This is a genomic window from Pseudomonas fluorescens, from assembly GCF_002022275.1.
In the GTDB taxonomy this organism is placed as follows: Bacteria; Pseudomonadota; Gammaproteobacteria; order Pseudomonadales; family Pseudomonadaceae; genus Aquipseudomonas; species Aquipseudomonas fluorescens_AJ.
The window spans coordinates 115,343-172,095 of sequence record NZ_MSDF01000013.1 but is presented as its reverse complement, the minus strand read 5'-3'; the positions used below and the strand labels follow the sequence as shown (position 1 = coordinate 172,095).

Sequence of the window (56,753 nt, the reverse complement as noted above, 5' to 3'; positions counted from 1 at the left end):
CGATGGACTGTTTTCACGGTTGCAACAAGCCGAAACGGACTCAGCCCCCCGCGACGCCCTGGCCGAAGCGCGGATCAAGGAGCACCTGACGCGCCAACCGGCGGCCGGGTACTACATGACCCAGTCGATTCTGGTGCAGGAACACGCGATCAAGAGCCTCGACGCGCAGAACAAGCAGCAGGCGCAGCAGATCCAGCAATTGCAGGATGAACTGCAACAAGCCAAATCCCAGGCTGCACAACCGGCGCCGAGCAGTGGCGGCTTCCTGTCGAGCATCTTTGGGGGTGGTAGCAGCCGCGATTCGCAGCCTGCCCAAAGTGCTCCGCCTTCCTCTGGTGGCTGGCGTGAACCGGCGCGGCCTCAGTTTGGCCAGCCTGCGCCACAGCAAAACTACGGCGCGCCGCAGCAGAACTACCAGCAGCCGCAGCAGGCGCCCGCCGCGCCCATCGGCAGTGGCTTCCTCGGTGGCGCGCTGAAAACCGCCGCCGGTGTGGCCGGTGGCGTGATGCTGGCCGAAGGCATCAGCAGCCTGTTCAACCACAACTCGCAACAGCCGCAGGTCGTGGAAGAAATCATCCGGGAAGAGCCGGCGCCGGCCAGTGACAATGGCAACTGGGGCAATGACGACCAGAAGTTTGCCGGTGGCAATGACAGCTGGGGCAACGACAATTCCTCGGACAGCTTTGCCGACAGCGACTATTCCGACGATTCCTCCTCCTTTGGCGACGACGACTCCTTCGTCTGACACCCCCTCAAGCCCGGTGCGCTTCGTCGCCCCGGGCTGATTTTTCGCTGAAACTTTCCTGTGGCTGGCATACTGGCAACCTTTCCGGGCGCTGGCGCCTGGCTGTCATGAGGAAGTGCGGTGAAGAAAATTGCGGTGTTCGCCGATGTACAAAACCTCTATTACACCGTGCGCCAGGCGTATGGCTGCCACTTCAACTACGCCGCGCTGTGGGCTGACATCAGCTCGCGCGGGCAGATCGTCGAGGCGTATGCGTATGCCATCGACCGTGGCGACAGCAAGCAGCAGCAGTTCCAGCAAATCCTGCGCAACCTGGGCTTCACGGTAAAACTCAAACCCTACATCCAGCGCGCCGACGGCTCGGCCAAAGGCGACTGGGACGTGGGCATTACCCTGGACATCATGGACGCCGCCGACCACGTCGACGAAGTGGTGCTGGCCTCCGGCGACGGTGACTTCGACATGCTGCTCGAACGCATCATCCAAAAGCATGGCGTTCAAGCCGTGGCCTACGGCGTGCCGGGGCTGACGGCCAATTCACTGATACGCGCCGCCAGCCGCTACGTGCCGATCGAAGGCGCGTTGCTGCTCAAATAATCAGTTAGACGGAGTTGGAACAGGTTTGGAACGTATAGCGGTCATCGACTTTGAAACCACCGGCATCACCCCGAGCAGCCACTGCCGCGCCACGGAAATCGCGGTGGTCATCCTCGAGCGCGGCCAGATCGTGGACCGCTACCAGAGCCTGATGAACGCAGGCGTGCGCGTGCCGGGCTTTATCGAGCAACTCACCGGCATCAGCAACGCCATGCTGCGCAGCGCGCCGCCGGCCGAGCGGGTGATGAATGAAGTGAATGAGTTCGTCGGCGTCACGCCGCTGCTCGCGCACAACGCCGCGTTCGACCAGAAGTTCTGGGACTTCGAACTGGGCCTGATCCGCCGCACCCGCCTGCAAAAATTCGCCTGTTCCCTGCTGCTGGCGCGCCGCTTGATGCCGTCGGCGCCCAACCACAAACTCGGCACCCTGAATGCCTTCGCCCAACTGCCCCACACCGGCAAGGCTCACCGGGCGATGGCGGATGCGGAGATGGCAGCGAACCTGACGGCGCATTTGGCCCAGGAACTGCGTGGCACCCACGGTTTGCGCGAACTGTCCCATGAGCTGCTGTGCTCCCTACAGAAAGTGCCGGCGGCGAAGATCAATGAACACCTGAAAAAGCATCGCGGGTTCTAAACCCCGCGCACATCTCATGCGGCTAGAGCGCCAGTTGTGGCGAGCGGGCTTGCCCCGCGTTGGGCTGCGCAGCAGCCCCAAACCTGACACTCGGTCCTGACTGAACGAACGCGGCGCCCTGATTGGGGCCGCTGCGCAGCCCAACGCGGGGCAAGCCCGCTCACCACAACAGCCCATTCGCCACAAAATGGCGTCCTTCAGGCTATCGAGGCTGCACACACGCCAACGCCCGATCCACCACCTCCTTCGCCATCCCCACCAAATGCATCACCGCCCGCAGCTGCGGGTTCGCCGCCTCATCCAGCGACGGCGCTGTCTCCACCGCGCAATGCAGCAAGTCAGCAGCATGGGCCAGGGCATCTTCGAAACTCAGGTTGTCGTTCAGCACGAAATTGGGCGCATCTGGAGCGGAGGCTTTGAGGTAGTAGTCGATGGCTCGGCGGTTGAGTAGGGCGTCTTCGCTGAGGAAGTTTGTTTGGGTATCAGTTGAAGTAGAAGTTGCTTTGACCATGGTGAATCTCCGGAATCTTTAGCTATCTCCTCCTGCGTATTCGGACTTGCACTTCCGGTCATCGAAGGGCCGACGACGCGGTGAAGATTAGTGGTGAGATACCGGCAGAACAAGGCTTGAAACGTCGCTCGGAAATGTCCTGCAAGAGAACGGGAAGTGGTGAAGCCAATGACGTCATCGCTGGCAAGCCAGCTCCCACAGTAGATTGCGTCCCGGCCTGGCAACTCGGTCACCTGTGGGAGCTGGCTTGCCTGCGATAGCGGTGGTTTGATCGTTCCCAGGCGCAGCAAAGGAATGCCGCCCTGGACGCTCCGCGTCCCGAAGTCGGCGAGTAGTTAAGGTCCTGCGCCAGGTGACGCAGAGCGTCACAGGATGCATTCCCACGCAGAGCGTGGGAACGAGCGATGGCGGTGGTTCAGCCACCATTTTTCCCATTGGCCTCCAACTGCCCCAACGGCACCCGCCGTTCTATCGCGCTCGACAAAATAATCGACGTCTTGCTGAACCCGAACTTCGCAATCCGGTTGATCAGGTTCTCCAACTCCGGCATCGAGCCCACCGCCGCTTGCATGATCACGCACGGGTCACCCGTCACCCGGTGGCACTCGGTCAGTTCCGGAATTTCACCCAAGGCGTCATACACCTTCTGGCTGCCATGATTGGTCAGCCGCAACTCAATCACACACTGAATCGGCAAGCCCACTTTGGACATGTCCACCTTGGCCTGGTACCCGGTGATCACGCCGCTGGCTTCCAGTTTGGCCACGCGTTCGGCCACGGCGGGGGCGGAGAGGTTTACGGTGCGGGCGAGTTGCGCGTAGGACGCGCGGCCGTCTTCGAGCAGGGCGCTGAGGAGCATGCGGTCGTATTTGTCCATGATAAGGCTCCATTTGCGCAGGGCTTTCGAAAGCACGGGTTATAGCCTTCATAACCATGTTTTGGAAAGTGTACGGGCGCTTTAAACAGGTTTTGTAACTTATGTTTGCCGGACTGCTTTTCTAGAATAAGCCTCCCGTCCCCTGCCGCAGAGCTACCCAATGCCTGGCCCACGTCGCTTCCCCTTACCGTTGATCGCCGCCTTTTTTGCGTTGTATGTGATTTGGGGTTCCACCTACCTGGTGATCCGCATTGGCGTGGAGTACTGGCCGCCGTTGATGCTCGGCGGGATTCGCTTTTTGCTGGCCGGTTTGGCGATGTATGGCTATTTGCGCTGGCGCGGGGCGCCGGCGCCGACCTGGGTGCAGTGGAAGGCGGCGGCCAAGATCGGCGTGTTGTTGCTGACTTTCGGTAATGGCGCGGTGACGGTGGCCGAGCACACCGGGGTGGCCTCCGGCGTAGCCGCGCTGGCGGTGGCGACGGTGCCGTTGTTTACCTTGCTGTGCGGTTATTTCTGGGGCGCGCGTAATACGCGTCTGGAATGGGCCGGGGTGGTGCTGGGGATTATCGGTATTGCCATGCTCAATATGGGTTCCAACCTGCAATCAAGCCCGACCGGTGCGATGTTGTTGCTGTTTGCTGCCGCGTCCTGGGCCTTCGGCTCGGTGTGGAGCCGGCATTTGCCACTGCCAGCGGGCGCCATGGCCAGTGCGGCGGAGATGATCGTCGCCGGTGTATTGCTGCTGGTGGGCAGCGCGCTGACCGGTGAACGCCTGCACGCCATTCCGCCGATAGAAGGCTGGTTGGCGCTGGCCTATCTGGCCGTGTTCGGTTCGATCATCGCCTTCAATGCCTATATGTACTTGCTCAAGCACGTACGCCCGGCGGCGGCGACCAGCTATGCCTATGTGAACCCGGCGGTGGCGGTGTTGTTGGGGATTGTCTTCGTCGGCGAAACCATTGGTAAAGAAGAAGCGCTGGCAATGCTGGTGATCATCAGCGCCGTGGTATTGATCGGTCTGCCCCAGTGGCGCAAGCCGAAGCCGGAAATAAGGTAAACTGCGGCGCATTACGGCTTTGCGCTGAATTTTTCCTACGGTAAACACATGACTTTCGCCTCCCTTGGCCTGATCGAACCCTTGCTGCGCGCCCTTGAGACGCTTGGCTACCAGACCCCGACGCCGGTGCAGGCGCAAGCGATTCCGGCGGTGCTGGCCGGTCGCGACCTGATGGCTGCGGCCCAGACCGGTACCGGCAAGACCGCCGGTTTCGCCCTGCCGCTGTTGCAACTGCTGACCATGGAAGGGCCGAAAGTCGCCGCCAACTCGGCCCGCGCGCTGATTCTGTGCCCGACCCGCGAGCTGGCTGAGCAGGTTCACGCCAGCGTCGCCGAATACGCACAACACCTGCCGTTGACCACCTACGCGGTGTACGGCGGTGTGAGCATCAACCCGCAGATGATGAAGCTGCGCAAGGGCGTCGACATTCTGGTCGCCACCCCGGGCCGTCTGATTGACCTGTTCCGCCAGAACGCGCTGAAGCTCAATCAACTGCAAACTCTGGTGCTGGATGAAGCCGACCGCATGCTCGACCTGGGCTTCTCCGAAGAGCTGGCGAACATCTACCGCATGTTGCCGAAAAAGCGCCAGACCCTGCTGTTCTCCGCGACCTTTTCCGACGACATCCGCCTGCTCGCCGGGCAGATGCTCAACGACCCGCTGAGCATCGAAGTCAGCCCGCGCAACGTCGCCGCCAACACGGTGAAGCAGTGGGTGGTGCCGGTGGACAAGAAGCGCAAGGCAGAGCTGTTTGTGCACTTGATGCGCAAAGGCCGCTGGAAGCAGGTGCTGGTATTCGCCAAAACCCGTAATGGCGTGGATGCGCTGGTGGATAAGTTGCAGGGCCTGGGCATCAATGCCGACGGCATCCACGGCGACAAACCGCAGGCGACCCGCCAACGCGCGCTGGACCGTTTCAAGTCGAGTGATGTGCAGATTCTGGTGGCCACCGACGTGGCCGCCCGTGGTCTGGATATCGAAGACCTGCCGCTGGTGGTCAACTTTGACCTGCCGATCGTGGCCGAGGATTACATCCACCGTATCGGCCGTACGGGCCGCGCGGGCAACACCGGTGAGGCGATTTCCCTGGTGTGCGCCGATGAAGTGAACATGCTCTCGGCCATCGAGATGCTGACGCGTCAGACCTTGACCCGCCAGATGGAGCAGGACTTCGAACCGGAACACCGCGTGCCGGACACCGATGCCAGCGGGCAGGTGGTGAAGAAGCCGAAGAAACCGAAAAAGCCTAAAACGTCGGGCGGTGGCGGCAAGCGCAACCTTGGCAAGTGGGTGGAGAGCGGGGACGTGGCGCCGGCGGAGCCTTCGATCAAGCCGGTGCGCAAGGTGCCGGTGTTTAATACTGGGCCGCGTAAGAAGAAGTAATTTGCGGTGTAGCTGATGGCCTCATCGCAGGCAAGCCAGTTCCCACATTTTGATTTGTGAACACGGTCAAAATGTGGGAGCTGGCTTGCCTGCGATGGCGGTTTCAGCGCTTAAGCCACTCCAACACGCCCCGCCCAGCCGCTCTGCCGCTGGCAAAACACCCCGTCAGCAAATACCCGCCGGTCGGCGCTTCCCAATCCAGCATCTCCCCCGCACAAAATACCCCTGGCAGTTGCTTGAGCATCAAACGCTCATCCAGCGCCTCAAACGGCACGCCGCCGGCGGTGCTGATCGCTTCATCCATCGGCCGGGTTTTCACCAGGGTCAGCGGCAACGCCTTGATATCCACCGCCAGTTGCGCCGGGTCATTGAAGTGCTCGGCAGGTGCCAACTCGCGCAACAACGCCGCTTTCACCCCCTCCAACCCCAACTGACTGTGCAAATGCTTGCTCATCGACCGCGACCCACGCGGCTTGGCCAAGGCGGCTTGCACCTTGTCCAGTGGCTTGCTCGGCAGCAGGTCGATATGCACAGTCGCCGCGCCATCACGGTTGATTGCTTCCCGAATCGGCGCCGACAGCGCATAGATCAGGCTACCTTCGATCCCGCTGGCGGTGACCACGCATTCGCCGAGGCGAGGCTTGTCATCGCCCAGGCCAATGGCGACGTTTTTCAACGGCGCACCGGCGAATTTGCTGACCATCAATTCAGTCCAGGCCGACACCTCGAAACCACAGTTGCTCGGTTGCAGCGGGGCGTAGGGCACGGCTTTGTCTTCCAGCAGCTTGAGCCAGGCGCCGTCGGAGCCCAGGCGTGACCAACTGCCACCGCCAAGGGCCAACAGCACCGCGTCGCTGTGGACAGTTTTCTCGCCGTCGGGGCTGTGGATAAGTAAGTCACCGTCAGCATTCCAGCCCGTCCAGCGATGACGGGTGTGGATAACCACGCCCTGGTCGCGCAAGCGCTTGAGCCAGGCACGCAGCAGCGGGGCGGCTTTCATGTCGGTAGGAAACACCCGGCCCGAGGTGCCGACAAAGGTTTCGATGCCCAGGCCGTGAATCCACTCACATAACGCCTCGGCGCCAAACGCCCGTAACAGCGGCGCCATATGTGGCGCACGCTCGGCGTAGCGCGACAAAAACGCCGGGTAGTCTTCGGAGTGGGTGATGTTCATGCCGCCCACGCCCGCCAGCAGGAACTTGCGCCCCACCGACGGCATGCCGTCATACAGGTCTACCCGCACGCCCGCCTGGCTCAAGACTTCGGCGGCCATCAGCCCGGCAGGGCCGCCGCCGATAATGGCGACGTGGGAGGAGGTGGTGGACATCGGCGGGCCTGGTCAAAAGCAAAGGGCGCCTATTGTAAGAGATGCCGCGCATTTGTGGGGGCAGGAACGAGCTTGCTATGGCGAGCAAGCTCTTCGTGGCGAGCAGGCTTGCCCTGCGTTGGGCTGCGAAGCGGCTCCAAAACCAGACACCTCGGCTCAAACTGAAGAGCCGCGGTGTCCTGATTGGGGCCGCTGCGCAGCCCAACGCAGGGCAAGCCTGCTCGCCACAAACAGCCTGTCCACTTCAATCAAGCCTGATCCCACAAGGAGGCAGGGTCAGGCGAAGCCGGTGTTGGTGTTTGGCGGGTACTCGTCGGCGCGGTCGGCGTCGGTGATCGGGCCACCGGTCAGGCCGTATTGGTCCAGCACCGGCACCAGGGCGCCGAAGAACTGGTCTTGTTGTTTCTCGCGCTTGACCACTTCGATGATCGGGAACACGAACGAGGTGATAATCCCCACGCCCGCCGCCGCCCAGCCCAGCACGCCGGCGAAGGTGCCGGCGATGGCCGCCGCGTCCGCCACGCCAAACAGCCCGGCGCCGCCTTCGATGATCGATGCCACCGCCGCGCCGGTGCCGAGGGCGCCGCTGGTCAGGGAGAAACCGGCGTTGAGCTTGTCACCGGCAAAGGCGCTGTTGACCCCGCTGATCAGGCCGAACACGCCGCCGATAAAGCTGCCGGCGCCGCCGACGATTTTGCCCAGGTTGCCGAGCTTGTTGAGGCCGTCGGTGTTCTGCACCATTTTCCCGGTCGGGAAGTCGCCGATGCCTTGTGGCTTGGTGGGGTCAATCGGCGTGGGTTTCCAGGCCATGCCGTAACCGGCTTCCTTGGCGTATTTGGTACCGCCTTCGGTAATCAAACCGGCGAACTGCATGCCCGCCGCCACACGCCCGGCATTGTCCGCCGGGCTGTTGCCGCCGGTGGCCGAACGCGCCGCGAGTACACCACCGGCGAGCAGGGCGCTGCCGATGTGCAGCAGGCCTTGTTTGTAGGCATCGCTGGCGTTGAGGTTCAGGCCGTCGACGGCTTTTGGCAGCACGTCGCTGATCTTCTGGGTCTGGCGGTTGACGTCCCACATCGAGCGGATCAGCGAAATCACGTCCTGCGGTTTGATCTGCGCGCCTGTGGAATCCTTGAACATGTCCGGGTTGTCGGTCATGGCCTGGTTGAGGATGGCGGTGGTCTTGGCCTCGTCGAAGTTGCCGTTGGCGTCGCCGAAGGCGTTTTTCAATACGTCGTCGCTGGCGCCGTTGACCAGGCTGTCGGACACCGCCTGGTTGACGTATTGCTGCACCGTCGAGGAGTCCTGCGCCGACACCTTGTCGCCGAGGAATTCCTTGAGCAGCGAGGCGTTGGCCGCGTATTGGCCGATGACGGTCATCGGGTCGGCGTTCGGCGCGGCGAGGCCGTTTTGCAGGTCCTGGCCGCTGACAATGTGGTCCTGGAAGTACTGTGCAATGTCGGCTGATTTGCCGGACTTGTCGGCAATCGCCTCCAGGTCCACCGTGCCGTTGCCGCCCAATGCCATGTCGGTGAGGGTGGCGTCGGTGCCGGCCAGGCTCAGGCCGTCGACCAGTGACACCGGGTTGCCATTGCTGTCCTTGGTCGCCAGCGCGGTGTTGATGACATTGCCGCTGTTGATCTGGCTGTCCTGGTAGTGCTGCATCTCGGTTTTGATCGCCGGGTCGCTGTTGACGATGTCTTTCATGCCGCCGGCCTGGTTCTGCGCCATGAAGGTCTTCACGTCGGGGTCGGAGGCTAGTTGGTTGACGGCCGCGTCCAACTGGTCAGAGACCTTGGATTTGGTCGGGTTGAGGTGGTATTGGCTGTCGGCGGTGATCCCGGCATACAGGTCGCCGTCGCCCACTTTATCGCTGGAGGCCAGGCGGGCGCGGGCGTCGCTGAGTTCCAGCATCACCGCGGTTTTGGTTTTGCCGTCGTAGTTCTGCGGGTTTTGCAGCACGTCCTGGGTCAGCTTTGAGGTGTCGACATCGGCCACCGAGCTGCGGATCGAGGCATTGCTGAGCATCATCAGCACGCCGTGGTCATCTTTGGGCGCCTGATTTTCCAGCCACGCGCCGAGGTTTTTCTGCTGGGTGATGCCGTCGGCGGTCGCGGTGGCAGGCATGTCGCCCGCCATGTCGAGGGTGCGCATCATGCCGGGCGTCGACCAGTAGCCAGCGGCGCCAGTCAGTTCCGGGCTCAGGCCACTGTCGTTTTTGATGGCATTGAGGTTGTCGGTGGTCAGGCTGCCATTGTTGGCGCGTTGGTTCGGGCCCTCCATCGCCGGGCCTGCGCTGCTGACCAGCGAGATATTGGCCATGACCAGCGCGGCAGACTTGGCGTTTTCCTTGGCCAGTTCGGTGGCATCCGGGTTTTTGCTGAGAAAGATGCTGTAGGACTTGGAAGCGGCTGACAGGTCTTTGTTCGACTGGCTGACGAAACTGTCGACGTTGCTGTGGGTAATCACCCCATCGCTGCCGCCGAGGCCGCCGCTGTCGAGGGCGTTCATCAGGCTCGGGCTGCCCGCCAGGTATTTGAGGCAGGCCTGGGCTTCGGGCGGCAGGTCGGCGGGCGGGTTGGCGAAGTCGATCGGGCGGTCGTGCATGCCCCATTTGTCCCAGTTGTCGCTGAGCATTTTCGCCGCAGCGCGCGGGCGGTCGAGGTCGCGTTCTTCCTGGGTCGGCGTGCCGCTGGTGTTGCCGACGATCTTGTCCCAGTCCTTGGGGTTGGCGTACTGGGAATTGTCGATCCAGTTGGTATCGACTGCGCCGCCCACATTGAAGATGCCGTTGGACTCCTTGACCACTGAGGCATACAGGTCGGGGCTGATGGCCTGGGAGACAATCACTTTGTCGCCGGAGGCGGTTTCATAGCGGATCAGGCCGTGGCCGAGTTCTTCTGGCGTGCCCACCAGGCTGACGCTCCCGGTTTCGCTGGCATCGGCGAGGGTGTAACCGGCGTTTTTGCTGTCGTTGATCAGGCCCCAGGTCTGGCCGTCGCCTGCCACTTGGTTGTACAGGTCGGGGTTCACTTCGCGGCTGACCACGACTTTGTCGCCCGACACGGTTTCGTAACGGATAAGGCCCGGGCCGATTTCATCCACAGGGCCGATGGCCTTGTAGTCGCCAAGACCCGGCGCGGTGTCACCGGCCTGGGCGATGCGGTAGCCATCGGCCTTACTGGCATTGAGCGCATTAACGGCGTCGACTTTGCTGGACATGCCGTCGAAGAGGTAGGGCGTCATCTGTTTGATAATGATGATGTCCTGACCGTCGCGGGTTTTCAGATCCAGCACGTTGTCAGAAATCTTGGTGATGCTGGCGATGTCAGCCAGGGGCACGCCGGTGTTGCTGATGTCGGCGAGGTTCGGGTCGTTGAGACGCTTGATCGCCTCCTGATCGCCGGTGGCCATGACGTCGGCGATCTTCTGGTCTTTGGTGTTGTCGGTGACGCCGCTGGCCAGCACTTTGAAGTTGCCGGGTTTGGCGGTGTCTTTGAAGCCTGCCACGGCGCGGGCCATGGCGGCCTCAAACGTTGACGCGACCTTTTTCAACGCGTCGTCATTGCCGGGGGGTGTAACGGTGCCGATCTTGTAAGTTGCCATCGCCGGATACTCTGGGAGCGGGAAGGCTTTCAGGGTGACGGCGGCGTGAGGCAGTTTTGTTTCAAATCTGGAACAGGTGCGATGTTCCACAACGTTTCACGGTTGTGGACAAGTATCTGATCAGAAAACGTACAGTTGCGTGCAGGCCTTGTGACTGCGAGCTTTCAGAGGCTTACGCTCAAGTTATCCACAGGTGGTTCCACAGGCATTGTGGGTAACGCTCACAACTCAATGACAACCTGATGACGTCCACACCCGCTGCGCGCTGTGGTGCAGGATGCCATGGCGGCGGGCCAAGGCAGGGCGGTCCTTGCTGTAGCCGCCGCCGATCACGCCCATCACCGGAATATCGCGACCCAGGCAGTGGCGCATCACGCTTTCGTCGCGCGCGGCCACGCCTGCGTCGGTCAGCTTGAGGTAACCGAGAGCGTCATCTTTGTGCACATCCACACCGGCGTCGTAGAGCACCAGGTCGGGTTGGTAGAGCGGTAGCAGGTAGTTGAGCGCGTCATCGACCACCTGGAGGTAGTCGGCATCGCCCATGCCCATGGGCAGCGGGATGTCCCAGTCGCTCTGGGCCTTGCGCGCGGGGAAGTTCTTTTCGCAGTGCAGCGACACGGTAATCGCGTCGGGGGTGTCGTGGAGAATGCGTGCGGTGCCGTCGCCCTGGTGCACGTCACAATCAAAAATCAGCACGCGATTGACCCGCCCGCTGGCCAGCAGGTAATGGCTGATCACCGCCAGGTCATTGAAGATGCAAAAGCCCGCGGGGTAATCGTAGTGGGCGTGGTGGGTGCCGCCGGCGAGGTGGCAGGCCAGGCCGTGTTCCAGTGCCTGCTCGGCAGCGAGGATCGAACCGCCGACTGCGCGCACCGTGCGTCGCGCCAAGGCTTCATTCCACGGCAGGCCGAGGCGCCGTTGGTCTTCGCGGGACAACTCGCCGCCCATGTAGCGTTCGATATACCCGGTGTCATGCGCCAGGGCCAGAATCTCGGGTGGGCACAGCGCGGGGCGCAGCAGTTGGCTGTCCTCGGTCAGGCCGCTGTCCACCAAGTGGTCGCGCAACAGGCGAAACTTGTCCATGGGGAAGCGATGGTCCGCCGGGAACTCGGGGCTGTAGTCATCGTGGTAGATCAGCGGCAAGGGCATGGGATTTTCTGACAGGAACCTGCGACGCATCTTACCCGCGTTGTACACTCACGCACATCGCAAGGGAGGGGACCCATGGAGCCGATACTGGAGTTGGAAAGCGCAAGGCTGGTACTGCGCCAATGGCGCGACAGCGACCTGACGGAATTTGCGCGCATGTGCGCCGACTCGCAGGTGATGCGTTATTTCCCGGCCAAACTGAGCCACCTGGAAAGTGCGGCGCTGATCGGCCGCATTCGCGGGCACTTTGCCGAATACGGTTTTGGCTTTTGGGCGTTGCAGCGCAAGGACACCGGCGAGTTCATCGGGCTGACCGGGCTGCAGAACGTCAACTTCGAAGCTGGCTTCACCCCGGCGGTGGAAATCGGCTGGCGCCTGGCCCGCGAACACTGGGGCCTGGGTTACGCCAGCGAAGCGGCGTGGACGGCATTGCGCTGCGGCTTTGATCGCTTGCAGCTGGATGAGGTCCTCGCCTTTACCACTGAAACCAATCTGCCATCACAAAAAGTCATGCAGGCCATCGGTATGCATTACGATCCCCAGGCAGATTTTGAACACCCCAAGGTCGCCGCCGATGACGCGCTGCGCCATCATGTTTTGTACCGCATCACCCGCGCCCAATGGTTGGACACGCTGCACGGATAAGCAGCCCGGAATGCCCCATCGTTTGTAGGAGTTGCTCTATGAGCCAAGTATTGGAAGATCTGGTGGACTTGCTGACCCTGGAGCCGATCGAGGAAAACCTCTTTCGCGGCCGCAGCCAGGACCTGGGTTTTCGCCAGTTGTTCGGTGGCCAAGTGCTCGGCCAGTCGTTGTCGGCCGCCAGCCAGACCGTTGAAGAAGCGCGACACGTGCATTCCCTGCACGGCTATTTTTTGCGCCCCGGCGATGCCTCGTTACCCGTGGTGTATTCGGTGGACCGCGTGCGCGACGGCGGCAGTTTCAGCACGCGCCGTGTGACCGCGATCCAGAAGGGCAACCCGATTTTTACCTGCAGCGCTTCGTTTCAGTACGACGAAGCAGGCTTCGAGCATCAGACCACCATGCCAGTGGTGGTCGGCCCGGAAAACCTGCCGTCGGAGCTTGAACTGACCAAACAGCGCGCGCACCTGATCCCCGAGCACATGCGCGACAAGCTGCTGTGCCCCAAGCCGATCGAAGTGCGCCCGGTCACCGAAAAAGACCCGTACAACCCGCAGCCGTCCGACCCGGTCAAGTACGTGTGGTTTCGTGCCGACGGCGCTCTGGCCGATTCACCGGCGCTGCACAAATACCTGCTGGCCTACGCGTCGGATTTCGGTTTGCTGACCACGTCCTTGCTGCCTCACGGCAAAACGGTGTGGCAGAAAGACATGCAGGTCGCCAGCCTCGACCACGCGCTGTGGTTCCACGCCGACCTGCGCGCCGATGACTGGTTGCTCTACGCCATGGACAGCCCGTGGGCCGGCAATTCCCGTGGGTTCTCGCGGGGCAGTGTGTACAACCGTGCCGGGCAACTGGTGGCGTCGGTGACGCAGGAAGGTTTGATCCGCCATCGCAAGGACTGGGCATGAGCCTCGCGGACATCAAGCATTGGGTGTTCGACATGGACGGCACCCTGACGGTGGCCGTGCATGATTTTGCGGCGATTCGCGTGGCGCTGGAGATTCCGCCCGAGGACGACATTCTCACCCACCTGGCGGCCTTACCGGCCGACGTGGCGGCAGCCAAACATGCCTGGTTGCTGGAGCATGAGCGCGAGCTGGCGCTGGGCTCGGTCGCAGCCGAAGGTGCGGTGGAGTTGGTGCGGGAACTCGCCGGGCGTGGCTATCGCCTGGGCATTTTGACTCGCAATGCGCGGGAACTGGCCCATGTGACGCTGGAAGCGATTGGGTTGGCGGACTGCTTTGCAATCGAGGATGTGCTGGGGCGCGATGATGCGCCGCCCAAACCTGATCCCGGTGGCTTGCTGAAATTGGCAGCGGCCTGGGACGTCTCGCCGAGCGAGATGGTGATGGTGGGGGATTACCGCTTTGACCTGGATTGCGGCCGGGCGGCGGGGGCGCGGACGGTGTTGGTTAACTTGCCGGAAAACCCGTGGCCGGAGTTGGTGGACTGGCATGCGCAGGATTGCGCGGCCTTGCGCCGAATGATTTAGCCCAGGCAATGAAGATCAAATGTGGGAGCGGGCTTGTGTGGGAGCCGGGCTTGCCCGCGATGGCATCACCTCGGTATGGCTGATAGACCGAGGTGATGCCATCGCAGGCAAGCCAGCTCCCACACAAGCCCGCTCCCACATTTCAAACCGCGTTTTTTCAGTGACTATTGAGCAAACAGAACTTTCTCGCCTTCAGGCGACGTAAACATCTCGTCCCCGTTATGCCCAACCCCCGGTACTTCCACCAGTTTGTGCGTCAACTGCGGATGGCGCGCCTTGAGGTAGTCAAAGTAGTTATGCCCACGAATCAGGCGATACGGCCCCTGGGTTTCGGCTTCGCAGCTTTTATCCAGCGCCGGGTGGTTCGGGTCGATGTCCTGCTGGCCGAGCAGGTAGGTCACGTCGCGTGACACATAAGCCTGCTCAAGCTGCTGTGCACTCTGGCCTTTGGCGTAGTCGGGCAGGTTTTGCATGCCGTATTTCCAGTCGTTGAAGCCAGGGCAACTGGCCACGTCAAACTTCACTGGGCGCTGTGGGGTGAAGTAGGCGTAGGACGACGGGTTGGCCGCCACGTAACGCAGGCTGATGCCTTCGGTTTTCAGCATCGGATGATCGTGCCCGGTGACGGCAAAACGCTGCACCACTTGGCCACCGCCGGAATGCCCGGCCACCACGATTTCTTTCAGCGCCGGGAACAGCTTGCGATTGCCCAGGTGCTTGATGATCTGGTCGAGGGCGCCGTAGGAGCTGATCTGGCCTGGGCCGGTCGAGGCGTCGCCGGCCATCCAGTCATTGCTGTTCCAGCGCAGCACGCCGTTGTCGAGGTGGTTGCGTTTCACGTCGTACTGGTTGAGAAACTGTGGCGCGATCACCAGCGTGTTGCTCGCCTGGCCTGCATCTTTGGCGGCATCTTCGCCGCTTTGCAGGTAGGTCTGCGCGTTGCGCAGGCGGCCGTGGACGATGATCAGCGCGCGGGTGACCTGGGGCAGCGGTTTGCTCCAGTCCTGGCTCAGGCCGAGGCTAAGGTCACCGGCGTCCAGGTGAAAACGATCGGGGCTGACTTCCTTGACGCCGTGTTCTTTCTCAGCGGCCCAAGTGGTGGTGGAGCAGGTCATCATCAAGCCGAGCAGCAAACCCAATCGTTTATTCATTTAGAGACTCTTGGCGGTAAAGGTGTCGCATTGAGTGATCTGGCCCCCGGCGAAGCCAGTTTTGAACCAGCGAACCCGCTGTGCCGAGGTGCCGTGGGTAAACGAGTCTGGCACTACACGCCCTTGACCCTGTTGCTGCAGACGGTCATCGCCGATGGCGTTGGCCGCGTTCAGTGCTTCTTCAATGTCACCGGGTTCCAGCCAGTTCAGGCGTTTTTGCGCCCGGTTGGCCCACACCCCGGCGAAGCAGTCGGCTTGCAGCTCCTGGCGCACCAACAGGCCGCCGTCGCCTTGCATCTGCCGACCTTGCTGGCGCGCGGCCTGAATCTTGGCCGAGATGCCCAGCAGTGTTTGCACGTGATGCCCGACTTCGTGGGCGATCACATAGGCTTGGGCGAAATCGCCGGCGGCCTGGAAGCGTTGTGACATTTCCCGGAAAAAATCCAGGTCCAGATACACCTGCCGGTCAGCCGGGCAGTAAAACGGGCCGCTGGCTGAGCTGGCGCCACCGCAGGCGGAGTTCACGCGCCCACGGAACAGAATCAGTTTCGGGTTCTGGTAAACCAGCCCGTTTTCCTTGAAGACCTGGCCCCACGTGTCTTCGGTGTCGCCCAGAATGGCGCGCACAAAATCCGCCTGTTGGTCATTCGCTGGCGGCGCCTGGCGCGATTGCGTGCTCACCGATGGCGCCTGTTCCCCTTGGCCGGTCAATTGGCCGAGGATCTGCAGCGGGTCCTGGCCGGTCAGCCAGCCGATGCCGACGATCAGCACAATGGCCGTCAGGCTCAGGCCCTTGCCGCCGCCAAACCGCATGCCCCCGCCACCGCCGCCACTGTCATCGCGGGCGTCCACCACGTTGTCGCTGCGTCGGCCTTTTTTCCATAGCATGGGGGAGATCCTCTCGATAACTGTCAGAGCAGTGTTGTTGCTGCGTGGGCATGGCGCCAGCCCGGCTGTCCGACAGGTACGAGAGCGGCTTAGTATCGCTGCTGTCAGGCCGTGTCGGCAGGGGCGCCAGATGAAAGTTGTGTCAGGTTGGCGGATCAGTCGCGGCAGTAACCTTCACCGGTGTCGACGATCAGGCAGTCTTTTTTATCCGCCAGCCATTTCAAACCGGTGGCTTCGCCGTCGCCGGCGCTCAGTTGCTGCGGGCCGTCGGGGCGGGTGAAGGCGATGCCGTCTTCGTTGGCTTCGCCCTTGAAGGTGCCGGAATCGTCGGCGTCGAGGCCGTATTGCATGGTCAGGATGTAGTGGCCACGGCCAATGCTGTCGTCTTTGGCGATGGTCAGGTTCAGGCCTTCCACGCCAATCCACTTGCCGACCCATTTATCGGTGGGCGGGGTGGCGGGTACCAGGGTGGCTTGTACCGAAGCCGGTGCAGGTTTGGGGGCTTCCTTGGGTTCCTTGTTACAGGCGGTAAGCAGGGCGAGGGCAGACAAAACAAAGACAGTTTTTTTCATAGCGGGCGGCCTTGGTTAAAAAGTGTTCAACGCGCGGGCAAACATGCAGCGTTGGACTGGTATCCCGTGATTTAGTGCGCTGTTCGCACGGTGTTTGGTTATGCTCTTGGGGCAGACGCAAGCCCGGCTGCTAGATTACCGGGTTGAGTGCAAAAGCGTTCAGCCCGCCACGCAAGAGAATTCAATGACTGTCAGCACCCCCCTTTCCGGCGTCAACCATCCTTTCAAAGGCATCCTGCTGATTGTGCTGGCGACGTTCCTGTTTTCCAGCCACGACGCCTTGTCCAAATACCTGGCCGGGTTCTACCCGATCGTGATGGTGGTGTGGGCGCGTTACCTGGTGCACACCTTGCTGATGGCCGGGATTTTCCTGCCGCAATCGGGCCTGCGTGTGTTGCGCAGCAAACGCCCGGGGATGCAGGTGGTGCGCGCATTGTGCCTGTTGGGCACCAGTTTGTTTTTCACGGCGGCGTTGCATTACATCCCGTTGGCGGAAGCCACGGCGGTGAACTTCCTGGCGCCGATCCTGGTGACGGCGCTCTCGGTGCCGTTGCTCGGCGAGCGCGTGACGCGGGGCCAGTGGCTGGCGGTGATCTGCGGGTTTGTCGGCGTGTTGGTGATCATCCATCCCGGCGGCGAGCTGTTTACCCCGGCGGTGTTGCTGCCGCTGTGTTCGGCGCTGTTCTTCTGCTTCTACCAGTTGCTCACACGCATCCTCAGCAAATTCGACACGCCGACCACCAGCAACTTCTTCGCCGGCCTGTGCAACACCTTGGTGATGAGCGCGCTGGTGCCGTTCTTCTGGCAGTTGCCGACGCTGTGGCACGGCGTGTTGATGCTGGCGCTGGGCACCTGTGGGATGACTGCGCACTTGATGTTGACGCAGGCGTTCCGCTTTGCGGCACCGGCCTTGCTGGCGCCGTTCGGCTATTGCCAGATCGTGTTCGCGGGGTTGTTGGGCTGGCTGGTGTTCAACCACACCCCCGACGTGACCACGGTGGTCGGCATCGGGGTGATCTGCATGAGCGGGCTGGCCGCTGCCTGGCAGCAGCGGCGCAGGTAGATCAGACGTCTACGGTGGGAATCTTGCGCGGCGCCATGAAGTACATCCAGACCAGCGCAATGAAGTACATCGCCGGGATCAGGGTGAACAACACGGTGTAGTTGTTGTTCGTCACGGTGAGGATATGGCCGACGATCTGGGTCATGAACATGCCGCCGATGGCCGCACACATGCCGCCAAAACCAAACACCGTGCTCATCATGTGCTTGGGCGTGTAATCCATCACCAGGCTCCAGATGTTGGCGGTCCAGGCCTGGTGCGCGCCGATGGCCAGCGAGATGGCAAACACCGCGACCCACAGCTGGCTGGAACCGGCGGCCATGATCACGCCGACGATGCAGCACGCGAACAGCAGCATCGACAACAGCCGCGCCTTGATCGGATTCATCCCACGGCCGATCAGGAATGAAGACAGAATCCCCCCACCAATACTGCCGAAGTCAGCTGTCAGGTAAATGATGATCAGCGGGATGCCCATCTGGGTCACGTTGATGCCCAGGTTGTATTGCTGGTTCAAAAACGGCGGCAGCCAATACAGGTAAAACCAGAACACCGGCGCGGTCATCGAGTAGGCGAGGGCGAAGGCCCAGGTGCCGCGCATGCGCAGGATGCGGCTGAACGGCACGCGCGGTTGTTCCGGTTCGACTTCCTGTTGCACGTAGTCCAATTCGGATTGTTTAACGGTCGGGTGGTCTTCGGGGTTGTAGTACTTCAGGCCCCAGCACACCAGCCAAATCCCGCCGAGTGCCGACATGCACAAAAACGCCGCCTGCCAGCCCCATACGTGGAGGATCAACGGCAGCAGCATCGGCGTCATCATCGCGCCAACGTTGGTGCCGGCGTTGAAGATGCCGGTGGCGACTGCGCGTTCACCCGCCGGGAACCACAAACGTGTGGTCTTGACGCAAGCCGGGTAATTCGCGGCTTCGGTCAGCCCGAGGATGAAGCGGCACACCATAAAGCCGACCGCCGAGGTGGCCAGGCCGTGGGCGCCGGTGGCCAGGCTCCACAGCAGCACGGCGCAGAAGAACACGCGCTTCACGCCGACGCGGTCGATCAGGCGGCCTTGCAGTACAAAGCCAATCGCGTAACCCACCTGAAACCAGAAGTTGATGTTGGCGTAATCCATCGCCGTCCAGCTCATTTCCTTGGCGAGGATCGGCTGCATCACGCCCAGGGCGGCGCGATCGATGTAGTTCAGGGTGGTGGCGAAGAACACCAGGGCCAGCATGCCCCAGCGGGTTTTGCCCACGGCCAGGGCGCCGCGGACTTTGTCGCCGATGCCGGCGTGCGGGTTGCCCGGGCGCGCGGCCAGGACGGAGTTTTGCGAAGGCATGAGGTCGTACCCGTTTTTTGAAATTTTTATGGTGTGTTCTGGGTCTGCTTACGTGTTCGATGGTGCGCAGGGACTAAAAAATCGTCAATTCGCTAAAGGGGCATAGTGTTCGATAATCGCACCGAAAACTAACCGGTTCGTACATTTTAATTGCTGCCTGTAGGCTAGGGGCGAATAATTTGCTGCAAATAACAATTGCCGGGAGTCGCCCATGCAACGTTCCATCGCTACCGTTTCCTTGAGCGGCACCCTGCCGGAAAAGCTCGAAGCCATCGCCGCCGCCGGGTTTGACGGGGTCGAGATCTTTGAGAACGACCTGCTGTATTACGACGGCAGCCCGCGCGAAGTTAAGCAAATGTGCGCCGACCTGGGCATCGCCATCACCCTGTTCCAGCCGTTTCGCGACTTTGAAGGCTGCCGCCGCGACCGCCTCGCGCGCAACCTTGAGCGTGCCGAGCGCAAGTTCGACCTGATGCAGGAATTGGGCACCGACCTGGTGCTGGTGTGCAGCAATGCCTCGGCGGACTCGGTGGGCGATGAACGTATTTTGCTCGATGACCTGAGCTTGCTGGCCGAACATGCCGGGCGTCGCGGCTTGCGCATCGGTTATGAAGCGTTGGCGTGGGGCAAGCACGTGAACACCTGGCAACAGGTGTGGAACCTGGTGCGTCAGGTCGATCACCCGGCCTTGGGCGTGTTGCTCGATAGCTTTCACACCTTGTCTTTGAAAGGCGACCCGAGTGCTATCGCCGACATTCCCGGCGACAAAATCTTCTTTGTGCAAATGGCCGACGCGCCAATCCTGGCCATGGATGTGCTGGAGTGGAGCCGGCATTTCCGTTGCTTTCCGGGGCAGGGCGAATTTGACCTGGCGGGCTTTCTGGCGCCGATCATCAAGAGCGGCTACTCCGGGCCTTTGTCTCTGGAAATTTTCAACGACGGTTTTCGTGCGGCGCCGACCCGGGCGAATGCGGCGGATGGCTTGCGTTCGCTGCTGTACCTGGAGGAGAAAACCCGCACGCGCTTGCAGCAGGAAGCACCCGCCCAGCCGGTCGAGATTCTGTTTGATACGCCGCCCGCCAGTGAATACGACGGCATCGAATTCCTCGAATTTGCCGTGGATGAAAGCCTCGGCGCCAAGCTGACGCACTGGCTGGAACGCCTGGGTTTCGTCAAGGCCGGGCAGCATCGCTCCAAGAGCGTGAGCCTGTTGCGCCAGGGTGATATCAACCTGATCCTCAACTGCGAACCCTATTCCTTCGCGCATAACTTTTTCGAAGCCCACGGCCCGTCGTTGTGCGCCACGGCGATCCGCGTCAAGGACAGCGCCAAAGCCCTTGAACGCGCGGTGGCCTACAAGGGCCAGCCGTATCGCGGGCTGGTCGGGCCGAACGAGCTGGAACTGGCGGCGGTGCGTGCGCCGGACGGCAGCCTGATTTATCTGGTGGACCCGTCCGAAGGCACGCTGTACGACACCGACTTCAACCTGCAAGCTGCCACCGCGTCCAGCGGCGGCCTGCTGCGCATCGACCACATGGCCATGGCCTTGCCGGCCGACAGCCTCGACAGCTGGGTGCTGTTCTACAAGAGCCTGCTGGATTTCGAAGCCGACGATGAGGTGGTGCTGCCCGACCCGTACGGCCTGGTGAAAAGCCGCGCGCTGCGCAGCCGTTGCAGCTCGATTCGCCTGCCGCTGAATATTTCCGAGAACCGCAACACGGCGATTTCCCACGCGCTGTCGAGCTATCGCGGCTCGGGCGTGCACCACATTGCCTTCGACTGTGCGGACATTTTCGCCGAGGTGAGCCGGGCCAAGGAGGCGGGCGTGCCGCTGCTGGATATCCCGCTCAACTATTACGACGACCTTGCGGCGCGCTTTGATTTCGACGAGGAGTTCCTCAGCACGCTGGCGTACTACAACGTGTTGTACGACCGCGATGCCCAGGGCGGTGAGTTGTTTCACGTGTACACCGAGCCGTTCGAGGGGCGGTTTTTCTTCGAGATCATCCAGCGCAAAAACGGTTACGCCGGTTACGGCGCGGCCAACGTGGCGGTGCGCCTTGCGGCAATGGCCAAATCGCGCAGCGGTGCGGTGCGTCAGGCGCGTTTATAAGGGCGGGCCGGGTGCTTCCTTCGGCGAGCATCGCGGCCCATAATCACCGCCTGCATAACAATGGCCGTGAGCGCACCATGACCTCGAGTCCCGAACTCCCCGCGGTGTCAGACGCACCGCGCAAGAGTCGCAAGAACAATCCGGAAAAGACCCGCGAAAACATCCTCCAGGAAGCCATCGTCGAGTTTGTTCAGCAGGGCCTGTCCGGCGCGCGCGTCGATGCCATTGCCGAACGCATCCACACCTCAAAACGCATGATCTATTACTACTTCGGCAGTAAGGAACAGCTGTATCTCGAGGTGCTGGAGAAGCTCTACGGTGACATTCGTACCACCGAAACGCGCATGAACCTCACCGAGCTGGAGCCGCGCGAAGCGATCCGCCGGTTGGTGGAGTTCACCTTCGATCACCACGATCAGAACGTGGATTTCGTGCGCATCGTCAGCATCGAAAATATCCACAACGCGGAGTATGTGAAGCGTTCGGATTCGATCAAGGCGATGAACAGCAATATCCTCGAAGCGCTGGGCGCAACCTTGCAGCGCGGCGCCGAGATGGGCGTATTTCGCGAAGGGCTGGTGCCGCTGGATGTGCACCTGCTGATCAACTCGTTCAGCTTTTACCGGGTGTCCAACCGCCATACGTTCAGTGAGATATTTCAGATCGAGCTGTCGGATGAAGCGGTGAAGCAACGGCACAGGGAGATGATTTGTGAGTCCGTGCTGCGGTATTTGCAGGCCTGATCACTCAGGCTGAAATGCAATCAATGTGGGAGCGGGCTTGCTCGCGAATGCGGTGGATCAGTCAGCATTGCAGTGAATGACGCACCGCATTCGCGAGCAAGCCCGCTCCCACATTTGGATTTTTGTTTACCTAGTCAGATGTTCATGCTCTGAAAGTGCGCCAGCATCCTGTCCGCATCCGGCACCTCACCACTGAACAACTCAAACGCCTTCACCGCCTGAAACACTGCCATATTCCCGCCATCCAGCGTGCGACACCCCAACGCCCGGGCATCACGCAGCAGCTCGGTTTCCAGCGGAAAATACACAATCTCCGCGACCCATAATTCAGCGCGCAACAAGGCCGGCGGCACTGGCGTGCCCGGCAGCTTGGCCATGCCCATCGGCGTGGTGTTCACCAAGCCATCGGCCTCGGCCATGGCGTTTTCCAGGTGGTTGCCAACCTGGGCGCGACCTGGGCCGAAGCGTTGAGCGAGGTTATCCACAAGGTCGCGGGCACGGGCGACATCGACGTCGAAAATACTCAAGTGCTGCACACCCTCGGCCAGCAACGCATGGGCTACCGCTGCGCCCGCGCCCCCGGCGCCCATCTGCACCACGCGTTGGCGGGCAGCATCGCTCAGGTTGCGACGGAAACCCTCGGCAAACCCCAGGCAATCGGTGTTGTGGCCAATACGTTTACCGTCCTTGAACACCACGGTATTCACCGCACCAATGCCTCGGGCCTCGTCGGACAATTCATCGAGCAACGGCAGAATTGCCTGCTTGCACGGGTAAGTAATGTTCAGCCCGGTGAAGTGCATCAGCTCGGCGGCGTCCAGCAGGTCAGGCAGGGCGTTGATGTTCAGCCGAAGCGGCTCCAGGTCAATCAACTGATACAGGTAACGCATGCCTTGGGCGTCACCTTCCCTCTCATGCAGGGCCGGGGTGCGGGAGGCCTGGATTCCGGAGCCAATCAGGCCGGCGAGGATGCGCGGTTTCATCGGGCTCATCCCTTTAACGTATGGCTGAAATGTTCCAGGGCCAGGTGGTAGCCATGGCTGCCAAACCCAGCGAGTACCGCTTTGGCTATGGGCGACACAAACGAGTGATGCCGAAACGCCTCGCGCGCATGCACGTTGGATAAATGCACTTCGATCACCGGCACCTCACTGGCCACCAGCGCATCGCGAATCGCCACGGAAGTGTGGGTCCAGGCCGCCGGGTTGATCACGATACCGGCGCAACGCGCACGGGCGCCGTGGATCCAGTCGAGGAGTTCGCCTTCGTGGTTGGTCTGGCGAAATTCGATTCTCAGGCCGAGTTTTTCCGCGCTGCGGCCACACAGGGCGGCGACGTCGGCCAGGGTTTCATGACCGTAAGTGGCAGGCTCGCGGGTGCCGAGCAGGTTGAGGTTGGGGCCGTTGAGCACCAGCACGATGGGCGGCATTAGGCGTATCTCCACGATTATTGTTAGTTGTGGAGATAAAATGTACTGAATGGTTACTTTGGTCAATCGAGCCGGGCGCGTTGTGACGGGATGTGTTCGATTACCGAACTTTGAATGAGCGAACGCGGGGATTTCATCACTACAGCCATGGGTGGTTACAAGACCGGATTCGACGGTTGTCGTGCGGTTACTAACCTCTGAAGCAACGGCCGGATGACGGCACTGGTGGTCAGGTGGCAGAAGCAAAATTGTTACCTGAAACAAACTAACCTAACGGATGGGTTACGATGAAAGTAGGCGCTTACAACGGATATGTGATTTCAGTGCTTCTCAGGGATGAGCACTGCCCGCCCCACGTACATGTAAGGGGCAAGGAATGGGATGCGCGCTTTCGTTTCAGCTTTCTGAATGGGCGAGTGGAGTTGTGGGATGTGGATCCAGAACGGAGGCGCCCACCAGAGTCGGTTCTAAAGGGACTGCGCCAAGCGTTGATGCAACCGCATTACTTGGCTCGGGCAAGAAGGATCTGGTGGGAGAAGCTGCACACGGTCTGTCTGGAGAACCACTCCTGGGATTGGGACGCTGATGAGGTGGTGCCGGGCTTGGTCATTCGGCCCGGTATCTATGTGATTGCAAAAGCCCGCCACGATGCGGTTGCGCAGCGAACAATATTGACTCTGGTCCGAGCGCCAGGTTACGTGGAGATTGATTTATGAGAAAAATCGTAAAAGCCAAAGTCTATCCCGATGTCCCTCTCACAGCGGCGGATATCGATAAGGCAATAGCCCGCGGGCGTAAGTTGAAGCGTTTGTACGCCAACGCCAGTGACGTGCGTTATGAAGACAACTGTCTGTCCATTGGTTTCAGCGACGGCAGCCGCGTCATGTTGCCCGTGGCAGGTCTGCCCGAGTTCGAAGGGTTTTCCTTGCAGGACTTTCAGCAGTTGGAGGTCGGTTTCGGCGGCAAGGCGTTGTGCTGTGAGGCCCAGGATCTGGATGTTTCGATCACGGGATTGATCGCTACGAGCAAGCCCCTGATGGACCTGGCCGTCAGCGTGGTCGCCTCGCGCAACGGTCGCAAAAGCAGCGCCGCCAAAACCGCCGCCGCCCGAGCCAATGGCAAGAAGGGCGGGCGGCCGCGCAAAGTACCTGAGGAAGATTAACGACGTGTCAGCAACACCCCGGATTCCATATGGTGCGTCCACGGGAACTGGTCAAACATTGCACACTGAGTAATCTGGTGCGTGTCATGCAATTGCGCGATGTTCGCCGCCAACGTCTCCGGGTTGCAGGAGATGTAGAGGATGTTGTCAAAGCGCCGAGTCAGTTCGCAGGTGTCCGGGTCCATGCCGGCGCGCGGCGGGTCGACGAACACGCTACCGAATTCGTAGCTTTTCAGGTCGATGCCATGCAAGCGACGGAACGGGCGAACTTCGTTCAGCGCCTCGGTGAGTTCTTCGGCAGACAAACGCACCAAAGTGACGTTACCCACCGCGTTTTCATCGAGGTTGCTCAGGGCTGCGTTGACTGACGTCTTGCTGATTTCAGTCGCCAGCACTTTACGAACACGGGTCGCCAACGGCAGGGTGAAGTTGCCGTTGCCGCAATACAGCTCCAGCAAATCATCCGGGCGATCGCCCAGAGCTTCGTACGCCCAGTTGAGCATCTTCTGATTCACCGTGCCGTTAGGCTGGGTGAACGCGCCTTCGGGTTGACGGTAGCTAAAGGTGCGCCCGCCGACGTCGAGTTTTTCCACCACGTAATCCTGGCCGATCACATCACGCTTGCCTTTGGAGCGGCCGATGATGCTCACATTCAAGTCGGCAGCGAGTTGGTTCGCGGCGGTGTGCCAGTGCTCGTCCAGCGGGCGGTGATAGCACAGGGTGATCATCGCGTCGCCGGCCAGGGTGGTGAGGAACTCCACCTGAAACAGCTTGTGGCTCAGGGCGGCGCTGGCTTGCCAGGCGGCTTTGAGTTGCGGCATCAATTGGTTGATGCGCAGGCCGGCAATCGGGAACTCTTCGATCAGGATCGGCGTGCGCTTGTCGTCCTGGGAGAACATCGCGTAGTGGCGCTCACCGCCTTCGCGCCACAAGCGGAACTCCGCGCGCAGGCGGAAATGCTGCAGCGGCGAGTCGAAGACTTGCGGCTCTGGCGCGTCGAACGGTGCCAACAGGTCACGCAAGCGCGTGACCTTGTCTTGCAGTTGAGCGGTGTAGCGTGCGGCGTCAAAAGTCATGCGTTGAACCAGCCCAGCTTGATCACAAACAGAATCGACAGGATCACCAGTGCCGGGTTCAGCTCACGGTAGCGGCCCGAAAGCAGCTTGATGGCGGTCCAGGCGATGAAACCGAAGGCGATGCCGTTGGCGATGGAGTAAGTGAAAGGCATCGCCAGGGCGGTGATCACCACCGGCGCTGCAACAGTAATGTCATCCCAGTCGATTTCGGCCAGGCCGGACGTCATCAGTACGGCGACAAACAGCAAGGCTGGCGCAGTCGCGAAGGCAGGAACGCTGGCGGCCAGTGGCGAGAAGAACAGCGCCAGCAGGAACAGGATCGCGACCACGATCGCAGTCAAACCGGTACGGCCACCGGCGCTTACGCCCGCAGCGGATTCGATGTAGCTGGTAGTGGTCGAGGTGCCCAGCAGCGAGCCGGCCATGGCGGCGGTGCTGTCGGCGATCAGCGCACGGCCCATTTTCGGCATGTGGCCGTCTTTGCCCATCAGGCCGGCGCGCTTGGCGACGCCGATCAGGGTGCCGGAGTTGTCGAACAGGTCGACGAACAGGAAGGCGAAAATCACGCTGACCAGGCCGATATCCAGCGCGCCTTTGATATCCAGCTGCAGGAAAGTCGGTGCCAGCGACGGAGGCATCGAGGTCACGCCACCGAACGGGGTGAAACCCAGCGCGATGGAAACAATGGTCACTGCCAGGATGCCGATCAGCACCGCGCCGCGTACTGCCAGGGCTTCCAGCGCAACGATCAGCACGAAACCGAGGGTGGCGAGGATGGGCGCCGGTTGCTTCAGGTCACCCAGGCCGACCATGGTGGCCGGGTTGCTGACCACAATGCCGGCGTTGTGCAGGGCGATCAGCGCCAGGAACAGGCCGATACCGGCAGCAATGGCCGAACGCAGCGGCAATGGAATGCTGTTGATGATCCACTCACGGATACGGAAGATCGACAGCAGGAAGAACAGCACCGCCGAAATGAACACCGCGCCCAGCGCAACCTGCCAGGTGTGGCCCATGTGCAGGACCACGGTGTAGGTAAAGAAGGCGTTCAGGCCCATGCCCGGTGCAAGGGCGATCGGGTAGTTGGCGATCAGGCCCATCACGGTCGAACCGATGGCGGCCGCCAGGCAAGTCGCGACGAACACCGCGCCCTTGTCCATGCCGGTCTCGCCGAGGATGCTCGGGTTCACGAACAGAATGTAGGCCATGGCCAGGAACGTGGTGATACCCGCGAGAATCTCGGTGCGCACGTTTGTATTGTGTGCTTTGAGTTGAAACAGCTTTTCCAGCATGCCGGCTCCCTGTGACGCTATTTTGCGTCGTTATTTGTTGACCTCTAAGTCAAAGCACAAACTGCGCCAAGCGCCTGTGGTTTCAGAGAGGATCGGAAAAAGCGGCGCATCATACCAGCAGCCGAGGCCGTGTGGCGCACGGGGTTGGTTTTGCAGGCCATGGGCTTGAGGCATACTGCGCCGACGTTTAATTGAAGGTCATCGACAGCATGAAAAAAGCCAACGCGTGGAGTCTAGCCCTGATCGCCAGTATCAGCCTGTGGCTCGGTGCAGCACCGGCGTGGGGCGCGGCTGCACCGGCCTTGAGCGAGGTGCGTGTGTTCAAGGTCGAGTCGGCACGTTGCAGCGAAACCATTCCCGAACGGGTCAACACCACCCAGATGTGCACTCACCGTGGCCCGACCCGGGTTTCGGTGATGGAAGTTGGCCTGGGCAATAACCCGATGGGCCGCTTTGATGGGGCAGAACTGAACGGGCAACGCACGGCGGTGTGCCAGGTCGGCAATATCAGCCAGGCCTGCAATGGCGCAGGCACCGTGATGGGCTACATCTATGTGTTTGACCTGAATGTCGAAGCCTCAGGCTGGTTCGAATTCAGCAACACCTCCATCAACGGCCCGCAAAACACATTGACGACCCAGCTCAACATCCGCTGATCAATCCCCTTGAACGCTCAATACCCCGGGAAGTCGTACCCCTGAGACGGCGACTTTCCTGAACGCCGCGGATGTACACCAACCCGTGAGGTGTTTATGAGCGCAACTCCCAATGGCGCGGCGGCCAAACCGTTCGTCAGCCACCCGATACGCCTGACCCTCAACGGCCAGGAACGCCAACTGGATGTGTTGCCCTGGACCACGCTGCTCGATCTGTTGCGCGAACAGCTTGATCTGGTCGGCAGCAAAAAAGGCTGCGACCACGGTCAATGCGGCGCCTGCACCGTGCTGCGTGATGGCAAACGCGTGAACGCCTGCCTGACCCTGGCGGTGATGTGCGACGGCGCCGAACTGACCACTATTGAAGGCTTGGCCGAGGGCGACGTACTGCACCCGATGCAGCAGGCGTTTATCAAGCATGACGCCTTCCAGTGCGGCTACTGCACCCCCGGCCAAATCTGTTCCGCCGTCGGTCTGGCCAATGAAGGCCGCGCACGCGACAGCGCGCAAATCCAGGAACTGATGAGCGGCAACCTGTGCCGTTGCGGTGCCTACAGCAACATTCGCGACGCCATTGAAGACGTCGTGTTGGGAGGTGAACAATGAACCCCTTCCAGTACAGCAAACCGGCCGATGTGCATGAAGCTGTCCACCTGAGCAGCGCCGTCTCGCGCTTTATCGCCGGTGGCACCAACTTGCTGGACCTGATGAAAGAAAACATCAGCCGCCCCGAGCACTTGATCGATATCACCGGCCTGCCGCTGCAAGGCGTTGAACAAACCGCTCAAGGCGGCGTGATGATCGGCGCTCTGGTAAGCAATGCCGACCTGGCCTGGCACCCGCTGATCGAAAGGCGTTACCCGCTGCTGTCCCAAGCCATTCTTGCCGGGGCCTCGCCGCAGTTGCGCAATATGGCCAGCACCGGCGGCAACCTGTTGCAGCGCACCCGTTGCTACTACTTTTACGACGCCACGGTGCCCTGCAACAAGCGTGAACCCGGCAGCGGCTGCCCGGCGCGCACCGGCTTGAACCGCATCCACGCGATCCTCGGCGCCAGCGAACACTGCGTGGCCACCCACCCTTCGGACATGTGCGTGGCCCTGGCTGCGCTGAATGCGCGGGTGCATGTTGAAGGGCGCGGCGGCGCACGAATCATCGAGTTCGCCGACTTCCACCGGTTGCCTGGTGACACGCCGCAGCGCGACAACCTGCTGGCCGATGATGAGCTGATTACCGCCATCGAGTTGCCAGCTGACCACTTGGCCAGCCACAGCCATTACCTGAAAATCCGCGACCGCGCCTCGTACGCCTTTGCCTTGGTCTCCGTCGCCGCCGCGCTGGAATTGGACGGCGACACTATCATCGACGCGCGCCTGGCACTCGGCGGTGTGGCCCACAAACCCTGGCGTGACCGTGCGGTGGAAGCGTCGCTGATCGGCCAGAGCGTTAGCCGTGAAACCTTCAGCAATGCTGCCGACGCCCTGTTGCAAGACGCCGAACCGCTGGAACACAACGGCTTCAAAATCAAGCTGGCGCGCCGCGGGATTATTCGCGCCCTGAGCGACGCCGCTGTCGCAGGAGAACGCCCATGACCGCCATCGGCAAACCATTGGACCGGGTCGACGGTCTGCTCAAGGTCACCGGCCAGGCGCGCTATGCCGGTGAGTTTCCCGACAAAGACCTGCTGCACGGCAGCGTGGTCTCCAGCACCATCGCCAAAGGCCGCGTGTTACGCATTGATGCCTCAAAGGCGCTGGCACTGCCAGGCGTGGTGATGGTGCTCGACCACCTCAACCGGCCCAAACTCGCCAGCTACGACGACGCCTTCGCCGACGCCGATGCGGCCGACGGCTCGCCATTTCGCCCGCTGTACAACGACCGTGTGCTCTACAGCGGCCAGCCCCTGGCGTTGGTGATTGCCGACAACCTTGAACTGGCGCGGCATGCCGGCTCACTGGTGGAAATCGAGTACGAAAGCGAAGCCTTCGAAACCGACTTGCTGGCGATGCAGGAACAGGCGCACCCGTCGCCCCAAACGCCGCCCAAGCCACGCGGCAACTTTCAGGCCGAATGGACCGCTGCCGCCGTCAGCCTCGACGCGCACTACAGCACCCCCATCGAACACCACAACCCCATGGAACCCCACGCCAGCACCGTGCTGTATCAGCCCGACGGCACGCTGCATATCCACGACAAGACCCAAGGCCCGCAGAACTGCCAGGCCTATGTGCAAAAAGTCTTCGGCCTGGATAAAAGCCAGGTGCGGATTTTTGCCGCGTTTGTCGGCGGCGCGTTCGGCTCCGGTCTGCGTCCGCAGTACCAACTGCCGCTGGCGGTGATGGCATCACTGGCGCTCAAGCGTTCGGTGCGGGTGACCCTGACGCGCCAGCAAATGTTCACCTTCGGCTACCGCCCGCGCACTTTGCAGCGTTTGCAGATGGGCGCAGCGGCCAATGGGCGTTTGCTGGCGTTGGGGCACACCGCGATTGGCCAGACCTCGCGCTTCGAAGACTTCAGCGAGCACGTGGTCGAGTGGAGCGGCATGCTCTATCAGTGTGACAACGTGCAACTGACCTACAAGCTGGTGCCGCTGGACGTGTACACGCCGTTGGACATGCGCGCACCCGGCGCCGCGCTGGGCGTAATCGGCCTGGAATGCGCCATGGACGAACTGGCCTGCGCCCTGGGCATGGACCCAGTGCAACTGCGCCTGATCAACTACGCCGAGCGCAACCAGACCGAAGACAAACCCTGGTCGAGCAAAGCCTTGCGCGAGTGCTATAGCGAAGGCGCCGAGCGTTTCGGCTGGAGCCAGCGCAACCCGGAACCGCGCAGCATGCGCGAAGGCAACCAGTTGATCGGTTGGGGCATGGCGGGTGGCGTGTGGGAGGCCTTGCAGATGAAAGCCAGCGCCAAGGCGCGTATTGATGCGCACGGCAAGCTCACCGTCAGCAGCGCTACAACGGATATCGGCACCGGCACTTACACGGTCATGACCCAGATTGCGGCGCAGGCGAGTGGTGTGGCGGTGGAAGACGTGGTTTTCCTACTCGGCGATTCCTCATTGCCCACCGCGCCGTTGCAAGGCGGCTCGTTTACCGTGTCGTCCGTCGGCACCGCTGTGCAGCAAGCCTGCGAAGCGTTGACCGCCAAACTGCTGACCATCGCCCGCCAGACTTACCCGGTATTCAAGGACGCCGAATCGGTGCGTTTTGAAGACGGCCAACTGCACAGTGGTGACGTGAGTGTGTCGTTGGCACAGTTGGTCAAGGACAGTGGCGAAGCCGCGCTGGAAGTGCAGGTAGACAGCGAGCCTGACAAAAAGCGTGAGGCCTACGCCACGGCCACGCACTCGGCGGTGTTTGTCGAAGTTCGCGTGGATGAAGACCTGGGCACCATCAAAGTCAGCCGCGTCGTCAGTGCGATTGCCGCCGGGCGCGTGGTCAACCCGAAGATGGCCCGCAGCCAGATTCTCGGCGGGGTGGTGTGGGGAATTGGCATGGCCTTGCACGAAGAAACCCAGATCGACCATCAACTGGGGCGCTATATGAACCACAGCCTGGCCGAGTATCACATCCCGGTGAATGCCGATATTGGCGAGATTGATGTGGTGTTTGTCGAAGAGCACGACGAGATCGTCAATGCCCTGGGTTCCAAGGGTGTCGGCGAGATTGGGATTGTCGGCGTGGCGGCAGCGGTGGCGAATGCGGTTTATCACGCCACGGGGAAGCGGGTGCGGGACTTCCCGATCACCCTGGACAAGGTGCTGTAACCCGGTCTTCCAGTCACTGGGGGTCAACTGTGGGAGCTGGCTTGCCTGCGATAGCGGTGTATCAGAGATAATTTAGCCATCTGACACACCGCCATCGCAGGCAAGCCAGCTCCCACATTGACTGCATTCCAACATGAGGCGGCGGCGGGGTTTAAACCTTTGCTTCTTCCACCGGCATATGCATCCGGTCGCGGTTGGCCAGGCTGGGGAAGAGTTTTATCCACACCCCGGTCACCACCAACGTACCAATCCCGCCCATGACCACGGCGGGCACGGTGCCGAACCAATGCGCGGTAATCCCGGACTCAAACTCACCCAGCTGATTCGACGCGCCAATAAACAGGCCGTTGACCGCACTGACTCGCCCGCGCATTTCATCCGGCGTCTCCAACTGCACGAAGGACGCGCGGATCACCATGCTGATCATGTCCGCTGCGCCCAGCACCACCAGTACGCCTAAGGAAAACAGGAACGAGGTCGACAGGCCGAAGGCAATGGTTGCCACGCCAAACACGCCGACGGCGGTGAACATCACCCGGCCAACGTGGCGGTCCACCGCGAACCGCGCCAGCCATAACGACATCAGCAACGCGCCCACCGCCGGTGCCGAGCGCAGCAGGCCCAGGCCCCAGGCGTCGGTCAGCAGAATGTCCTTGGCAAACACCGGCAGCAACGCGGTGGCGCCGCCCAGTAGCACGGCGAACAGGTCAAGGGAGATGGCGCCGAGAATGTCCGGGCGGCTGCGGATAAAGCGAATGCCGGCCAGCAGCGAATCCAGGGTCGCCTTGGCTTTGTTCAGCGGCGTTTGACGCGCCGGCAGGTTGAGGGTCAGCACGCAGGCGATCAGGTACAGCGCCACGGTTGGGCCGTAGACCCACACGCTGCCAAAGGCATAGAGCAATCCGCCGAGTGCGGGCGCAACGATGGTGGCCAGTTGCTGCGCCGATTGCGATGACGCCACCGCGCGCGGGAACAACACGGTCGGCACGATGCTCGGCAGCAGCGCCTGGGTCGTGGGCATTTCAAACGAACGCGCGGCGCCGAGCAGAAAGGCCAGGATGAAGATCATTTCACGCGTCACGTTGCCGGTCAGGCCGCCGATGGCCAGTGTCAGGGCAATCAACGCCTGCACGGTCTGGCAGATGGCGGCGACCTTGCGCCGATCATAGCGATCCGCCACATGCCCGGTGTGCAGCATGAACAGCACGCGCGGGATGAACTCCACCAGGCCGACAAGGCCCAGGTCCAGCACGTTGCCGGTCAGTTGGTAAAGGTTCCAGCCGATCGCCACGGTGAGCATCTGGAAGCCGCTGGCGGTGAAGATGCGCGCCAGCCAGAACGCGATGAAAGGGCGGTGGTGACGCAGCAGCAACACGGGTTCACTAGGCATCAGAAATTCTGGTCAGAACGGGAGGGAACCGCGAGATTAGCATCAACCTGTAACAAATAGTTGCCAGCTTTTGATTTATGAGCCGGCGACTGAGTCAGCCTGTCACGCGGCAAAAGACCACACAGTCCTGCCGCCAAAATGGGACTACTCTTTGAGCAATGCTTGATCCAGATCAAAACCGGCCCCGGGATTGTTCTGGCGGCCCAAAAGGCCAGATTCCCCACGTGGCTGGTTAAAAAAGAAACGAATTTGAATTCGCCACACTCCATATCCGTGGGGGCAGTGGGTGCAGGCTCCCAGCCCGCAGCCGGTATTACCTGACAGAGGAAGACATATGTTCGGTTTGGAGGCGCTAGATCTCGCCCGAATTCAATTCGCGTTCACCATCTCTTTCCACATCCTGTTCCCGGCGATCACCATCGGCCTGGCCAGTTACCTCGCGGTGCTGGAAGGCTTGTGGCTCAAGACCCACAACGACACCTACCGTGACCTCTACCATTTCTGGTCAAAGATCTTTGCCGTCAACTTCGGCATGGGCGTGGTTTCCGGTTTGGTCATGGCCTATCAGTTCGGCACCAACTGGAGCCGTTTCTCGGACTTCGCCGGCGCCGTCACCGGGCCGCTGCTGACGTACGAAGTGCTCACGGCCTTCTTCCTGGAGGCCGGTTTCCTCGGGGTGATGCTGTTTGGCTGGAACAAGGTGGGGCGCAAGCTGCACTTTTTTGCCACGGTGATGGTGGCCGTCGGCACGTTGATCTCGACCTTCTGGATTCTGGCGTCCAACAGCTGGATGCAAACGCCACAGGGCTTTGAAATCATCGACGGCCGGGTGATTCCTACCGACTGGTTGGCGGTGATCTTCAACCCGTCATTCCCTTACCGCCTGATGCACATGGCCACGGCGGCCTTTGTGGCGACCGCGTTCTTCGTCGGCTCCTCGGCGGCCTGGCATTTGCTGCGCGGCAAGGACAGCCCGGCGATCCGCACCATGCTCTCGATGGCGATGTGGATGGCCCTGATCGTCGCGCCTATCCAGGCGGTCATCGGCGACTTCCACGGCCTCAATACCCTCAAGCACCAACCGGCGAAAATCGCCGCGATTGAAGGCCACTGGGAAAACGTGGGTAGCGAACCGACGCCGCTGATCCTGTTTGGTTGGCCCGACATGAAGGCCGAGAAAACCAAATACGCGGTCGAAATTCCGTACCTGGGAAGCCTGATCCTGACCCACTCCCTGGACAAGCAGGTGCCGGCGCTCAAGGACTTCCCGCCTGAGGACCGCCCCAACTCGACCATTGTGTTCTGGTCGTTCCGGGTCATGGTCGGCCTGGGCTTCCTGATGATCTTCACCGGTTTGTTCAGCCTGTGGCTGCGCCGGGGCGACAAGATGTACACGTCCAAGCCGTTCCTCTACCTGGCGCTGTGGATGGGCCCGTCCGGCCTGATCGCGATTCTCGCCGGTTGGTTCACCACCGAAATCGGCCGTCAGCCGTGGGTGGTCTACGGGTTGATGCGCACGGCGGATGCCTCTTCCGGGCACAGCCTGGCGCAGATGACAATCACGCTGGTGCTGTTCGTGGTGGTGTACTTCGCACTGTTTGGTGCAGGGTTGGGTTACATGATGCGCCTGGTGCGCAAAGGCCCTGTCGCCCATGACGTGACTGAGCCAACCCACGGTGGGCCTGGCCAGAAGCGTACACCGGCGCGTCCGTTGTCTGCTGCCGATGACGGCACCGACAATGATCACGACGACATCCAGCACAAGGGGCATTGAGATGGGTATTGATCTTCCGCTGATCTGGGCCGTGATCATCATCTTCGGCATCATGATGTACGTGGTCATGGATGGCTTTGATCTGGGTATCGGAATTCTCTTTCCGTTTATCCCGGGCAAGGTCGACCGCGATGTAATGATGAATACGGTCGCGCCCGTGTGGGACGGCAACGAAACCTGGCTGGTACTCGGCGGCGCTGCGCTGTTTGGCGCGTTCCCGCTGGCTTATTCGGTGGTCTTGTCGGCGCTGTACCTGCCGCTGATCCTGATGCTGATCGGGCTGATCTTCCGGGGCGTGGCCTTTGAGTTCCGCTTCAAGGCCAAGGACGACAAGCGCCATCTGTGGGACAAGGCGTTTATCGGCGGCTCACTGGCGGCGACGTTCTTCCAGGGCGTGGCGCTGGGCGCGTTTATCGACGGCATCCCCGTGGTCAATCGCCAATTCGCCGGTGGTTCGCTGGACTGGGCCACGCCGTTCACAATGTTCTGCGGTGTGGCGCTGGTGGTTGCCTATGCCTTGCTCGGCTGCACCTGGCTGATCATGAAGACCGAAGGCAAGTTGCAGGAGCAGATGCACAACCTGGCGCGGCCTTTGGCCTTCGTGGTGTTGGCGGTGATTGGTATCGTCAGCCTGTGGACGCCGCTGGCGCACCCGGAAATTGCTTCGCGCTGGTTCACCCTGCCGAACCTGTTCTGGTTCCTGCCGGTGCCGATCCTGGTGCTGGTGACCATGTACGGCTTGATCCGCGCCGTAGCGCGTAATGCGCACTACACCCCGTTTTTGCTGACGCTGGTGCTGATCTTCCTTGGCTACAGCGGCCTTGGGATCAGCCTGTGGCCGAACATCATTCCGCCGTCGGTTTCGATCTGGGACGCCGCCGCGCCGCCGCAAAGCCAGGGCTTCATGCTGGTGGGCACGCTGTTTATCATCCCGTTCATCCTGGGTTACACCTTCTGGAGCTACTACGTGTTCCGTGGCAAGGTCACCCACGAAGACGGTTATCACTAGGAGGGTCGTTCCATGTCCGGCAAACCTACGTTGAAAGAGATCGAAAAGGCCGAGAAGCAGCCGTTGTGGCGGCGCTTGGGGTGGCTGGCGATGATCTGGACCGGCAGTGTGCTGGCCCTGTTCGTGGTGGCCAGCCTGATGCGCATGTTCATGAATGCGGCGGGCCTGACCACGCACTGACATCCCGATCCGGGCCTTGCGGCCCGGCTTTCAACCCTGCCTTTTGCAAGAAAGGCGGGGTTTTTTATTTGCGCGCTTTGAGAATCACAAACTTTGGCGTGGTGGCGACTTGCTCGACACCCCGGAATAACCGCGCCAGCTTGGTGTGGTAACCCAAGTGACGATTGCCGACGATGTACAAGGCGCCACCCACCACCAGGCTTTCGCGTGCCTGCTGGAACATGCGCCAGGCCAGAAAGTCGCCCACCACCTGTTGCTGATGGAACGGCGGGTTGCACAGCACCACGTCCAGTGACTGCGGCTCTTGGCCGGCCAGGCCATCATCGGCGCGCAGCACGACGTCGCGATCACCCAATGCGGCCTGCCAGTTCTCGGCGGCCGATTGCACGGCCATAAACGACTCATCCACCAGCGTGTAGTGCGCGCCCGGGTTTTGCAGCGCGCTGGCAATTGCCAATACGCCGTTGCCGCAACCCAGGTCCGCCACGCGGGCAGTGCCAAGGTTTGTTGGCAGGTGCGGCAGGAAGGCGCGGGTGCCGATATCCAGGCCTTCGCGGCAGAACACGTTGGCGTGGTTAAGCAACTCAATGGCGGGTGCGTCGAGGCTGTAGCGGGTGGGGTAGGGCGAGACGGCGGCAGGGCGATCTGCAACGGTGGCGATCAGCAATCGCGCTTTTTTGACCGCAAGCGAGGCCTGCATCGGGCCGATATAACGCTCCAGCAACTCGCCCGCCGCCCGTGGCAAGTGCTTGACCATGGCGCCTGCGATCACCTCAGCACCGGGCGCCAGTTGCCCCTGCAAGCGAATCAGCTGTTCTTCAAGCAGGGCCAGGGTTTTCGGTACGCGGATCAGCACCCGGTCGAAGGGCCCGGTGGGCACCCGGTTCGCCGGGATGAAGGCCACGGCATCAAAGGCTTTGGCGTTGCGTGTGAGGTTTTTCTCCAGGCCTTGGGCGGCGAGAAACGAATCGCCGCTGGACGTCACCTGCACGTTGCCTTCCAGGCTTGCCGCCAAGGCACCGAAGCTGTCATTGAGCACCAGCACGCGAGTGGTGGCGTTCGGCTGCTGGCTCGCCAGATGGCTGAGCAGGTACTCATCGGCGGCATCGAACGCTTGCAGCGGATCATTGTGTTGCTCTGGCTGGCGGATCAGATCGAGCTGGGCGAAGGGGCTGTCAAGCAGGGGCATGGCGGGGGAGGCTCTGGGTCATCGATGGGTGTTCGGGAGGGGGGGGCGCCGGCCGAACCGTCTGAGTGAACTGCGAGGCGGCGCTAACAGGGCTGCTTCAACACTCAGAATTGGCCGTAAATGTTACTTTTTTTTCGGCGCGATTACATGCGGTGTTTGTCGGTCAGTCAAGCAGCCCCGCTTTTGATGCGCGCAAAACGGCGGCAATCTTGCTGCTGACCCCCAGCTTCTGCATGATCCGGCCCATGTGAAAGCCGACAGTTCGTGGGGTGATTGACATGATGCTGCCCACTTCGTCTGCTGTCTTGCCCAGCGCCGACCATCTCAGAATCTGCATTTCTCGCGGCGTTAACCGGGGCGGCTGGTCGATGCTGGGCGGGTCCGCGAAGTGCTGTGCCAACACGGCGTGCATCGCATGGCAGAGCCACAACACCTCGCCCGCCTTTTCGTAGAGTTCCTGCGGGCTGACGACGCCGTTACTGCGGCACAGCGTGAACATGCTGAAGACTCCCCGGAAGTCATGCATCGCTTGAGTCCAGCCCAGGTGCACACCGAAAGACTTAGCCAGGTCCCACAGGTTGGGCGCGGTGGTGAAGGCTTTTTCATCCCAGAGGATAGGAAAGAGGCTGGCCTTGCAATGAGCTACAACCGGGTCTACCTCGAAGAAATGCGCTTTTTTATAAAGTGCGTTCCACTCTTGGGGGTAGTTGTTGAAATCGATCGGTTCAGTCTGATTATTAGGTGATTGAGAACTCATCTTGAAAGCACAGTGTTCGAAACCGAGCTGATGGGTTTTGTTGATGACCATTTCAAAAACCGTGATGACCTTGGGCTCACCCTCCAGTTTAGGGATCCGTTTATTACGCCAGTTGACCATCGGTAACTCTCCATGATTTTCTCCGTGACTTGGGTACGTCCTGATCCCCCGAAGCGACACGAAAATGAGTGTAGGACATTGCCTACGTATCGATGTGAAAAATATATTGGTCTCGATGAGAGTCAACTTTGGATAGGCTTGTACAAAAAATAGTGTGTTGTGTAAGTTGTCCGAGTAGTGACGGAAACCTCATTGATCTTAATGGGTTATGAATAATGCCAAAGTGATAGCGGTTACATGCACTGCATCATCTAACAGCCGAATGTCCGTATATTAATAGCCAAATAATTAGTCTGGCGAAAACGCACAGTGGCTGTCGGTGGCAGCTTTTTAAATTTCAATAAACCTGCTCAACCTGACCGGGAACGTGCCTGACGCTGCAATGCCAGTACAAATCAACGGTGTTTGCGCGCGCTCCTTTGAGGGACACTAGAAGCCTGTGCAAAACGGAGCCCCCCATGACGGCCAGTGCTGAAAAATTTACCCGCCAGACCCTGCTCGACGTGCAATCGCTGACCCCCAGCCTGTTTACCTTGCGCACCACCCGCGACCCTGGCTTCCGGTTTACCGCCGGCCAATTCGTGCGCCTGGGCGTGACCAAGGCAGACGGCAGCACGGTATGGCGTGCCTATTCCATTGTGTCTTCACCGTTTGACGAGCATCTGGACTTCTTTTCCATCGTCGTTCCAGGCGGCGAATTCACCAGCGAACTGAGCCGTTTGCAGGTCGGTGATACTTTGCTGGTGGAGCGCCAGGCCACGGGCTACCTGACCTTGAACCGTTTTGTGGACGGGCGTGATTTATGGCTGTTGGGCACCGGCACCGGGGTGGCGCCTTTTTTGTCGATCCTGCAGGACTTCGAGGTCTGGGAAAAATTCGAGCGCATCGTGCTGGTCTACAGTGCGCGGGAAGCGAAGGAGCTGGCTTACCAGTCGCTGATCAATGAGCTGGGCGAGCGTGAATACCTGGCCGAGTACGCTCACAAGTTCACCTATGTCCCCATCGTCACCCGCGAACAGCATCCGGGTGCGCTGAACGGGCGCATCACCACGCTGATCGAGAATGGCGAGTTGGAACGCGCTGCGGGTGTTGAGTTGACCCCGGAACATTCGCGCGTACTGATTTGCGGCAACCCGCAGATGGTCGATGACACGCGCCAGTTGCTCAAGCAGCGCGATATGAACCTGAGCTTGAGCCGCCGTCCCGGTCAGGTGGCGGTAGAAAACTACTGGTAATAAAAAAGGCGCTCCATTCAGGCTAATGCCGATCAGCTAAGGATTTGCACAGCTCTTGTGGCCGAGCTGTGCCAACTCTAACTGATCAGCATTAGCTTCATTCAGGCACCTTTTTTACCAGCCGGTTTTGATTAAAGCGGCTTGTCGTTCTGTGCCTTGAGCAGATCACGGATCTCACCCAGCAGCAGCTCTTCTTTGGTCGGAGTCGGCGGCAGGCTCGGCGCTACGGCCTCTTCGCGCTTGAGACGGTTGATGGCCTTCACGCCCATGAAGATTGCAAACGCGACAATCACGAAATCAATCACGCTCTGAATGAACTTGCCATACGCCAGGACTACCGCCGGAACGTCGCCCTGCGCTGCCTTGAGCGTTATCGCCAGGTCCCCGAAGTCCACGCCACCGATCAGCAGACCGATGGGTGGCATCACCACATCGCCTACGAAGGAGGAAACAATCTTCCCGAAAGCCGCGCCGATGATGATACCGACGGCCATATCGACCACATTGCCTTTGACCGCGAAGGCCTTGAACTCACTGATCACGCCCATAAGTTATTCCTTGTTACAGATGAGAAGGGTGGAGGTCAGTGTAAGTCAGCCGTAGAGGGCTTGCTCGACACAACCGTTAACACTGTCAGTTTTTATCGACACATTAAATCGCAAATAGTTTGCAAAGTGCCACCAATCGCGCGCGAAATACGCGCCATTTCAGCGGGTTACCACACTATTTTCTTAATCGTGCCGGTACGGCTTTTCTATTTATCTTATGACCCGCAGGTCACTAGCCTCTGGCAAGCACGAATGAATGTGCATAAAAAAACCAGAGGAAACCTCGATGAATACCCCTATGAGCCGTAGGCCCGTGTCCGCGCGTCACGCGCTGGCACTGGTCACCGCCAGCCTGCTGTCCCTCTCTGTGCAAGCCGCCAACCTGACCCGCGATAACGGCGCCGCCGTGGGTGATAACCAGAACTCGCAAACCGCCGGTGCCAATGGCCCGGTGTTGCTGCAAGACGTACAGCTTATCCAGAAGCTGCAACGTTTTGACCGCGAGCGCATCCCGGAGCGCGTTGTGCACGCCCGTGGCACTGGCGCCCATGGCACCTTTACGGTCACTGACAACCTCAGCGACCTGACCAAAGCCAAAGTCTTCGCCGCCGGCGAAGCCACCCCGGTGTTTGTGCGCTTCTCTGCCGTGGTCCACGGCAACCACTCGCCGGAAACCCTGCGTGACCCACGCGGCTTCGCCACCAAGTTCTACACCGCCGAAGGCAACTGGGATTTGGTGGGGAATAACTTCCCGACGTTCTTTATTCGTGACGCCATCAAGTTCCCGGACATGGTTCACGCGTTTAAACCCGACCCGCGCACTAACCTGGACGACGACTCGCGCCGTTTCGACTTCTTCTCCCATGTTCCAGAGTCCACCCGTACATTGACCGAGTTGTACTCGGACTCCGGCACTCCCGCCAGTTACCGTGAAATGGACGGCAATGGCGTACATGCCTACAAGTTGATTAACGCCAAAGGCGAAGTGCACTACGTCAAGTTCCACTGGAAGAGCCTGCAAGGCATCAAGAATCTTGACCCCAAGCAAGTTGTCGAAGTGCAAGGGCGTGACTACAGCCATATGAGCAATGACTTGGTGACGCATATCAACAAGGGCGATTTCCCCAAGTGGGACTTGTATGTGCAAGTGCTGAAACCTGAGGACCTGGCCAAGTTTGATTTCGATCCCTTGGACGCTACCAAGATCTGGCCAAATGTACCGGAGCGCAAAGTCGGGCAGATGGTGCTGAACCGCAACCCGGCGAACGTGTTCCAGGAAACCGAGCAAGTCGCCATGGCCCCGGCCAACCTCGTACCGGGCATCGAGCCGTCGGAAGACCGCCTGCTGCAAGGTCGCGTGTTCTCCTACGCCGACACGCAGATGTACCGCCTGGGCCCTAACGCCCTGCAACTGCCGATCAACGCCCCTCGTGTGACCGTCAACAACGGTAACCAGGACGGCGCCATGAATTCGGGCAAAACCACCACCGGCGTGAACTACCAGCCAAGCCGCCTGTTGCCGCGGGAAGAGCCGCAGACGGCGCGCTACAGCCAGTCGGCGCTGTCGGGTAGCACCCAGCAAGCGAAGATCCAGCGTGAGCAGAACTTCAAGCAGGCCGGTGATCTGTATCGCTCTTTGAACAAGAAAGAGCGTCAGGACTTGATCGACAACTTCGGCGGCTCACTGGCGACCACCGATGATGAGAGCAAGCACATCATCCTGTCGTTCCTCTACAAGGCAGACCCCGAGTACGGCACCGGCGTCACCAAAGTGGCCAAGGGTGATCTGGCGCGCGTAAAAGCGCTGGCAGAAAAACTGACTGACTAATGTCTGTTCCGGTCGGCGTCCTGAATCGGGCGCCGACCTCTGTGAGGAGAACACCCATGCGAATTTCTATTGGTTTATTGATGGTCATGCTCGCCTTTGTCGCCCACGCCGAGTCCCCCGACCCGGTGGCGCTCAAGGCGCAGTTGCAGGACTACTATTTCGACGCCGCCCGCCGGGGCGATGTCGACATGCTCAACACCTTCATCGAATCCGGTTACAGCCTCAACACCACGGACGACAAGGGTTACACCGCGCTGATCCTCGCCGCCTACCACGGCCAGGGGCCCTTTGTGGAGCGGTTGCTCAGCGCGGGCGCCGATGCCTGTGTGCAGGACAAACGCGGTAACACCGCGCTGATGGGCGCGATCTTCAAGGGCGAGCTGAAAATCGCCCAGCGTCTGCTGGCAACCAGCTGCAACCCCGACCAACGCAACGGCGCCGGGCAAACGGCCGCCATGTACGCCGGGCTGTTCAAGCGCGTCGAGCTGCTTGATGAACTTAAGGCCAAAGGCGCCGACCTCAACGCCGAAGACCCGATTGGCAACAGCGCTTCACGATTGGCCAGTGGTGAAATCCGGACCCCGGCGCCGCGCTGAGCTATCATCGCGGTTTTTCGGTTGGAGGTTCTCAAATGGCAAAGGCCAAGCGCATGTACGGCTGCACGGAGTGCGGCGCGACCTTTCCCAAGTGGGCCGGCCAATGCACCGAGTGCGGTGCGTGGAACACGCTGACTGAAACCATGATTGAAAGCGGTGGCGCCGCAGCCCCCACCGGCCGCGCCGGCTGGACCGGGCAGCAGGCGCAGATCAAGACCCTGGCCGAGGTCAGCGTCGAAGAAATCCCGCGTTTCTCCACCGCTTCCGGTGAACTGGACCGTGTGCTCGGCGGCGGCCTGGTGGACGGCTCGGTGGTGCTGATCGGCGGTGACCCCGGCATCGGTAAATCCACGATCCTGCTGCAAACCCTGTGCAGCATTGCCAGCCGCATGCCGGCGCTGTACGTCACCGGGGAAGAATCCCAGCAACAAGTGGCCATGCGCGCCCGTCGCCTGGGCTTGCCCCAGGATCAGTTGCGGGTGATGACCGAAACCTGCATCGAAAGCATCATCGCCACGGCGCGCATCGAAAAACCCAAGGTCATGGTGATCGACTCGATCCAGACCATTTTCACCGAGCAACTGCAATCGGCCCCGGGTGGCGTGTCCCAGGTACGCGAAAGTGCGGCGTTGCTGGTGCGTTACGCCAAACAGAGCGGCACGGCGATCTTTCTGGTCGGCCACGTCACCAAAGAAGGCGCATTGGCCGGGCCGCGCGTGCTTGAGCACATGGTCGACACCGTGCTGTATTTCGAGGGCGAATCCGACGGCCGCTTGCGCTTGTTGCGCGCGGTGAAAAACCGTTTCGGCGCGGTGAACGAGCTGGGTGTGTTCGCCATGACGGATCGAGGCCTGAAAGAAGTCTCCAACCCATCGGCGATTTTTCTCACGCGCGCTCAGGAAGAAGTCCCGGGCAGCGTGGTGATGGCAACGTGGGAAGGCACCCGGCCAATGCTGGTGGAAGTGCAGGCGCTGGTGGATGACAGTCATTTGGCCAACCCGCGTCGCGTCACCCTGGGCCTGGATCAGAACCGTTTGGCCATGCTACTCGCGGTGCTGCACCGTCACGGCGGCATTCCGACGCATGATCAGGACGTGTTCCTCAACGTGGTCGGTGGGGTCAAGGTGCTGGAAACCGCCTCTGACCTGGCGTTGATGGCGGCGGTGATGTCCAGCCTGCGCAATAAACCGCTGCCCCATGACTTGCTGGTGTTTGGCGAAGTCGGCCTGTCGGGCGAAGTGCGCCCGGTGCCGAGTGGTCAGGAGCGTTTGAAGGAAGCCGCCAAGCACGGCTTTAAACGCGCGATCGTGCCCAAGGGCAACATGCCGAAGGAATCGCCGCCGGGAATCAAGATCATCGGGGTGACGCGCCTGGAACAGGCGCTGGATGCACTGTTCGAGTAATCAGCAACACCGCAAAACCCCTGTGAGAGCGGGCTTGTGTGGGAGCTGGCTTGCCTGCGATAGCATCACCTCGCACTACCTGATGCACCAAGGTGTCTGCATCGCGGGCAAGCCCGGCTCCCACACAAGCCCCACATTTGAACTGTGTTGACTGCTAGAGCTCCAGCAACGCACCGAGCTCTCGTTCAAGCTCAGCCTGATCCCCCAGGTTCAATTCGATCAACCGCCGCAAATGGCTGATCGACTCCAGATCAATGTGTTCACACACAAACCCCAGCTGCCCGTGATCGTCATGGGCCAGCTTCACCTGCATCTTTATATGCGCCTGTGGATCCAGCCGGATATCCACGGTAAATAGCCGCTTGCCATTACCGCGCCAGTCGTCGGGGCGCTCTACCAACAACCCCCGCAGCGACACATCGACCAGTTGCACCGGCCAATTCCAGGTGTCCTGGGCAATAGTCGTCCTGGCATCAAAGGCGATTCGCCGAAAACGGCGGCGATCAGACGGTTGCTCGGTCATGGTTAAACCCTCTGTGGATAGAAGGATTGTAGCCTTGCGCCATCACCCGGCTTTTATTTCTGCTTTTTTTGCAATTGCAAGGCTCTAGACCAACGTAGGGGGGTGGCCTTTAAAGCCAACAGCGCTAAACTCGGGCTGGCTGTCCTTTCTGTCCACCCTGGCTGGAATATAAAAATGAAAAATAATAATAGCCTGCTACGCCACCTACCCTGGCTGGTGCTGGCAATCGTAGGAGCGTGCGCCCTGGGCGTAGTGGCCTTGCGCCGCGGCGAGGCGATCAACGCCTTGTGGATTGTGGTCGCTGCAGTGGCCATCTACCTGGTTGCGTACCGTTACTACAGTCTGTTCATCGCTAACCATGTGATGCAGCTCGATCCACGGCGGGCCACCCCCGCAGTGCTCAACAATGACGGTCTGGACTATGTGCCGACCAACAAACACATCCTTTTCGGTCACCACTTTGCGGCGATTGCCGGTGCAGGCCCCCTGGTCGGCCCGGTGCTGGCGGCGCAAATGGGCTACCTGCCCGGCACGCTCTGGCTGATTGCCGGCGTGGTGCTGGCGGGTGCGGTGCAGGACTTCATGGTCCTGTTCCTGTCCACCCGTCGCAACGGCCGCTCCCTGGGGGACATGGTTCGCGAAGAGATGGGCCGCATCCCGGGGACCATCGCGCTGTTTGGCTGCTTCCTGATCATGATCATCATCCTCGCGGTGCTGGCGCTGATCGTGGTCAAGGCCCTGGCCGAGAGCCCATGGGGCATCTTCACCGTGATGGCGACCATCCCGATCGCGATGTTCATGGGCGTGTACATGCGCTACATCCGCCCGGGCCGCATCGGCGAAATCTCGGTGATCGGCGTGCTGTTGCTGCTGGGTTCGATCTGGCTGGGCGGGCAGATTGCCGCTGACCCGGTCTGGGCCAAGGCCTTCTCCTTCACCGGCATCCAGATCACCTGGATGCTGGTGGGCTATGGCTTCGTCGCTGCGGTACTGCCGGTGTGGCTGATCCTCGCACCGCGCGACTACCTCTCTACGTTCCTGAAAATCGGCACCATCATTGCTCTGGCGATCGGCATCCTGGTCACCATGCCAGAGCTGAAAATGCCGGCCCTGACCCAGTTCGTCGACGGCACCGGCCCGGTGTGGAAGGGCGGCTTGTTCCCGTTCCTGTTCATCACCATCGCCTGTGGCGCGGTCTCGGGTTTCCACGCGCTGATCTCCTCGGGCACCACGCCCAAGCTGCTGGATAACGAAGTCAACTCGCGCTACATCGGTTACGGCGCGATGCTGATGGAATCGTTCGTGGCCATTATGGCGATGGTTGCCGCGTCGGTGATTGAGCCAGGCGTGTACTTCGCCATGAACAGCCCGGCCGCGGTGGTCGGCGCTGACGTGGTAACCGTTGCGCAAACCGTCAGCAGCTGGGGCTTTGCAATCACTCCGGAAGCGCTGACCGCAGTGGCCCATGACATCGGCGAAACCACGATCCTGGCGCGTGCCGGCGGTGCGCCGACGTTGGCAGTGGGTATCGCGCAGATTCTGCACAGTGTGCTGCCGGGTGAAAACACCATGGCGTTCTGGTACCACTTTGCGATCCTGTTTGAAGCGCTGTTCATCCTCACGGCGGTTGACGCCGGCACTCGAGCCGGACGCTTCATGCTCCAGGATTTGCTCGGCTCCTTCGTGCCTTCGCTCAAGCGAACGGAGTCGTGGACGGCCAACCTGATTGCGACCGCAGGTTGCGTGGCAATGTGGGGCTACCTCCTGTACCAAGGCGTGATCGACCCGCTGGGCGGCATCAACACCTTGTGGCCGCTGTTCGGTATCTCCAACCAGATGCTGGCCGGTATCGCGCTGATGCTCGCCACCGTTGTGCTGATCAAAATGAAACGCCAGCGCTACATCTGGGTAACCATGCTGCCGGCGGTCTGGCTGCTGATCTGCACCGTGACGGCGGGCTTCATCAAGCTGTTCGACGCCAACCCGGCGATCGGCTTCCTGTCGCTGGCCAAGAAGTACAGCGATGCCCTGGCCAACGGCCAGATCCTCGCGCCGGCCAAGAACATCGACCAGATGCAACACGTGATCTGGAACGCCTACACCAACGCAACGCTGACCGCGCTGTTCCTGTTCGTGGTGTTCAGCATCCTGTTCTATGCGCTCAAGGTCGGCGTCGCCGCCTGGGGCAACAAAGAACGTACGGATAAAGAAGCCCCGTTCCAGGCTGTGCCGGACGCGTGATAGAGGATTGCAATCATGTTCAATGACATCAGTCGCCTCGGTAAATACCTCGGTCAGGCCGCGCGCCTGATGGTCGGCATGCCCGACTACGATACGTACGTCGAGCATATGCAAACCAAACACCCGGACAAACCGATGATGGACTACAAAGCGTTCTTCCGGGAACGCCAGGAAGCCCGTTACGGTGGCAAGGGTGGGCCTAAATGCTGCTAGCCCTGTAGCTCGGGCTGGCGGTGATCCCATGTGGGAGCTGGCCTCTGTGGGAGCTGGCTTGCCTGCGATAGCATCACCTCGGTGTAACTGTTACACCGAGGTGATGCTATCGCGGGCAAGCCCGGCTCCCACAGAGGTTTGCTCCCACATTTGTTTTGTGTTCCTTCAGTAATCAGGAGAATATTTTTGTCCTCTCCCATCCCCGTCACCATCCTCAGCGGCTTCCTCGGCGCGGGCAAAACCACCTTGCTGCGCCATCTGCTCAAGGCCGAGCACGGCTTGAAAATCGCCGTGATCGAAAACGAATTCAGTGACGCCGGTATCGACACCCAGCTGTTGGGCGCCGAGCCGGTGCAGGTCATGACCCTGTCCAACGGCTGCGTGTGCTGCACCATCCACACCGACCTGACCAAAGCCCTCTACCTGCTGCTCGAACGCCTGGACAGCGGCGAGATCGCCTTCGACCGTCTGGTGATCGAGTGCACCGGCCTGGCCGACCCGGCGCCGGTCGCCCAGACCTTTTTCATCGACGAAGAACTGCGCGAGCGCTACATCCTCGACGGCATCATCACGCTGGTGGACGCCGCCCACGCTGAGCAGCATCTGACTCAGACCATCGCCCAGGCCCAGATCGGCTTTGCCGACCGCTTGCTGGTGAGCAAGCGCGACCTGGTGGACGAAGCCACCTTCGACGCGCTCAGCCAGCGCCTGACGCGCATCAACCGCCGCGCGCCGATTCGTGTGGTCGACCACGGCGCTATCGACCTGGCCGAACTGCTCGACGTACGCGGCTTCAACTTGAATGCCGGCATGAGTTTGCGCCCGGTCAGCGCTGCGCCGTCCATAGACCGTATTTCCAGCCTGGTGCTGCGCACCGACCAGCCGCTGGATATCGACCGCCTCAGTGAGTTCATGAACGAACTGCTGGAGGATCACGGCAAGCAATTGCTGCGCTACAAAGGCGTGCTGAACATCGCCGGGGAAGACCGGCGCATGGTGTTCCAGGGCGTGCTCAAGCTCTACGGGTTCGATTGGGATACCGAGTGGGCCGAGGGCGAGGCGCGGGAGAGTGTGATTGTGTTTATTGCCGATGAGTTGCCGGAAGACAAGATTCGCGAAGGCTTTGCCCGGGTCTACCAACCCTGACTTGCAATGCATTCAAACTGTGGGAGCTGGCTTGCCTGCGATAGCGGTGTATCAGCCACAGCTGTATCAACTGACAAGCCGCTATCGCAGGCAAGCCAGCTCCCACATTGGACCGTGTTTCAATTGGCCATAAAAAAACCCGGCTTTTCAGCCGGGCTCTTTATTCAAGCAACTGCAATCAAGCGCCGTATACCGGCAGTTTTTTGCAGATGGCCTTGACCTTCTCACGCACCGCGTCGATCACGGCTTCGTTGGACAGGTCAGCCAAGATGTCGCAGATCCAGCCGGCCAGTTCCTTGCACTCTGCTTCCTTGAAACCGCGAGTGGTCACAGCCGGAGTGCCGAAGCGCAGGCCGGAGGTGACGAACGGCGAACGTGGGTCGTTCGGCACGGAGTTCTTGTTCACGGTGATGAAGGCTTTGCCCAGTGCGGCGTCAGCATCTTTACCGGAAATGTCCTGCTTGATCAGCGACAGCAGGAACAGGTGGTTCTCGGTACCGCCAGACACTACGTCAAAACCGCGTGCGATAAACACCTCGGCCATGGCCTTGGCGTTCTTCACCACTTGTTGCTGGTAAGTCTTGAACTCAGGCTGCAGCGCTTCCTTGAAACAGATCGCTTTAGCGGCGATCACGTGCTCCAGCGGGCCACCCTGGGCGCCCGGGAATACGGCGGAGTTCAGCTTCTTCTCGATCTCGGCATTGGCGCGCGCCAGGATCAGGCCGCCACGTGGGCCGCGCAGGGTTTTGTGCGTAGTGGTGGTGACCACGTCAGCGAAAGGCACCGGGTTCGGGTAGACGCCCGCAGCGACCAGACCGGCTACGTGAGCCATGTCGACGAACAGGTAGGCGCCGACCTTGTCAGCGATTTCGCGGAAGCGTGGGAAATCGAGGATCTGCGAGTAGGCAGAGAAACCGGCCACGATCATTTTCGGCTTGTGCTCAACCGCCAGACGCTCGACTTCGTCGTAGTCGATCAGGCCGTTGGCGTCGATACCGTACTGAACGGCGTTGTACAGCTTGCCGGAGGAAGAAACGCTGGCGCCGTGGGTCAGGTGACCGCCGTGGGCCAGGCTCATGCCCAGGATGGTGTCGCCGCCTTGCAGCAGGGCCAGGTACACCGCGCTGTTGGCTTGGGAACCGGCGTGCGGCTGGACGTTGGCGTAATCGGCGCCGAACAGTTCTTTTGCACGGTCGATGGCCAGTTGCTCAACCACGTCGACGTACTCGCAACCACCGTAGTAGCGCTTGCCTGGGTAGCCTTCGGCGTACTTGTTGGTCAGAACCGAACCTTGAGCCTCCATGACGGCGGGGCTGGTGTAGTTTTCCGAAGCGATCAGTTCAATGTGCTCTTCCTGGCGCACGGCTTCTTGCTGCATGGCAGCGAAGAGATCGGCGTCGTACTTGGCAATAGTCAAATCACGGCTGAACATGGCGGTCCTCAAGGATCGGGGGCAGAAAAGGAGGGCATTCTAACCCAATGGGTTTTAGATGGCATATGAAAGGACATCATGTCGCGGACAAGAGGGATTCACTTAGGGATGAGCGGCGCCTTGACTGGCCCCATCGCAGGCAAGCCAGCTCCCACACTTTGATCGGATTCACACATTCAAAATGTGGGAGCTGGCTTGCCTGCGATGAGGCCATCAGCCCCACTGCAACATCTCAGTCGAACATGAACAGCGCATCATTACTGAACTGCGCCTCAAACCGGTTCGCCGGCATCGGCCGCCCAAACAGATACCCCTGCACCTCGTCGCACCCGTGCTCACGCAGGAAATCCAGCTGCTCATGGGTTTCCACGCCCTCGGCGATCACCGCCAGGTTGAGGCTGTGGGCCATGGCGATAATGGCCCGGGCGATCTGCGCGTCCTGTTCGCCGGACGGCAGGCCATCAACGAAGGTTCGGTCGATTTTCAACACATCGATCGGGAACTGCTTGAGGTAGTTCAGCGACGAGTAACCCGTCCCGAAATCATCTACCGCAATGCTCAGGCCCAGGTTTTTCAGGCTGTCGAGGATCTGCATGGCTTCGTTGACTTCGCGCATCAGGATACTTTCGGTCAACTCCAGCTCCAGGCACGCCGGCGGCAGGCCGGTGTCCTTGAGGATGGTGGCGATGCGCTCGCCCAATTGCCCGTCGGAGAACTGCCGCGCCGAAATGTTCACCGAGACTTTCGGCACACGCACTTTGTTCTGGTGCCAGGTCTTGAGCTGACGACAGGCCTCGGCGAGCACCCAATCGCCCACATCCACCACCAGCCCCAACTCTTCCAGCACCGGAATGAAATCCCCCGGTGGCACCAGGCCGCGGCGTGGGTGGCGCCAGCGCAGCAAGGCTTCGGCGCCGGTCAAACGTTTACCGTCGCCGCTGAACTGCGGCTGGTAGTACAGCACGAATTCGTTCTGATCCAGCGCGTGGCGCAGGTCGCTTTCCAGCTCCAGACGCTCCAGGGCGCTGGCGTTCATGTCGGCCTGGTAGAACTGGAAGTTGTTCTTGCCGCGCTCCTTGGCGTGGTACATCGCCGTGTCGGCGTTCTTCATCAACTGGCTCAGTTCGTTACCGTCCTGCGGGCTCAAGGCGATCCCGATACTGGCCGTCACAAAGAACTCACGGCCTTCCAGCACAAACGGCTTTACCAGGCTGGCCAGAATCTGCTCGGCCACGTGAATGGCGCGGTTCAGCGCCATTTCACGGCTCACACGCGGTTGCAGCAGCAACGTGAATTCGTCGCCGCCCATGCGCGCCACGGTGTCATCTTCGGCGACGCAGCCGAGCAGGCGCGTGGCCATTTCCTTGAGCATACGGTCGCCGGCGGCGTGGCCCAGGGAATCGTTGATCGGCTTGAAGCGGTCGAGGTCGAGGAACATCAGCACCACCCACGACTTCTGCCGCTCGGCCGACTGCAAAGCGGTGTGCAGGCGGTCCTGGAACAGCGTGCGGTTGGGCAGGTGGGTCAGGGCGTCGTAGTACGCCAGGCGGTGGATGCGCTGCTCGCTGGCCTTGCGCTCGCTGATATCACTGAAAAAGCACACGTAGCTGGCCAGGTCACCTTCGTCGTCGAACACGGCGGTAATGCCGACCCAGGCCGGGTAGTGCTCGCCATTGCGGCGCTTGAGCCACACTTCGCCTTCCCAGGTGCTGTGCTGGTGCAATTGCTTGAGCACATAACGCAGATGGGCTTCTTGCTGCTCATCCACTGTGAGCATGTTGGGCAACTGGTCGAGGACGTCCGCCACGGCATAGCCGCTGACCCGGCTGAACGCCTCGTTGGCCTGCACGATGTAACCGGCGGGGTCGGTGATCAGGATCGCCGACGTGGAATGCTCGAACACCGTGGCGGCCATGCGCAGGTCTTTCTCGGCGCGGCGTTGCTGGCTGATATCGCGGCCCACGCCAAGGATGCCCTCGAACGCGCCGTGCTCATCCCACACCAGCACCAGGCGCAGCTCGATCGGCACCTTACGGCCATCGGCACGCAGGCAGTCGAACAAAAAGAGTTGGGTCTGCACGTCGTCGCGCAGCCTGTTCAGTGCCGCCGGGTCGCCCAGCGCGCGGCTGACTTGTTCCACCAGGCTGTAAATGCCGGTCAGTTGTTGCGGGTTGGCAATGATCGACTGCCAGCCGTTCTTGAACACCCAGTCCACGTCATAACCCAGCACGGCATTCACCGAAGGGCTGATGTAGTTGAGGGCCAGTTGGCTGTCGGTGGAGCAGATCACGTCGCTGATGCTTTCAGCCAGCATGCGGTAGCGCTGCTCGCTGTCGCGCAAGGATTCGCTGGCTTCGATCTGGTCGGTAATGTCCTTGGCCACGCCGATGATCCGCGTGATCACCGCCGTCTTGTCGCGGGCCAGCGCTTGTTCGCGGATATCGAAGCGCCGCCATTGGTTATTGCGATGGCGAAAACGCAACTGGCACTGCAACTGGGCTGAATAGCCGACCTCGCGCTGCCGCTGGCGCAGGTCGTGGTAATACTCGGCGTCTTCGGGGTGCAGCAGGATTTCCCAGAAGTACTCGCCCATTTGCTGCAGTTCGGCCTTGTTGTAGCCCAGGGTGTGGCCCAAATGGTGGTTGCTGAAAATCATCCGCTGGCTGATCACGTCCTGCACATACAGGTGGTCGGGCACTGTGCGCACCACGTCCGACCAGAAACTCTCGCGCTCCACCAGCGACAGCTCGATCAGCTTGCGGCTGGTGATGTCGCTGATGCTCAGAATCACCGCCTTGAAGTCGTCCTGCTGCTCCGGCAAGCGCATCACCAGCCACAGGTATTGGTCGTTGCCCGCCACGTCGTTGAGCTGGATTTCCAGCTCCAGTTGTTTCTGCTGGGTCAGCACCGCTTCCAGCACCTGGTAGCCGATGGCGGTCGCGTTGCGCGGGCAATCATCGATCAGGCGTTCCCACGCCTCATCACATGAACTGACATTCAGCAGGCGCACCGCCACCTGGTTGACCTCCGTGACGCGCAATTCCTTGAGCAGGTGTCGCCGCTCCTCGGCGCTGGCGTGTAACCACTCATGCAGTTGTTCGCGGGTCTGCATTTTTGTCTTGGCGAAGAACGCCTTCAGCCCCGACAGGTCGAGCACGCACAGGGCCACGCCGGTGCCTTCAAAAATATCCTGATAGCGTCGCCGGCCTTCGTTCACCTGACGCTGACGGCGGCGCATGTTCAGCAGCACGATCACCGGGATCAGGGAAAAGGCCAGGCCCAGCAGGCATTTGCCAATAAACGCGGGCAGCAATTGCTCCAGCACCGCGCTGCGGTCAAACAAACCGCGCAGTTGCCAGTCGCTTTTACTCAAGGGCGTGACCAGCACGCTTTTATTCAGTTCGTCCGGGGTCAATGCCGTCGCCCATTGCGCCGGCATGCCGCTGTCACGGCTGACCACGCGGTGGTTCAGGCGATTTTCGATGGCCCACATCGGGCGCGAACCCTGGCCATCCTGACGGGTGAGGTTGGCCAGGTAGTTGGGCGCCAGGCGCAGCGCCCAGTACATTCTTGAGCCGCCGCTGGGTTGGTGCAGCAACAGGTAAATAATGGTGCCGTCGTTGTCGTTGCTCAGGTAATAAGGTTGCGAGTGGCTGCGCTGCACCAGTTCTGCAAGCCAAGCGGCGTCGTTGCTGTCTTTGGCGCTGTCATTGATCAGTGCGCCGCTGGGGGCGAGCAGGGCGACGCTGCGCAACTCAGGCAGCGAACGCTGCAAGGTGCGCATCAGGGCCTGTTGCTGTTCGTCGTCGCGTGGCGGCTGGACCATCGGTAACAGGTTCAGCGCAATTTTTGCGCTCAGGGCCATGTTCAAGCTGATTTGCTCAGCCAGGTCGGCGCTGTAATTGATGGTGTATTGCTGCTGGTTCTTCTGGTTTTGCTGCAGTTGGTCGAGCAGTTGCCAGAACAATAAGGCGAGCAGCATCAGGACAAGCGTCGCCAATGCGCCCTTAAGGGTGCCGTGCAGGGGCGCTCCCGGCGCTAGATGAGCGGCGCGCAGGGGAGTTGGCGGCGTGACTTTGGACAAGCTGTGATCCTGCGGTTTGGCTGGACTGGCGCGCGACGTGCACTATAAGCCGGACGCCCGAAGGGCGGCTAGCATGCCTTGTGTTGTGGCAAAGTGCCAGCCCCGCCTGGCTGGACTGCCCAAGCGCATTCAGGTAGCTTTGCCGGTTACGCGAGGGCGTTCCAGCCCCAGACAATCAGGCTTTTTCCGCACGCTGGCATTGATGATAGTCAAAGGCCCGCGCCGCGCATGGCCTGGCACGGGCTTCGCCCGCTTAATTCATCCGTCACTGACGCTAGGTTCACCATGGCTCAATACGTCTTCACCATGCATCGGCTGGGAAAAATTGTTCCGCCGAAGCGGGAAATCCTGAAAAACATTTCGCTGTCTTTCTTCCCGGGCGCCAAGATCGGCGTGCTCGGCCTCAACGGTTCGGGTAAATCCACACTGTTGAAAATCATGGCCGGTGTCGACACCGAGTTCGAAGGCGAAGCCCGCCCGATGCCCGAACTGAACATCGGCTACCTGCCGCAAGAGCCGATCCTGGACCCGACCAAGACCGTGCGCGAAGTGGTTGAAGAAGCCGTCGCCGTGATCAAGAACGCCCAGGCGCGCCTGGACGAGGTCTACGCGGCTTACGCTGAAGAAGACGCCGACTTCGACAAACTGGCCGCCGAACAAGCCAAGCTCGAAGCCATCCTGCAAGCCGGCGACGGCCACAACCTGGAGCGCCAGCTGGAAGTTGCCGCCGACGCGCTGCGCCTGCCGGCGTGGGACGCCAAGGTCGAATTCCTGTCCGGTGGTGAAAAGCGCCGTGTGGCACTGTGCCGCCTGCTGCTGTCGGCCCCCGACATGCTGCTGCTCGACGAACCGACCAACCACCTGGACGCCGATTCCGTCGCCTGGCTGGAACATTTCCTTCACGATTTCCCGGGCACCGTGGTTGCGATCACGCACGACCGGTACTTCCTGGACAACGTGGCCGGCTGGATCCTCGAGCTCGACCGTGGCGCCGGTATCCCTTACGAGGGCAACTACTCCGGTTGGCTGGAAGCCAAGTCCGACCGTCTGGCCGCCGAATCCAAGCAGCAATCGGCCCACGAAAAAGCCATGAAGGAAGAGCTTGAGTGGGTGCGCAAAGGCGCCAAGGCCCGCCAGTCCAAATCCAAGGCTCGTCTGCAACGCTTCGAAGAAATGCAATCGCAGGAATTCCAGAAGCGCAGCGAAACCAACGAGATCTACATCCCGGCCGGCCCGCGCCTGGGTGACAAGGTCATCGAATTCAAAAACGTTTCCAAAGGCTACGGCGACCGCGTGTTGATCGACAACCTGTCGTTCTCGATGCCAAAAGGCGCAATCGTCGGCGTTATCGGTGGTAACGGTGCGGGTAAATCCACGCTGTTCCGCATGCTGATGGGCAAGGAAACACCGGATTCGGGCAGCATCGAAGTCGGCGAAACCGTGCAGCTTGCGTGCGTTGATCAGAGCCGTGAAGACCTGGACGGCAGCAAAACCGTGTTCCAGCAGATTTCTGACGGTTCCGACCAGATCCGCATCGGCAACTATGAAATCCCGTCGCGTACCTACGTCGGCCGTTTCAACTTCAAGGGCGGCGACCAGCAGAAGTTCGTCAAGGACCTGTCCGGTGGTGAGCGCGGTCGCTTGCACCTGGCCCTGACCTTGAAAGAAGGCGGCAACGTGTTGCTGCTCGACGAACCGTCAAACGACCTCGACGTTGAAACCCTGCGTTCGCTGGAAGAAGCCCTGCTGGACTTCCCGGGCGCCGCCATTGTGATCTCTCACGATCGGTGGTTCCTTGACCGCGTCGCGACCCACATCCTGGCGTACGAAGATGACTCGCAAGCCGTGTTCTTCGAAGGTAACTACACCGAGTACGAAGCAGACCGTAAAAAGCGCTTGGGCGATGCTGCTGCTCAGCCGCACCGTGTGCGACACAAGAAACTGGCCTGATTCGGGCTGGTTGTTTGAAAAAGCGGAGCCTTCGGGCTCCGTTTTTTTTGGGGTTTTTTCAGGGAGACCGTGGTGGGTTCATCGCAGGCAAGCCAGCTCCCACAGTTGATCGGTGTCATCCTGACTAATGCGGTCAAGGTGGGAGCTGGCTTGCCTGCGATGCAGTCTCAAGGCTGCGGCCAAGCCTCAGGCTCCACACGCAACACTTCAATCACCTGATCGCCGACCGGGCGCTTCCACAGCACCTCGTCGCCCACCTGGGCCCCGAGCAAGGCACGACCCAACGGTGAACCCCAGTTGATCAGGCCTGCGTTGGCATCAGCCTGATCTTCACCGACCAATTGAATGCGCTGCTGTTCGTCCTGCTCATTGGCAAAGGTCACCCAACTGCCGATCTGCACTTTATCGGTGGACGTAGCCGCAGCCACGACCTGCGCGCTCTGCACACGTTGGTTGAAGTAACGTAAATCCCGCTCAAGATCAGCCTGACGCTGTTTATCCTCCTTGGCCGATTCGACGCTGTATGCCTGCTGTAACTGCGCCACCTTGGCCTGTAATTGCGCCAAGCCTTGCGCAGTCACGCGGTTGGGCTGCTCGCTGACCTGACGCTCCACCGGCTGATCAGCCTGGGCGGCAGCATTGTCTTCATTTACAAAAGCACGGCTCATGACATTCTCCCTCTATGGAGTTAGGGCCATGTTCGCCGCGCTTTAGTTTCGATGGATGTCTGAAAGCGACCTATTGCGAGCGATAGGCCCTTGCCGCGTCGCGGTCCTTCTCCTGCTGCCAGGCGCGCTCACGGTCGTCCCAGTGATTGTCCTTGTAGTCACGCAACTCCTCGTTCTCACGCATCGCCTTGCACTGGCGAAAGCCATCCTCCCAACCTTCGGCGTATACGCGGTCCTTCAGATAACGCGGCACGTTCTTGCGAAACTCCCCGCTGATCACGCCTGCGGCCTGGCGACCACTGCTGCAACCGTCGTCAAAGCCGTCGGCGAAGGCCGGTGGGTAACCTTTGGCCAGTAAATCCTGATGGGTGGATTGGCAACCGGCCAACCCCACTACAGCGCACAGCAGTACCGCAGACCGCCACATGGCGTACTCCCTGGCCGTTTCACGGCTGATGGGGGAAGTCTAGTCAGAGAGTTGTGGGGGCGGTGTGAAAGGGGGGTGAGAAATGTGTTGGGTTAAAGGGCCATCAACGACGATTCTCTTTAAATTGCAGGACGTTTCCTAGAGACTCTCTGGCCTATTGCGACTTAGGGTTTGGGTCACTAGTCTCCTGGCTTCGCTGTGAAAACAGCGACCGGGTTTAGCGACCCTAACCACTGAGACTCATCCTCTTTACACATTTGGCAGGCGGTTTTTAAGCCTTTCGACATCGTGTTATGGCGGCTGTGCGCGGGAGATCTTCGGATCTGCCGGGTTTCTAAGTGACCGGTTCGCTAACCTGCGTACAGCTGCCACCCCTTTATGTTTAGCGACGTGCTGTGGTGGTCCTTAATCTCACTTAGTAGGTACACCATGTCTAAAGTCGTCCCCGATCCACCCCTGTCCTCAATCACCACCCTCGGCGTCGTCACCTTTGGCGACTATGGTGAAAACGAAAAGCCGCTGTTCCGCGTCAACTCGGGCATGCCGATTGATGAAGCCCTGGAACACGCTTCCACCCTGCTTTTTTACTCCAAGAAACTCGCCATGGAAGCCGCCATGGATGTGCGCGGCGAACAATACGCATGGGCTGCGCATTACCTGTGCGAGATGGGTAAAGCAGTGGTAGATGACCTGACTCAGGCGATAACCCCCGGCACCTAATGGCTGACACAGCATCATTTGTGGCGAGCCTGCTCGCCACA

Annotated in this window: 51 protein-coding genes (1 of these 51 cut by a window edge); 29 read left to right on the top strand and 22 right to left on the bottom strand. The window is 60.7% G+C overall.

What is annotated here, in order from left to right; genetic code table 11:
* The 3 genes from BFW87_RS07265 to BFW87_RS07255 all read left to right on the top strand — a co-directional run.
* On the top strand, positions 1–745 hold the 3' portion of the coding sequence (locus BFW87_RS07265; RefSeq protein WP_078739237.1) for a DUF2076 domain-containing protein. The gene continues 26 nt to the left of window position 1, outside the view; the window shows 745 of its 771 coding nt (coding positions 27–771); its start codon lies beyond the left edge, outside the window; its stop codon occupies positions 743–745.
* A gap of 120 nt (positions 746–865) precedes the next feature.
* Positions 866–1,342, top strand: a complete 477-nt coding sequence (locus tag BFW87_RS07260; protein ID WP_071485469.1) for a LabA-like NYN domain-containing protein — start codon at positions 866–868, stop codon at positions 1,340–1,342.
* 25 nt (positions 1,343–1,367) lie between these two features.
* Positions 1,368–1,979, top strand: a complete 612-nt coding sequence (locus tag BFW87_RS07255; RefSeq protein ID WP_078739236.1) for a 3'-5' exonuclease — start codon at positions 1,368–1,370, stop codon at positions 1,977–1,979.
* A gap of 202 nt (positions 1,980–2,181) precedes the next feature.
* Here the strand turns inward: BFW87_RS07255 and BFW87_RS07250 are convergent, their stop codons facing one another.
* On the bottom strand, positions 2,182–2,490 hold the full coding sequence (locus tag BFW87_RS07250; protein ID WP_078739235.1) for a DUF3077 domain-containing protein: 309 nt from the start codon (positions 2,488–2,490) through the stop codon (positions 2,182–2,184).
* A 415-nt stretch (positions 2,491–2,905) separates the two neighbouring features.
* Complete coding sequence (locus BFW87_RS07245) at positions 2,906–3,367, bottom strand: Lrp/AsnC family transcriptional regulator (RefSeq protein WP_078739234.1); 462 nt, start codon at positions 3,365–3,367, stop codon at positions 2,906–2,908.
* Positions 3,368–3,527: 160 nt separating this feature from the next.
* Between BFW87_RS07245 and yedA the strand changes: the two genes are divergently transcribed.
* Positions 3,528–4,424 carry a drug/metabolite exporter YedA gene (gene yedA, locus BFW87_RS07240; protein ID WP_078739233.1) on the top strand — a complete coding sequence of 299 codons (897 nt, stop codon included), beginning with the start codon at positions 3,528–3,530 and terminating at the stop codon, positions 4,422–4,424.
* A gap of 48 nt (positions 4,425–4,472) precedes the next feature.
* Complete coding sequence (locus tag BFW87_RS07235; RefSeq protein ID WP_078739232.1) at positions 4,473–5,807, top strand: DEAD/DEAH box helicase; 1,335 nt, start codon at positions 4,473–4,475, stop codon at positions 5,805–5,807.
* A 103-nt stretch (positions 5,808–5,910) separates the two neighbouring features.
* Here BFW87_RS07235 and BFW87_RS07230 read toward each other — a convergent pair whose 3' ends face one another.
* The 3 genes from BFW87_RS07230 to BFW87_RS07220 form a co-directional block, all read right to left on the bottom strand.
* The gene (locus BFW87_RS07230; RefSeq protein WP_078739231.1) at positions 5,911–7,134 is read right to left on the bottom strand and encodes a TIGR03862 family flavoprotein; all 1,224 of its coding nucleotides are present in this window, start codon (positions 7,132–7,134) and stop codon (positions 5,911–5,913) included.
* A gap of 276 nt (positions 7,135–7,410) precedes the next feature.
* Entirely contained in the window at positions 7,411–10,740 is a 3,330-nt protein-coding gene (locus BFW87_RS07225) for a type III effector HrpK domain-containing protein (RefSeq protein WP_078739230.1), read from the bottom strand.
* A 228-nt stretch (positions 10,741–10,968) separates the two neighbouring features.
* Positions 10,969–11,889 carry a histone deacetylase family protein gene (locus BFW87_RS07220; RefSeq protein ID WP_078739229.1) on the bottom strand — a complete coding sequence of 307 codons (921 nt, stop codon included), beginning with the start codon at positions 11,887–11,889 and terminating at the stop codon, positions 10,969–10,971.
* A 75-nt stretch (positions 11,890–11,964) separates the two neighbouring features.
* Between BFW87_RS07220 and BFW87_RS07215 the strand changes: the two genes are divergently transcribed.
* From BFW87_RS07215 to BFW87_RS07205, 3 genes are read left to right on the top strand one after another with little or no spacing between them, the layout of a single operon-like run.
* On the top strand, positions 11,965–12,534 hold the full coding sequence (locus BFW87_RS07215) for a GNAT family N-acetyltransferase (RefSeq protein WP_078739228.1): 570 nt from the start codon (positions 11,965–11,967) through the stop codon (positions 12,532–12,534).
* 38 nt (positions 12,535–12,572) lie between these two features.
* Entirely contained in the window at positions 12,573–13,442 is an 870-nt protein-coding gene (gene tesB, locus BFW87_RS07210; protein ID WP_078739227.1) for an acyl-CoA thioesterase II, read from the top strand.
* The gene (locus BFW87_RS07205) at positions 13,439–14,026 is read left to right on the top strand and encodes an HAD family hydrolase (protein WP_078739226.1); all 588 of its coding nucleotides are present in this window, start codon (positions 13,439–13,441) and stop codon (positions 14,024–14,026) included. The genes tesB and BFW87_RS07205 overlap by 4 nt, the downstream gene beginning before the upstream one ends.
* A gap of 164 nt (positions 14,027–14,190) precedes the next feature.
* Here the strand turns inward: BFW87_RS07205 and BFW87_RS07200 are convergent, their stop codons facing one another.
* The 3 genes from BFW87_RS07200 to BFW87_RS07190 form a co-directional block, all read right to left on the bottom strand.
* Entirely contained in the window at positions 14,191–15,177 is a 987-nt protein-coding gene (locus BFW87_RS07200; protein ID WP_078739225.1) for an alpha/beta hydrolase, read from the bottom strand.
* Entirely contained in the window at positions 15,178–16,065 is an 888-nt protein-coding gene (gene ypfJ / locus BFW87_RS07195) for a KPN_02809 family neutral zinc metallopeptidase (protein ID WP_078739224.1), read from the bottom strand. It abuts the gene before it with no gap.
* 155 nt (positions 16,066–16,220) lie between these two features.
* Complete coding sequence (locus BFW87_RS07190) at positions 16,221–16,637, bottom strand: membrane lipoprotein lipid attachment site-containing protein (protein WP_017253799.1); 417 nt, start codon at positions 16,635–16,637, stop codon at positions 16,221–16,223.
* Positions 16,638–16,821: 184 nt separating this feature from the next.
* Between BFW87_RS07190 and BFW87_RS07185 the strand changes: the two genes are divergently transcribed.
* Positions 16,822–17,700 (top strand): DMT family transporter, encoded by an 879-nt coding sequence (locus BFW87_RS07185; RefSeq protein WP_078739223.1) that lies wholly within the window; start codon positions 16,822–16,824, stop codon positions 17,698–17,700.
* A 1-nt stretch (position 17,701) separates the two neighbouring features.
* On the opposite strand, the gene BFW87_RS07180 is transcribed toward BFW87_RS07185, so the two are convergent.
* Positions 17,702–19,036: an MFS transporter gene (locus BFW87_RS07180; protein ID WP_078739222.1), complete on the bottom strand. Its 1,335-nt coding sequence runs from the start codon at positions 19,034–19,036 to the stop codon at positions 17,702–17,704.
* Positions 19,037–19,247: 211 nt separating this feature from the next.
* Here BFW87_RS07180 and quiC point away from each other — a divergent pair, with 211 nt between their 5' ends.
* The gene (gene quiC / locus BFW87_RS07175; RefSeq protein WP_078739221.1) at positions 19,248–21,149 is read left to right on the top strand and encodes a 3-dehydroshikimate dehydratase QuiC; all 1,902 of its coding nucleotides are present in this window, start codon (positions 19,248–19,250) and stop codon (positions 21,147–21,149) included.
* Between the two features lie 77 nt (positions 21,150–21,226).
* Positions 21,227–21,892 carry a TetR/AcrR family transcriptional regulator gene (locus BFW87_RS07170; RefSeq protein ID WP_078739220.1) on the top strand — a complete coding sequence of 222 codons (666 nt, stop codon included), beginning with the start codon at positions 21,227–21,229 and terminating at the stop codon, positions 21,890–21,892.
* 134 nt (positions 21,893–22,026) lie between these two features.
* On the opposite strand, the gene BFW87_RS07165 is transcribed toward BFW87_RS07170, so the two are convergent.
* Together BFW87_RS07165 and aroQ are read right to left on the bottom strand one after the other, a co-directional pair.
* Positions 22,027–22,875, bottom strand: coding sequence for a shikimate dehydrogenase (locus tag BFW87_RS07165; RefSeq protein WP_078739371.1), 849 nt, complete (start codon positions 22,873–22,875; stop codon positions 22,027–22,029).
* A gap of 5 nt (positions 22,876–22,880) precedes the next feature.
* Positions 22,881–23,321: a type II 3-dehydroquinate dehydratase gene (gene aroQ, locus BFW87_RS07160; RefSeq protein WP_078739219.1), complete on the bottom strand. Its 441-nt coding sequence runs from the start codon at positions 23,319–23,321 to the stop codon at positions 22,881–22,883.
* Between the two features lie 287 nt (positions 23,322–23,608).
* Between aroQ and BFW87_RS32235 the strand changes: the two genes are divergently transcribed.
* Together BFW87_RS32235 and BFW87_RS07150 are read left to right on the top strand one after the other, a co-directional pair.
* Positions 23,609–24,037 carry a DUF4160 domain-containing protein gene (locus BFW87_RS32235; RefSeq protein WP_078739218.1) on the top strand — a complete coding sequence of 143 codons (429 nt, stop codon included), beginning with the start codon at positions 23,609–23,611 and terminating at the stop codon, positions 24,035–24,037.
* Positions 24,034–24,483 carry a DUF2442 domain-containing protein gene (locus tag BFW87_RS07150; RefSeq protein WP_078739217.1) on the top strand — a complete coding sequence of 150 codons (450 nt, stop codon included), beginning with the start codon at positions 24,034–24,036 and terminating at the stop codon, positions 24,481–24,483. The genes BFW87_RS32235 and BFW87_RS07150 overlap by 4 nt, the downstream gene beginning before the upstream one ends.
* Here the strand turns inward: BFW87_RS07150 and trmA are convergent.
* Positions 24,480–25,559, bottom strand: coding sequence for a tRNA (uridine(54)-C5)-methyltransferase TrmA (trmA, locus tag BFW87_RS07145; protein WP_078739216.1), 1,080 nt, complete (start codon positions 25,557–25,559; stop codon positions 24,480–24,482). The two genes, BFW87_RS07150 and trmA, sit on opposite strands and share 4 nt — an antisense overlap.
* Positions 25,556–26,851: an NCS2 family permease gene (locus BFW87_RS07140; RefSeq protein WP_078739215.1), complete on the bottom strand. Its 1,296-nt coding sequence runs from the start codon at positions 26,849–26,851 to the stop codon at positions 25,556–25,558. Before BFW87_RS07140 ends, trmA begins: the two co-directional genes overlap by 4 nt.
* Positions 26,852–27,060: 209 nt before the next feature.
* Between BFW87_RS07140 and BFW87_RS07135 the strand changes: the two genes are divergently transcribed.
* From BFW87_RS07135 to BFW87_RS07120, 4 genes are all read left to right on the top strand, one after another.
* Entirely contained in the window at positions 27,061–27,507 is a 447-nt protein-coding gene (locus BFW87_RS07135) for a DUF4879 domain-containing protein (protein WP_078739370.1), read from the top strand.
* A gap of 96 nt (positions 27,508–27,603) precedes the next feature.
* A complete protein-coding gene (locus tag BFW87_RS07130; RefSeq protein WP_078739214.1) occupies positions 27,604–28,113 on the top strand; it encodes a (2Fe-2S)-binding protein in 510 nt (169 codons plus the stop codon).
* The gene (locus BFW87_RS07125; protein WP_078739213.1) at positions 28,110–29,099 is read left to right on the top strand and encodes an FAD binding domain-containing protein; all 990 of its coding nucleotides are present in this window, start codon (positions 28,110–28,112) and stop codon (positions 29,097–29,099) included. The genes BFW87_RS07130 and BFW87_RS07125 overlap by 4 nt, the downstream gene beginning before the upstream one ends.
* On the top strand, positions 29,096–31,279 hold the full coding sequence (locus tag BFW87_RS07120) for a xanthine dehydrogenase family protein molybdopterin-binding subunit (protein ID WP_078739212.1): 2,184 nt from the start codon (positions 29,096–29,098) through the stop codon (positions 31,277–31,279). The genes BFW87_RS07125 and BFW87_RS07120 overlap by 4 nt, the downstream gene beginning before the upstream one ends.
* A gap of 151 nt (positions 31,280–31,430) precedes the next feature.
* Here the strand turns inward: BFW87_RS07120 and BFW87_RS07115 are convergent, their stop codons facing one another.
* Positions 31,431–32,669: an MFS transporter gene (locus BFW87_RS07115; protein ID WP_078739211.1), complete on the bottom strand. Its 1,239-nt coding sequence runs from the start codon at positions 32,667–32,669 to the stop codon at positions 31,431–31,433.
* Positions 32,670–33,003: 334 nt separating this feature from the next.
* Here BFW87_RS07115 and BFW87_RS07110 point away from each other — a divergent pair, with 334 nt between their 5' ends.
* From BFW87_RS07110 to BFW87_RS07100, 3 genes are read left to right on the top strand one after another with little or no spacing between them, the layout of a single operon-like run.
* Complete coding sequence (locus tag BFW87_RS07110; protein ID WP_078739210.1) at positions 33,004–34,443, top strand: cytochrome ubiquinol oxidase subunit I; 1,440 nt, start codon at positions 33,004–33,006, stop codon at positions 34,441–34,443.
* Position 34,444: 1 nt separating this feature from the next.
* A complete protein-coding gene (gene cydB / locus BFW87_RS07105) occupies positions 34,445–35,452 on the top strand; it encodes a cytochrome d ubiquinol oxidase subunit II (RefSeq protein ID WP_078739209.1) in 1,008 nt (335 codons plus the stop codon).
* 12 nt (positions 35,453–35,464) lie between these two features.
* On the top strand, positions 35,465–35,632 hold the full coding sequence (locus BFW87_RS07100) for a DUF2474 domain-containing protein (protein ID WP_078739208.1): 168 nt from the start codon (positions 35,465–35,467) through the stop codon (positions 35,630–35,632).
* Positions 35,633–35,696: 64 nt separating this feature from the next.
* Here the strand turns inward: BFW87_RS07100 and BFW87_RS07095 are convergent, their stop codons facing one another.
* Both BFW87_RS07095 and BFW87_RS07090 read right to left on the bottom strand, forming a co-directional pair.
* Entirely contained in the window at positions 35,697–36,821 is a 1,125-nt protein-coding gene (locus BFW87_RS07095) for a methyltransferase (protein ID WP_078739207.1), read from the bottom strand.
* A gap of 163 nt (positions 36,822–36,984) precedes the next feature.
* A complete protein-coding gene (locus tag BFW87_RS07090) occupies positions 36,985–37,698 on the bottom strand; it encodes a helix-turn-helix transcriptional regulator (RefSeq protein WP_078739206.1) in 714 nt (237 codons plus the stop codon).
* A gap of 458 nt (positions 37,699–38,156) precedes the next feature.
* Between BFW87_RS07090 and BFW87_RS07085 the strand changes: the two genes are divergently transcribed.
* A complete protein-coding gene (locus BFW87_RS07085) occupies positions 38,157–38,933 on the top strand; it encodes a ferredoxin--NADP reductase (RefSeq protein ID WP_078739205.1) in 777 nt (258 codons plus the stop codon).
* Positions 38,934–39,064: 131 nt separating this feature from the next.
* Here the strand turns inward: BFW87_RS07085 and mscL are convergent, their stop codons facing one another.
* A complete protein-coding gene (gene mscL / locus BFW87_RS07080; RefSeq protein ID WP_056858221.1) occupies positions 39,065–39,481 on the bottom strand; it encodes a large-conductance mechanosensitive channel protein MscL in 417 nt (138 codons plus the stop codon).
* 286 nt (positions 39,482–39,767) lie between these two features.
* On the opposite strand from mscL, the gene katB reads away from it, so the two are divergent.
* Genes katB through radA form a run of 3 tightly spaced genes read left to right on the top strand, consistent with a single transcriptional unit; the run spans position 39,768 to position 43,308 of the window.
* Positions 39,768–41,309: a catalase KatB gene (katB, locus tag BFW87_RS07075; protein WP_078739204.1), complete on the top strand. Its 1,542-nt coding sequence runs from the start codon at positions 39,768–39,770 to the stop codon at positions 41,307–41,309.
* A 56-nt stretch (positions 41,310–41,365) separates the two neighbouring features.
* Positions 41,366–41,905, top strand: coding sequence for an ankyrin repeat domain-containing protein (locus tag BFW87_RS07070; RefSeq protein WP_078739203.1), 540 nt, complete (start codon positions 41,366–41,368; stop codon positions 41,903–41,905).
* 35 nt (positions 41,906–41,940) lie between these two features.
* Entirely contained in the window at positions 41,941–43,308 is a 1,368-nt protein-coding gene (radA, locus tag BFW87_RS07065; RefSeq protein ID WP_056858224.1) for a DNA repair protein RadA, read from the top strand.
* A gap of 154 nt (positions 43,309–43,462) precedes the next feature.
* Here the strand turns inward: radA and BFW87_RS07060 are convergent, their stop codons facing one another.
* Complete coding sequence (locus BFW87_RS07060; RefSeq protein ID WP_078739202.1) at positions 43,463–43,831, bottom strand: PilZ domain-containing protein; 369 nt, start codon at positions 43,829–43,831, stop codon at positions 43,463–43,465.
* Positions 43,832–44,005: 174 nt separating this feature from the next.
* On the opposite strand from BFW87_RS07060, the gene BFW87_RS07055 reads away from it, so the two are divergent.
* From BFW87_RS07055 to yjiA, 3 genes are all read left to right on the top strand, one after another.
* Positions 44,006–46,072 (top strand): carbon starvation CstA family protein, encoded by a 2,067-nt coding sequence (locus BFW87_RS07055; protein WP_078739201.1) that lies wholly within the window; start codon positions 44,006–44,008, stop codon positions 46,070–46,072.
* Between the two features lie 15 nt (positions 46,073–46,087).
* Complete coding sequence (locus BFW87_RS07050; protein WP_003176208.1) at positions 46,088–46,285, top strand: YbdD/YjiX family protein; 198 nt, start codon at positions 46,088–46,090, stop codon at positions 46,283–46,285.
* Positions 46,286–46,471: 186 nt separating this feature from the next.
* Positions 46,472–47,431 (top strand): GTPase, encoded by a 960-nt coding sequence (yjiA, locus tag BFW87_RS07045; protein WP_078739200.1) that lies wholly within the window; start codon positions 46,472–46,474, stop codon positions 47,429–47,431.
* 178 nt (positions 47,432–47,609) lie between these two features.
* Here the strand turns inward: yjiA and glyA are convergent, their stop codons facing one another.
* The gene (gene glyA, locus BFW87_RS07040; RefSeq protein WP_078739199.1) at positions 47,610–48,863 is read right to left on the bottom strand and encodes a serine hydroxymethyltransferase; all 1,254 of its coding nucleotides are present in this window, start codon (positions 48,861–48,863) and stop codon (positions 47,610–47,612) included.
* Between the two features lie 232 nt (positions 48,864–49,095).
* Positions 49,096–52,947 (bottom strand): sensor domain-containing protein, encoded by a 3,852-nt coding sequence (locus BFW87_RS07035; RefSeq protein ID WP_078739198.1) that lies wholly within the window; start codon positions 52,945–52,947, stop codon positions 49,096–49,098.
* A gap of 285 nt (positions 52,948–53,232) precedes the next feature.
* Here BFW87_RS07035 and ettA point away from each other — a divergent pair, with 285 nt between their 5' ends.
* Positions 53,233–54,897 (top strand): energy-dependent translational throttle protein EttA, encoded by a 1,665-nt coding sequence (gene ettA, locus BFW87_RS07030; protein WP_078739197.1) that lies wholly within the window; start codon positions 53,233–53,235, stop codon positions 54,895–54,897.
* A 167-nt stretch (positions 54,898–55,064) separates the two neighbouring features.
* Here ettA and BFW87_RS07025 read toward each other — a convergent pair whose 3' ends face one another.
* Positions 55,065–55,565 carry a GreA/GreB family elongation factor gene (locus BFW87_RS07025; protein WP_078739196.1) on the bottom strand — a complete coding sequence of 167 codons (501 nt, stop codon included), beginning with the start codon at positions 55,563–55,565 and terminating at the stop codon, positions 55,065–55,067.
* 70 nt (positions 55,566–55,635) lie between these two features.
* On the bottom strand, positions 55,636–55,992 hold the full coding sequence (locus tag BFW87_RS07020) for a hypothetical protein (RefSeq protein WP_078739195.1): 357 nt from the start codon (positions 55,990–55,992) through the stop codon (positions 55,636–55,638).
* A 429-nt stretch (positions 55,993–56,421) separates the two neighbouring features.
* On the opposite strand from BFW87_RS07020, the gene BFW87_RS07015 reads away from it, so the two are divergent.
* Positions 56,422–56,712 (top strand): DUF3077 domain-containing protein, encoded by a 291-nt coding sequence (locus tag BFW87_RS07015; protein WP_078739194.1) that lies wholly within the window; start codon positions 56,422–56,424, stop codon positions 56,710–56,712.
* Positions 56,713–56,753 lie beyond the last annotated feature (41 nt).

Bases quoted from the DNA above. Each gene is read 5' to 3' on its own strand.
- ettA (WP_078739197.1), top strand. From the start codon at position 53,233: ATGGCTCAATACGTCTTCACCATGCATCGGCTGGGAAAAATTGTTCCG.
- BFW87_RS07235 (WP_078739232.1), top strand. From the start codon at position 4,473: ATGACTTTCGCCTCCCTTGGCCTGATCGAACCCTTGCTGCGCGCCCTT.
- ypfJ (WP_078739224.1), bottom strand. From the start codon at position 16,065: ATGCTATGGAAAAAAGGCCGACGCAGCGACAACGTGGTGGACGCCCGC.
- BFW87_RS07110 (WP_078739210.1), top strand. From the start codon at position 33,004: ATGTTCGGTTTGGAGGCGCTAGATCTCGCCCGAATTCAATTCGCGTTC.
- BFW87_RS07230 (WP_078739231.1), bottom strand. From the start codon at position 7,134: ATGTCCACCACCTCCTCCCACGTCGCCATTATCGGCGGCGGCCCTGCC.
- aroQ (WP_078739219.1), bottom strand. From the start codon at position 23,321: ATGCCGCCCATCGTGCTGGTGCTCAACGGCCCCAACCTCAACCTGCTC.
- glyA (WP_078739199.1), bottom strand. From the start codon at position 48,863: ATGTTCAGCCGTGATTTGACTATTGCCAAGTACGACGCCGATCTCTTC.
- BFW87_RS32235 (WP_078739218.1), top strand. From the start codon at position 23,609: ATGAAAGTAGGCGCTTACAACGGATATGTGATTTCAGTGCTTCTCAGG.
- tesB (WP_078739227.1), top strand. From the start codon at position 12,573: ATGAGCCAAGTATTGGAAGATCTGGTGGACTTGCTGACCCTGGAGCCG.
- BFW87_RS07245 (WP_078739234.1), bottom strand. From the start codon at position 3,367: ATGGACAAATACGACCGCATGCTCCTCAGCGCCCTGCTCGAAGACGGC.
- BFW87_RS07165 (WP_078739371.1), bottom strand. From the start codon at position 22,875: ATGAAACCGCGCATCCTCGCCGGCCTGATTGGCTCCGGAATCCAGGCC.
- BFW87_RS07115 (WP_078739211.1), bottom strand. From the start codon at position 32,669: ATGCCTAGTGAACCCGTGTTGCTGCTGCGTCACCACCGCCCTTTCATC.
- BFW87_RS07070 (WP_078739203.1), top strand. From the start codon at position 41,366: ATGCGAATTTCTATTGGTTTATTGATGGTCATGCTCGCCTTTGTCGCC.
- BFW87_RS07130 (WP_078739214.1), top strand. From the start codon at position 27,604: ATGAGCGCAACTCCCAATGGCGCGGCGGCCAAACCGTTCGTCAGCCAC.
- BFW87_RS07205 (WP_078739226.1), top strand. From the start codon at position 13,439: ATGAGCCTCGCGGACATCAAGCATTGGGTGTTCGACATGGACGGCACC.
- BFW87_RS07025 (WP_078739196.1), bottom strand. From the start codon at position 55,565: ATGAGCCGTGCTTTTGTAAATGAAGACAATGCTGCCGCCCAGGCTGAT.
- radA (WP_056858224.1), top strand. From the start codon at position 41,941: ATGGCAAAGGCCAAGCGCATGTACGGCTGCACGGAGTGCGGCGCGACC.
- BFW87_RS07185 (WP_078739223.1), top strand. From the start codon at position 16,822: ATGACTGTCAGCACCCCCCTTTCCGGCGTCAACCATCCTTTCAAAGGC.
- BFW87_RS07225 (WP_078739230.1), bottom strand. From the start codon at position 10,740: ATGGCAACTTACAAGATCGGCACCGTTACACCCCCCGGCAATGACGAC.
- quiC (WP_078739221.1), top strand. From the start codon at position 19,248: ATGCAACGTTCCATCGCTACCGTTTCCTTGAGCGGCACCCTGCCGGAA.
- BFW87_RS07120 (WP_078739212.1), top strand. From the start codon at position 29,096: ATGACCGCCATCGGCAAACCATTGGACCGGGTCGACGGTCTGCTCAAG.
- cydB (WP_078739209.1), top strand. From the start codon at position 34,445: ATGGGTATTGATCTTCCGCTGATCTGGGCCGTGATCATCATCTTCGGC.
- BFW87_RS07250 (WP_078739235.1), bottom strand. From the start codon at position 2,490: ATGGTCAAAGCAACTTCTACTTCAACTGATACCCAAACAAACTTCCTC.
- BFW87_RS07090 (WP_078739206.1), bottom strand. From the start codon at position 37,698: ATGGTCAACTGGCGTAATAAACGGATCCCTAAACTGGAGGGTGAGCCC.
- BFW87_RS07220 (WP_078739229.1), bottom strand. From the start codon at position 11,889: ATGCCCTTGCCGCTGATCTACCACGATGACTACAGCCCCGAGTTCCCG.
- BFW87_RS07170 (WP_078739220.1), top strand. From the start codon at position 21,227: ATGACCTCGAGTCCCGAACTCCCCGCGGTGTCAGACGCACCGCGCAAG.
- BFW87_RS07095 (WP_078739207.1), bottom strand. From the start codon at position 36,821: ATGCCCCTGCTTGACAGCCCCTTCGCCCAGCTCGATCTGATCCGCCAG.
- mscL (WP_056858221.1), bottom strand. From the start codon at position 39,481: ATGGGCGTGATCAGTGAGTTCAAGGCCTTCGCGGTCAAAGGCAATGTG.
- trmA (WP_078739216.1), bottom strand. From the start codon at position 25,559: ATGACTTTTGACGCCGCACGCTACACCGCTCAACTGCAAGACAAGGTC.
- BFW87_RS07055 (WP_078739201.1), top strand. From the start codon at position 44,006: ATGAAAAATAATAATAGCCTGCTACGCCACCTACCCTGGCTGGTGCTG.
- BFW87_RS07200 (WP_078739225.1), bottom strand. From the start codon at position 15,177: ATGAATAAACGATTGGGTTTGCTGCTCGGCTTGATGATGACCTGCTCC.
- BFW87_RS07100 (WP_078739208.1), top strand. From the start codon at position 35,465: ATGTCCGGCAAACCTACGTTGAAAGAGATCGAAAAGGCCGAGAAGCAG.
- BFW87_RS07125 (WP_078739213.1), top strand. From the start codon at position 28,110: ATGAACCCCTTCCAGTACAGCAAACCGGCCGATGTGCATGAAGCTGTC.
- BFW87_RS07190 (WP_017253799.1), bottom strand. From the start codon at position 16,637: ATGAAAAAAACTGTCTTTGTTTTGTCTGCCCTCGCCCTGCTTACCGCC.
- BFW87_RS07150 (WP_078739217.1), top strand. From the start codon at position 24,034: ATGAGAAAAATCGTAAAAGCCAAAGTCTATCCCGATGTCCCTCTCACA.
- BFW87_RS07020 (WP_078739195.1), bottom strand. From the start codon at position 55,992: ATGTGGCGGTCTGCGGTACTGCTGTGCGCTGTAGTGGGGTTGGCCGGT.
- yedA (WP_078739233.1), top strand. From the start codon at position 3,528: ATGCCTGGCCCACGTCGCTTCCCCTTACCGTTGATCGCCGCCTTTTTT.
- BFW87_RS07180 (WP_078739222.1), bottom strand. From the start codon at position 19,036: ATGCCTTCGCAAAACTCCGTCCTGGCCGCGCGCCCGGGCAACCCGCAC.
- BFW87_RS07060 (WP_078739202.1), bottom strand. From the start codon at position 43,831: ATGACCGAGCAACCGTCTGATCGCCGCCGTTTTCGGCGAATCGCCTTT.
- BFW87_RS07050 (WP_003176208.1), top strand. From the start codon at position 46,088: ATGTTCAATGACATCAGTCGCCTCGGTAAATACCTCGGTCAGGCCGCG.
- BFW87_RS07140 (WP_078739215.1), bottom strand. From the start codon at position 26,851: ATGCTGGAAAAGCTGTTTCAACTCAAAGCACACAATACAAACGTGCGC.
- katB (WP_078739204.1), top strand. From the start codon at position 39,768: ATGAATACCCCTATGAGCCGTAGGCCCGTGTCCGCGCGTCACGCGCTG.
- BFW87_RS07215 (WP_078739228.1), top strand. From the start codon at position 11,965: ATGGAGCCGATACTGGAGTTGGAAAGCGCAAGGCTGGTACTGCGCCAA.
- BFW87_RS07085 (WP_078739205.1), top strand. From the start codon at position 38,157: ATGACGGCCAGTGCTGAAAAATTTACCCGCCAGACCCTGCTCGACGTG.
- BFW87_RS07135 (WP_078739370.1), top strand. From the start codon at position 27,061: ATGAAAAAAGCCAACGCGTGGAGTCTAGCCCTGATCGCCAGTATCAGC.
- BFW87_RS07015 (WP_078739194.1), top strand. From the start codon at position 56,422: ATGTCTAAAGTCGTCCCCGATCCACCCCTGTCCTCAATCACCACCCTC.